The organism is Parviterribacter multiflagellatus (assembly GCF_056863265.1).
Genome location: NZ_JBXPIZ010000001.1, coordinates 395,406 through 453,076 on the forward strand (window position 1 = coordinate 395,406; position 57,671 = coordinate 453,076).

A 57,671-nucleotide genomic window follows, 5' to 3' on the forward strand; every position below is an offset into this window, starting at 1 on the left:
CCCTTGATGCGCCGGTGGCCCTTGGTCATCTCCGCCGCGCTGAGCGTCGTCGGGATCGCCGCCGCGCGCACCCCGCGCGCCGCCGCCACGGCCTTCGCGGCGTCGACCACCCGCCCGCCGCCCAGCGCCACGATCAGCGAGGCGTCGTCGGGGACGGACGGGAGCACGGCGCCGGCCTCCTCCTCGACGAACCCGTGGCCCAGCTCGTGCACGTGCGCGGCCGCGGACACGACGTCCGGAGCCGACTCGCGCGCCCGCGCGGTGGTGAGGAGCACGTACCCCTCGCCCAGCAGCTCCCCGGCGGTCGCGAGCTGCCCGCGCCCGTAGCGGATGGTGCGCTCCCCGTCCTGCCAGGTGAAGGGAGCGGTGGTCCAGATCGCGGTCACCGCGCGCACGCTACCGCGCGGCCGCGGCGCGCCCGACGATCCTCTGATGCAACTCGGGCTAGACTCGCGCTCGTGCTGCACAACACGTACGCGGGTCAGACGTGCTCGGTGGCCAGGGCGCTCGAGGTCGTGGGGGAGCGGTGGACGCTCCTGATCCTGCGCGACGCGTTCATGGGCGTGCGGCGATTCGACGCCTTCCAGCGCAACCTCGGCATCGCCCGCAACGTGCTCAACACGCGGCTGCAGCGGCTCGTCGAGGCCGGCCTGCTGGAGCGCCACCAGTACCAGGAGCGCCCGGTCCGCCACGAGTACCGGCTCACGCAGATGGGCCTGGACCTGTGGCCCGCGATCGTCGCGCTGATGAAGTGGGGCGACACGTACCTCGCCGGCGACGAGGGCCCGCCGCTCGTGCTCGAGCACAAGGGCTGCGGCGGCAGTGTCGATGACCGGCGCACGTGCGAGCGGTGTGGCGCCGTGCTGGACGCGCGCGACGTGCGCGCGCTGACGGGGCCGGGGGCCGGGGCGGCACGCGCGTCGGCCGCCTAGCGCCCGCGGGCCGGGACGCCGGCCACCGTCGCGCCTGCCGGCACGTCCTGCGTCACCACCGCGCCCGCGCCGATCAACGCTCCAGCTCCGATGCGCACGGGGCCGACGATCACCGCCCCGCTGCCGATCGCTGCGCCGTCCTCCACCGTCACCGGGGCCAACGTCCAGTCCTCAGGTCCCTGCGGCGTGCCGTCCGGCCGCAGCACGCGCGGCGTCTTGTCGTTGGTGAACATCACGCCGTGCCCGACGAAGACGCCGTCGCCGATCCGCACGCCGTCGCAGATGAACGTGTGGCTCTGGATCCGGCAGTCCGCGCCGATCACCGCGCCGCGTTGGATCTCCACGAACGTGCCGACCATGGTCCGGTCGCCGATCGAGCAGCCGTAGAGGTTCACGAACGAGAAGATCCGGACGTCGTCGCCGAGCGTGACGTCGTTCAGCAGCCGGTACGGGGCGTCGTTGTCGGGAGCGGGGGGCATGCGGGCGGATGCTCCCACGTCGGGCACGCGGATAGCGTTCCCGCCCATGCCCTCCGCCGACCGCCGCCCCGTGATCCTCGTGACGTCGTTCCTCGGCGACCCGGACGTCGCCGAGCTCGAGCGACGGACAGCCACCGGCGAGCGTCCGCGGCGCGACTACGTCGAGCTGATGCACCGCCTCGACGCGGTCGTGATCGACGCTGACCACATGCAGCATCGGGCGAACCCGGTCGCGCGCGCGATCAGCCGGCGTGTCTCCATGCCCGCCGGTCAGATCCTCGAGGTGTTCCTCCGCCGCCGGCGTTACGGCGCCATCGTCGCGTGGGCCGACCGCCTGGGCCTCGGCCTGGCGGCGCTGCTCAAGCTCGTGCGGTCGCGGCAGCGCATCGTGCTCATCTCGGTGCTCCTGTCGAACCCGAAGAAGGCGCTCCCGCTCAAGCTCCTGCGCCTCCAGACGCAGATCGCGGCGATCATCACGATGGGCACGGTCCAGCTGCGCATCGCGGCCGACCGGCTCGGGGTCCCTGAGGCGAAGCTGCACTTCGGCCCGCATCCGGTCGACCTGCGCTTCTGGCGGCCCGCCGGCCGGCCGAAAGAGCCGCGGACGCTGTGCGCAGTGGGGTGGGAGGCGCGTGACTACCCGACGTTGTTCGACGCGGTCGAGGGGCTCGACGTGGGGCTGGAGGTCGCGTACGGGACGCTCGCCTCGCCCGACGAGGGCGGCGTCGGCGCGCCGCCGGACTTCGGCCGTCCGGTTCCCGCCAACGTCGTGCTCCGTCCCAACCTCAAGCCGGCGGAACTGCGTGAGCTGCACGAGCGGGCTGCGCTGGTCGTGATCCCGCTCCGGGACGTCGACTTCGATGCGGGCGTCACGGCGATCACCGAGTCACTGGCGATGGGGAACGCGGTCGTCGCCAGCCGCACCCGCGGGCAGGTCGACGTGATCCGTGACGGCGAGAACGGCGTCTACGTCACACCCGGCGACGCCGGCGAGCTGCGCGCGACGATCATCCGGCTGCTCGACGACCCGGCCGAGCGCGAGCGCCTGGGGCGCAACGGCCGGGCGCACGTGGAGGCGCACCACAGCCTCGACCGCCTGATCGAGCAGATCGCGGGCCTCGTCTGAAGCTCGAGTCAAGGCAGTTCGAACAGATGGCCAGGCTCACGGCTCCTGCGTCCAAGCGCGTCCAACTCCGGCGGGGTTGCGCTCACGGAAACGCCGCCGCACGACGACCCAGCCCGTGTGATGCCGCGCAAGTCGCTTCTCAGCCTCGTCGTCGCCGTCGTCGTCGCCATGCTGGTGCCCACAGTCGCGCCGACCGGTTCGTTCGCGTCGCCCGCGAAGGCCGCAGCCGCCTCGGTCAAGAAGAGCAAGACGAGCAAGAAGCGGCGTGCCTACCGCAACGACCGCAAGGCGCCCAAGACGACGATCCGCGGGAAGAGCAGCCGCAAGGGCCGCGTGACCGTCCGCTTCAAGGCCGACGAGCCGAGCACCTACAAGTGCCGTGTCAACCGCTCGCGCTGGAAGACCTGCAAGTCGCCCGCGGCGTACGTGCCCTCCACCGGCAGCACCCTCCAGGTCCGCGCGACCGATCGTGCAGGCAACGTCGAGCGGCGCCCGGCCACGACGACGCTCGCGCCGACGAGCACGTACCGTCCAGACGGGGACTCCGAGTCACCGACCTCCACCGAGACCGACAGCGCTCCCGCAGTCACGCCTGTGCACGACACCGACGCCGCGAAGGTCCCGACCTCCGGGACCACCAAGGGCACGACGACCCAGGCCCCGGGGTTCGAGCCGCTTTCCGACCAGGCGGCCGCCGCGCGCGTCGTCCGCTCGCCCTATGAGCCACGTCCTGAGAACACCGCGGCGAACAACCGCGTCCCGACCGCGGCCGAGCTGGCCGACTACCAGCGGCGCCGCGCGGGCGACCACTTCTGCGCGTCCAAGCTCGACCTGAAGGTCACCGGCAACTTCAGCGGCACGACCGACGAGATCCTGCAGTGGGCCGCGGCCAAGTGGGGCTTCGACGCGAACCTCTTCCGCGCGATCGCGACCGCCGAGTCCTTCTGGCGCCAGAGCGCCGGCGACGACGTCGACGGCGGCGGCCTGACCTCCGTCCGCTGGGTCGTCCACAAGGGCACGTACCCGCTGGGTCGCGTCTCCTCCGCCTTCAACGTCGACTACTTCGGCGCGATCCTCCGCCACTACTACGACGGCTGCGCCACCTGGCTCAACGACGTCGAGCGCGGCCAGAACTACGCCGCGGGCGACCTGTGGGGCAGCGTCGGCGTCTGGTACGCGGGCCGCTGGCGCACCAAGGACGCCGAGTGGTACATCGGCAACATCCGTAACCGCCTCGGCGAGCAGATCTGGGCGACCGACCACTTCCTGCGGGGTTGAAGGGCGTCGATCCTCCTCCGGCTGGCGTGGCCGTGGGTCGCCTTTCCTTCCTGCACCGGCCGCGAGCTTCAGACCGGGCCTGACGAGAGGCGGGGACGTGGCGCGCGCTACGCGGGATGCGCCTCGAGCCAATCCCGGTAGCGCGCGGCCAGGTCCTCCACGATCGCAGGCCAGAACAGCGCGGCGGCCGACGCGTGCCCCGCGGCCAGGCGCCGTTCCACAGCGGCGGGATCGGTCGTCATCGCGTCCCCGACCCGCTCCAGCGCCGCTGCGAAGTCCTCGGGCGTCTCCGCGTGGTCGTAGTGCACACCCGCCTCGACGGGCAGACCCTCGGCCCCCAGCGCGGTGGAGACCACCGGCCGGCCGAGCGCCAGCGCCTCGACGATCTTCAGCCGCGTTCCCGAGCCCTCGAAGACGGGCACGATGACCGCGTGGGCCGCCGCGTAGAACGGCTCGACCGACGGAACACGCCCGTGGTACGTCACGCCGGGCGCCTCGACCGGGCGCAGCGGGGGATCGCCGACCACGTCGAGCGCGACCGACGTCTTCATCCGCGGGAGCACCTCGCGGACGAACCACGCCAGACCGCGCTCGTATGGCTGGTAGCTCGCCGTGCCGACGAACAGCAGGCGAAGCGGGTCCTCGGTGCCGAGCGGTGGGAGAGGGAGCCGGGCGCTCGGATCGGTCCCGTTGGGAGCCACCTCCACCCACGGGGCGCCGCCCTCGCGCATCGTCGCGGCGTCGAGCGGCGAGACGCCGAGGCAGAGCGGCATCGCCCTCCAGACGCGGACCTCCTCGTCCCGCACGCGTCGCCAGTCGAGCGCCGCGAACGTCCCACGCACGCCCCCGTTGGTCTCCGCCGTCGCGCGGATGATGCGGTGCTCGATGTTGTGTGGGGCGAAGACGCTGAGCGTGCCGGGCACCGGGCCGGTCTGGCCGGTTCCAAGGTCCTCGTAGTGGACGATGCGGGCGCCGGTGCGCGCGACCGCCCCGCGGACCGCCTCCGCCAGCTCGGGCCGGGCGAAGCGCCCGAACTGCCACGAGCGTCGCGACGGCAGGCTGCGCAGCTGCGCGACGCGCTTGTCGCCCAGGCGCAGCGGCACGCCGACGACGTCGATCCCCGGGAGGAGCGCCTGCAGCTCGGTCGCGTCGTCGGGCCCGTCGAGTCCAGGCCCGACGTACGTGACGAGCGTCAGATCGAAGGTCTCGGCCAGGCCGTGGAGCAGTCGGTTGGTGCGGATGCCAGAGCCGTGCAGCGCGCCGATCGGGGGCTGGTAGACGACGAACACGAGGGCTGGGCGTGACGACATGGAGCGGCAGTCTGACGGCTCAGGCGCGCGCGGCGCTGCCGATGCCGCTGCGGGCGACGGCGACGACGTCGAGCACCAGCGGGCGGCGGATGGCGAGCAGCAGGAGGACGAACGCGCCGACGGCGACGGCGGCGCCCGCGATCGCGCTGGGCAGCGTGGGGCCCAGCGCGTCGGCCAGCAGCCAACCGACGGCGGACGCCGCCACCGCGGCGGCGAAGGGCGCGAGCAGCACGTGCGCGAGCCGCACGCCTGTCGCGGCGTGGACCGCGCGGCCGAAGATCGCGGTCTCGGTCAGCGCGGCGGCACAGAAGCCGATGCCCACCGCGCTCACGCCGAGCGGCGTGAGGAGCCCGAGCCCGACCGCGAACCAGATGAAGACCTGGACGACGGCGGCCCGCAGCACGACGCCGGTCCGGCCCGACGCGAAGAGGTACCCCGCGACTGCGACCGACACCGGACCGCTGATCTGCAGCGCGACGCAGACCCACGGGACGGCCTCGCGCGCCTCGCTGTAGTCGGCGCCGAAGAGCGCTGGGATGAGCGCCGGCGCCGAGCCGGCGATCGCCGTGAGGATGATCCCGGTCGCTACGGCCGCCAGGCGTGCGACCCGCTCGATCACCGGCCGCGGATCGTCGCCGCCGGCGACGAGCTGCGCCATCGCGGGGAACGAGACCTGCCACAGCGCTTGGAACAGGAGAAACGGCACCTGCAGCAGTCGCCATGCGACCGTCCAGAGCCCGAGCGTCGCAGCGCCCGCGACGGCGGCGATGCCGAAGCTGATGCCCTGGTCGCGGACCGCGCTCACCACCTGGACCCCTTGGAACTTGACTCCGAAGCCGAGCAGCTCACGCGTTCGTGCGCGGGTCGTGCGCGGCGCGACGAGCTTGACGGGTGAGCGCCGCAGGAGGACGAGCGTGCCGACGAGCGCCTTGACCACCGACGCCGACGCCAGGCCCCACACGCCCAGGCCTGCAGCGACCGCGCCGATGCCCCACGCGTAGTAGGCGAGCGACTCCGAGACGTCGACGGCGGCGATGGGGCGGAAGTCCAGGTCGCGCTCGAGCGTCACCATGCCCGGGCCGCGCAGCGCCGAGATCGGCAGCCCCGCGAGCATGATCGCCGCGAGCTCTGCCGCGCCGCCGAACGCGATCGCCGGGCCGACGCTGAGCAGCGCGATCGCGACCGTGCTGTAGACCTGGATCGCCATCAGCGTGCGCAGGTCGTCACGCGTCGGTGGCTCGGGCCGGCGCACGAGCCCGGCGCCCAGCCCGCCGTCGGTGAGCAGCGTGGCGAGCGTGAGGACGGCCAACCCGAGCGCGACCAGACCGAACTCGGACGGGACCAGGAGACGGGCGAGGACGACGTTGCCCAGGAAGGCCAGCGCGTTGATCGCCACGCCACGCGCGCCGACGACGGCGGCGCCCGAGAGCGCCCGCCGGCGCAGCTCCGACCGCCCGAGCGAGTGGCGCGGCTCCTCTGGCGGCGCTGCCCCTTCCTCGACCCCCGGCTCGGTCATGCCGCGCCGGGCTCGGGCGCAGGATCGGGCAGCGCGGGAAGCACGGTCGCCAAGGCGATCAGCAGACCGATCACCGAGCTCGAGTTGATCGTGTCGAACACGGGTCCCGTGACGCCCATGATCAGCAGCGCCAGGAGCGCGGCGCGCGCACCGGTCGCGAGGACCGCGTACTCGCCCTTGCCGCGGCGGCCCACCAGCGCGGTGGCCATCAGCAACATCAGCAGCACCAGGCCGGGGATCCCGAGCTTCCACGCCGTGCGCAGGTAGGCGTTGTGCGAGTAGGTCTCGTGCTTGGCCGGCACGCCGGAGGAGGGCCGCCCCCAGTAGATGGTCGAGCCGAGCCCGGAGCCCGACCACGGGGACGCGTCGATACGTGCGATCACCGCGCGGCTCTCGATGAGGCGGTAGTCGACGGACTCGTCGGAGTGGTACTGGCCGATGGAGATGAACCGCTCTCGCACAGCCGTCGCCTCGCCCGGCGCGACGACGCTGAACGCGCCGCTGATCAGCAGGAGCGCGAGGCCGCCCCACACCGCCGCGCGCAGCCGCTGGAGGTGCCCGGCGCGGACGAGCACGAGCAGGACGCCCAACGCGGCCGACACCCAGAACGCCCGCTCGAACGTGAGGATGAGCGAGATCGCGTTCAGGCCGAGGATCACCAGCAGCAGCGTCGTCATGGCTTGCGTGCGCCGCCACCCGGAGATGAGCGCGGCGAACGCGAGGATCACGGCCGGTGGGTACGCGTACCGGCCGCCGAGCAGCTGGCCCGTTCCGCTCGTCGTGTGCGAGACGCCCTGGCGGATGCCGATGTCCTCGGTCGCGTTGGCGGGGATCTGCAGGATCCACTGCGCCAGCCCCCAGAGGCCGAGGATCAGCCCGAAGACCAGCAGGGCCTTCATCAGCTGCGGCCGCAGCACCGGGTCGAACAGCATCGGAAAAGCGATGACGAACACCGCCAGTCCGAGGAGGTGGCGGAACTCGTAGCCGGCTGCGCCCGCGTCCGCGCCGCCGCGGACGCCGTGGACGACCTGGAAGGCCGCGACCGCCAGGAACGCGATCGTCAGCGCGAGCGTCGCGATGATCCGTCCGCTGAGCCGTGTCCGCGCGAGGTTGACGATCGCGATCATCGCCCACAGCAGGCCACAGAGCACCACCACGTCGGTGAACACGATGCCGGCCGACCCGCCGGCGGAGACGCCGAAGCGGTTCTGCACGTCGTACGGCACGATCGCCGCCGTCAGCATCAGGAGGGTGAGCAGCGCCACCGGCGCCGCGAAGGTCAGGGCGAGGACGAGGATGCCGCCGGCAGCGCCGGCGGCCAGCATCGGGCTCCGGCCGGCCACGGCACCCAGGACGAGGCTCGTGGCGGCGATGGCGGCCGTCGCGAGCGCCACGCTGGTGCGGGGAGGGGCGAGGGAGGCCATGCGCGTGCCAGCGAGGCAATGTACCGTGCAGCCGGGACGTGCTCGCGCGTGCGTGGACGGACGACCGTCGCGGGAGGAGCTCGGCGCGCGCATCGCTTAGAGTGCTGCCCGCATGAGCGCCCACGCCCTGTCCTTCGTCGTGGTCGTCTGCACCCGCAACCGGCCGGACCAGGTGCTCGAGACGCTCGACCTGCTCGACCGGCAGGCGGAGCCAGACTTCCCGCTGGTCATGGTCGACCAGAGCGACGAGATCGCCCCGCAGGTTCGTGCGCGGTTCGACGCTGATCCACGCAAGACGCTGATCCCCGACCAGGGCCGGGGCCTGTCCCGTGCGCGCAACGTGGCGTGGCGGGCCACGAGCGAGGACTGGCTGGTGTTCGTCGACGACGACTGCGTGCCGGCGCTGGACTTCACCGCCGAGGTGGAACGCGCGATCCGCGAGCACCCGGACGTCGACCTCATCAGCGGCCACGTCGGACCCCGCTACGTCCGGCCCCGGCAGCCCGATGACCTGCCGTTCAGCACGTTCGAGGTGGAGGAGGAGCGCACGTTCTCCGGCACCGCCGTTCACCCGTCGCTCGTCGCGTTCGGCGTCAGCTTCGCCGTGCGGCGGACGATGGTCGACGCGGTCGGCGGTTGGGACGAGCGTCTCGGCCCCGGCGCTCCGGACTTCCCTGCGTCGGACGACATGGACTTCAACCTGCGGATGCTGCGTGCGGGCGCCACGACGCTCGTGACGCCGCGGATCCGCGCCGAGCACGACCAGTGGCGCACCCGCGAGGAGATCGTGCAGCTGTACGCCGGCTACACCGCGTCCTGGATGGGGTTGTGCGCGAAGCTCTGGCACGCCGGTGACCGCCGCACCGCACTGCGCTTCTGGTGGCAGGCCGGCCCGCGCTTCTCGCTCGTCCTCGTGCTCAGCGGCCTCAGGCGCCGGTCCCGGTTCCGTGTCCGCACGGGCGTGCGGAGTCTGGGCGGGATGGTCGAGGGGCTCCGCGCAGCTCGCCAGCGGTCATGGTGATGCGCGGCGCCCGCGCCGCGCTGACGGCGGGCGCGGGCTACCTGGCGACGGTGGGCGCCTACCATCTCGGGCTCACCGTCGCGGCCGCGCTGCACCCGGCCCGTCGGCGTGCCCCGGATGCCGATCCACCCGCGCGGATGCGGTTCCTGGTCCTGGTCCCGGCCCACGACGAGGAGCCGGTGATCGGCGCGACGCTCGCCGCGATCGGCCGGCTGGAGACCGCGGGCGCGGCGCCCCACGTCGTCGTCGTGGCTGACCACTGCACCGATCGGACCGCGGAGATCGCCAGCGCGGCGGGGGCGACGGTGCTCCGGCGCGAGGGCGGTGCGCGCGGCAAGGGGCACGCGCTGAGCTGGGCGCTGACGCAGCCGGACGCGGGCCTGGCCGACGTCGACGTCGTGGTGTTCGTCGACGCCGACTGCGAACCGACGCCGAACCTGCTGTCCGCGGTGGAGTGGCGGCTGGCCACCGGTGCCGAGGCTGTGCAGGTCGACGACGTCGTCGCCAATCCCGAGGAGGGCCCGGCGGCGGCGATCCGCTACGCGGCCTTTCGCCTCATCAACAGCGTGAAGCCGCTCGGCAAGGACGCGCTCGGCTGGTCCGTCGGGCTGATGGGGACCGGGATGGCCTTCCGCCGAGAGGTGCTCGAGCGCCACGGCTGGAAGGCGTTCGGCCTGATCGAGGACGCCGAGCAGCACCTCTCGCTCGTCGAGACCGGTGTGCGGGTGCGGTTCGCGCCCGAAGCTGCGGTCAGCTCGGCGATGCCGACGACGTTCGGGGAGAGCGCGGAGCAGCAGGCGCGGTGGGAGAGCTCTCACCTCGCCGTCCTGCGCGAGTGGGCGCCGCGGCTTGTGGCGAGCGCCGTCCGCAGCCGCCGGCCCGCCCGAGCCGCGCCGGTGCTCGACCTCCTCGTGCCGCCGCAGTCGCTGCTCTTCGCGGCCAACGGCATGGTCTTCGCGACTGCGGTCCTGGCCGGGACGCCGCGCGCCCGGCGGCTCGCCACCGTCGCGGTCGCGGCGCAGGCGACGTATGTCGTGGGCGGCCTGGCCCTCGTCGGGGCGCCGCCGGCGGCGTGGCGCGGGCTGCTGCACGCGCCCGTGCTCGTCGTGCAGAAGCTCGGGATCGTGGCCCGGCTCGCGCGCGGCCGGGGCCCGCGCGACTGGGTGCGGACCGCCCGGAGCTAGGTCTCGGCGGCGACGGCCTCCGCGGCCACCTTCGCCGCGGGCGCCACGGGTCGCCCGTGGAGGGCCGCGTCGACGATGCCGAGGTAGACCGCCCGCTGGCGCGGCCAGCGGTAGGGCTCCAGCGCGGCCGCAGCCTTGGCCACCATCTCCTCGCGGCGCTGCGGCGACGCGTGCACGCGTCGGATGGCTTCCGCCAGGTCGACGTGGTCGTCGGAGTCGAAGTACTCGAAGCACTCCTCGCCGAAGTACGACTGGACCGAGCGGGTGCGCGAGTTGAGCACCGGGCGGCGCATCGTGACGAGGTCGTACATCTTGTTGCAGTGGGTGAGGTCCCGGAACGGGTCGCGCTTCATGGCCACGACGCCTGCGTCGGCGTGCTGGATCGCGGTGAGCAGGTCCGGCATCGGCACCCAGCGGCCGGCGAACCGCACCCGGTCCTCGACGCCGAGCTCGCGCGCCAGCTCACGCGCCGGCTGCAGGTAGGAGCCGTCGCCGACGATCTCCAGCCGCAGCCCGGGGATCTCGTCGCCCAGCAGCGCGACCGCGCGGATCGCGGTGTCGTGGCCGTAGTGCTGCTCGACCGTGCCGTGCACGATGAGCACGAACTCGCCGTCCGGGCTGCCGACCGGCGGGTACTTCGCGACGTCGAAGACCTCCTCCTCGGCCGCGTTCAGCACCACGCCCATCTTGGCCGGGTCCGCGCCGCGGGCGACGAACGTCTCGCGCATGTCGCTCGTGCACGTGAAGGCGGCGTCGGCGAACCGGATCGCGGCCTGCTCGGCCGCGACCAGCACCCGGTGGACCGTCGGCCGTTCCCCGAACTTGGTCCCGAAGAACTCGGGGAACATCTCGTGCAGGTCGAGCACCACACGCGCGCCGAGCAGCTTGGGGATGGCCGCGGCGAACACGAGCGTGTCGGGGACCGTGTGGACCTGGATCAGCCGGTACCGGTGCCGCAGGTGCAGCAGCGTGACGAGGAGCGACGCGGCGAGGAAGAACGCGGCGTACTGGAAGACGTAGCGCAGCTTCCCCGCCCGCTTGCGGCTGAGCGGCACGCGGATGACACGCACGCCCTCGACGGTCTCCACGAGCTTCTCGCCCGGGTCGCGGATGCCGATGAGGTCGACGGTGAAGCCGGCGTCGACGAGCGCCATCGCCTCGCGGTGGACCCGCGGGTCGTCCGGGTAGTTGCCCTGCCGGAGCAGGCAGACGCGGCCCCGGAGACCGGGACCGCCGTTCGTCACAGCGGCGTCGTGCACGGGACCTATGATGGCGCGTGGCTAAAGGTCGATGCTCGATCAGCCGTTGAGAGCCAGGTGAGCGAGGCACAGGTACAGGCACAGGCGCCCGAGGCAGCCCAGGCGTCCGAGGCTCCGGAGCACTACCTCTTCGAGCGGTACGTGCGTGGTGGGGGTGAGGAGAGCGAGTCCATCGCGCTGCGCGCCTACTACGCGCTGCGGCCGCTGATCCCGCGCCAGGTCCAGCTCGCGATGCGTCGTGCCTACGCGCGCAAGCAGATGCAGCGGGAGTTCCCCCGCTGGCCGATCGAGCCGATCCTCGTCGACCGCCAGCACGCGGAGCTCCGCGCGCGGCTTGCTGCGGTCGGCGAGCCCGGTGTTCCCCTCGTCAACTTCTGGCCAGGCGACCATCGCTTCGCCTTCGTGCTCACGCACGACGTCGAGGGTGTCGCGGGCGTCGAGAACATCCCGCGCATGCTGGAGCTCGAGGCCAAGCACGGCGTCGTCTCCTCCTGGAACTTCTGCGGTGAGGAGTATCCGATCGCTGACGGCACGTTCGACGCCGTCCGCGGCGCCGGCTGCGAGATCGGCCTCCACGGCGTCGACCACAAGTGCAAGACGTTCTCGACCCGCGAGCGGTTCGAGGCCGACCTGCCGAAGATCCACGCGTACCTGCGCGACTGGCAGGTCGTCGGCTTCCGCTCCCCGGCGCTGCACCGCAACGCCGACTGGATGCCCGAGCTCGGCTGCCTGTACGACACCTCGTACCCCGATACGGATCCGTTCGAGCCCCAGCCCGGTGGCTGCTGCTCGATCTTCCCGTTCATGAACGGGGACCTCGTCGAGCTGCCGGTCACGCTCGTGCAGGACCACACGCTGTTCGAGATCCTGCGCCGCGACGACATCGAGCCGTGGAAGGTCAAGTCGGACTGGATCGCTGCCCAGCGCGGCCTGGTCAACGTCATCGTCCACCCGGACTACATGCTCACCGACGACCGGCTCGACAAGTACGAGCAGCTGATCGTGCACCTGAAGTCGCTGGCCGGCGGCTGGCACGCGCTGCCGCGCGACGTCGCCGCCTGGTGGCGAACGCGCGAGGAGCTGGCGCCCGTCGTGGCCCCCGACGGGGCCGCGAGCGTGCCCGGCGGCGAGACGTGGGACGCGCGCGTGGCCTTCGCCCGCGAGCGCGACGGCGAGCTCGCGTTCGAGGTCGCCTGACGCGTCAGCCGGCGTGACGGTACAGCAGCTGCCCGATGACCCGGCCGGTCACGGGCGGCGTGCGGGTGATGACCTGCTCGAGCACCCGCTCCTGCAAGCCGTGCCCGGGGCGGGGGACGCCGCCGCCTGCGTAGGTGTAGGCGAGCGGCAGCTCCTCGGCACCCCAGGAGAGCTTGAACGAGCGCAGGCCCTCCTGACCGAGATCGGTGCGGCCGAGGTCGAACGCGGCGTGGCCCATCTCGCTCGCCCAGCGGATGACGTCGGTGAAGAGGACGTTGTTGGGGCGCAGGGCCAGCGCGGCCGCGTCGGAGGCGCCGAACTTGTAGAGCACGGTCCCGCCGAGGACGAAGTAGACCGCCGCGGCGACGGGCCGGCCCTCGTGGTGAGCGAGGCCGACGAAGCCCAGGCCCTCGGTGAAGATGCGCTCCATCTCGGTGATGAAACGCTTGGGCTGCGTCGGGACGCCGAGGCGCCGGCGGGTCTGCACGTGCAGCGCGTAGAACGCCTCGAGCGCGCCGCGGCCGGTCTCGCGTGTCACCGTCACGCCCTCGCGCCGCGCCTTGCGCGTGTTGCGCCGCACGCGGGAGTGGAAGCCCTTCTCGAGCGCGTCGGGGCCGGGCGTGAGGTCGATGACGTGCCGGTGGAAGAGCTCGACGGTCGGCCCAGCCTCGGGGAACCGCTCGTGGACCTCGAGGCGGACGCCGCGCCGCGTGCGCTCGGCCTCGACCGCAGCGGCCAGCCGCTCCCGCGCGTCGTCCGGCGCGTCCGGCGCCACGAGGGGCCCGCACGCGTCGGAGAACGGCACGGCGACGAGGCGCCGGCCGGTCAGGCGGCTGCCGATCGCCATCACGGGCAGCCCGGCGACGGGCGTGCCGGACCTGTCGACCACGCACACGCCCGCGGCGGGGAAGCGGTAGCGCTCCCGCACCAGCCGAAGCCACGCGGGGTGGTGGAAGATGGTCGCGTCCTCCGCCCGCCCGACCAGCTCCGCCCACGCAGGGTCGGTGAGCGGGTCGAGGAGCGCGGTGCGCATGGGGCGCGACCCTAGCGGGCCGCGCCGCTCCGGCGGTAGCCGGAGCGCTGCAACGCGAGGCAGGCCCGCTTGGCTGCGGCCTTGCGTCGGGCGGCGGACCGCGTCGTGCCGGGCTTGGCCGCCTCGGCGCAGGCGCGTTTGCGCGCCGCGGCGCCGGGACCGCGCAGCTTGTAGGTCAAGCGCTGCGACGGCCCGAGCGCCACCCAGCCCTTGGTCGACGACACCGCGGACCGCGCGACGCTGACCCCGGAGGCCGTCGTGGTGGTCGCGCGGCCGGCGGTGTAGTGGGCGGCGACGCGCGCCGCGCTCAGCGCCTTGGCGTAGACGGCGACGTCGTCCACCGTGCCCTTGAGGTACTCGCCGTACCCGCCCCAGGAGGCGATCGTCAGGGGCCACGTCCCGACGGTCACCGAGCCAGTCTGGCTGCGGGTCGCCACGCGCGAGCCGTTGACGTACAGGCTCTGCGTCGTGCCGTCGTACGTGCCGACCACGTGGTAGGTCTGGCCGGCGGCGATCGCGCCCGACGGCGCCTGGGCGCGGTAGCGGACCCCGTCGCGCATGAGCGTGAACTCCAGGCGCGGGCCGTTGAACTGCAGCGTGAAGGCCTCGGCTTTGGTGACCACCGATGCCCAGCTGCCGGAGGCTGGGACGCTGTCGAGCTTGATCCACGCCTCGAGCGTGATCGCCGACCGCAGGTCGAGCGACGCGCTGTCGGCCACCACGACGTGGTCGTTCGTGCCGTCGAACCGCACGGCCGAGTTCGCGGTGTCGGCGGTCAGCAGGCTTCCGGCGCCGAGGGTGGGGCCGTTGCGGAACAGGCCAGCGTTCGCGCCGCGCACGTCGGCCGCCGTCGTGCCGCTGCGCTCACCGAGCCGCCAGTGGCTGACCGGGCCATCCGCGAGCACCGTCGCCGCGTACTGGGGCGCCGGCGTCGTGCCGAGCGTGGTGGCGGAGACGGTGGCGCTCCAGGCGGAGGCGGGGGCGCCGGTCTTGGTCGCGCGGGCGCGGTAGTAGTAGGCGGTCGAGGCGGTCAGGCCGGTGTCCGTGAGCGACGTCGCGTTGGCGGCGGCGGTCAGGGTCGTCGGCGAGGTGAAGGCCGAGGAGGTCGAGCGCTGGATCTCGAAGCCGCTCTCGTCGCCGGAGGCGTCGGTCCAGGCGAGGTTGATCTGCGTGGAGGACGTGGCGGTGGCTCCTAGGCCGGTCGGCGCGGCAGGAGCCGTCGGGGGCGGCGTCGTGCCGAGCGTGGTGGCGGAGACGGTGGCGCTCCAGGCGGAGGCGGGGGCGCCGGTCTTGGTCGCGCGGGCGCGGTAGTAGTAGGCGGTCGAGGCGGTCAGGCCGGTGTCCGTGAGCGACGTCGCGTTGGCGGCGGCGGTCAGGGTCGTCGGCGAGGTGAAGGCCGAGGAGGTCGAGCGCTGGATCTCGAAGCCGCTCTCGTCGCCGGAGGCGTCGGTCCAGGCGAGGTTGATCTGCGTGGAGGACGTGGCGGTGGCTCCTAGGCCGGTCGGCGCGGCAGGAGCCGCCGGGCTGGAGCTGCGCGTCGTCGCGCTCGCGACGTTCGACCACGCCGACGTGTCGGAAGCGGTCACGGCGCGCGCCCGGTAGAAGTACGTCGTGCCTTGCGCAAGGCCGGTGTCGGCCTTGCTCGTCGCGTTCGCGGCGGCGGTCAGCGTGGTGGGCGAGGCGAAGTCCGAGGTCGTCGAGCGCTGGATCTCGAACCCGCTCTCGTTGTTCGACGCGTCCGTCCACGCCACGTCGATCGCCGTCGTGCTGGACGCCGAGGCCGTCGCGGTCAGGTTCGTCGGCGTGTGCACGCCGACGGCGGTGCTGATCCCGGCGTCGTAGTGCTGCTTGGCCTGGAGGCCGGTCTGCAGGGTGTTGTAGACCGCGACCTCGTCGATCGTGCCGTTGAAGTACTCGCCGGCGCCGTCCCACGAGCCGATGTGCAGGGGGTTGGTGTTCGCGCTCGGAGTGCCGGTCGCGGAACCGGTCGCGACCTGGATCGCATTCACGTAGAGGCGCGTCTGAGCGCCGTCGTACGTGGCCATGACGTGGTAGGCCTGGCCGGCCTGGATCGTGTCGACCGGCGCCTGGGTCCGGAGGCGAACGCCGTTCTGCATGATCGTGAACTCGAGCACCGGGCCGTTGAGCTGGAGCGAGTACGACTCGGGGCGGGTCACGATTGAGGCGAACTGGCCCGGGCCCGGGAGCGACTCGGGCTTGATCCATGCTTCCAGGGCGAAGGCGGTACCGAGGTTGAGCGCGCTGGCGCTCGGGATCTCGACGGAGGACTGGCCGAGCCCCGAGAAGCGCGTCGCCGGGTCGAGGTCCGAGTTGAGCAGCCCGGTGACCGCGCGGACCGGTGAGCCCTTGTAGGTGCCGGCCAGCGTGCCCGCGGTGTCGGCCGCGACCGCGCCGCTCGACTCGTTCAGGCGCCAGTAGGCGAGCGGCGTGTCGCCGAGGACCGACGTCTTGTAGAGCGAGTTGCTGCCGTTGCCGCCGTCGCCGCCGCTCCCGAGCTGGATCTCGTCGGTGAACGTCGCGGACCACTTGCCCGAGCCATCGCGGACCTGCACGTAGACCAGCTTCGTGCCCTGGGCCGTCGTGCCGCCGTAGCGGGAGTCGGAGAGATCCCAGGCGATCGACATGGGGGAGGAGCCCGAACCGCCGTACGCGCGCGCAGGCGTCCACGTCACGCCGTCGTTGGACAGGCGGACCTGGTCGACGCCGCTGGCGTCGTCTCGGCCGAGCACGCGGACCGTCACGTTCGTGTTCGAGGTCTTCTCGGCGACGTCGTTGATCGTCACCGTGCCGGTTGGGCGGTCCGAGTCGGCGACATGGCCGCCGGAGACGACGAACGTCGTCATCGCCTCGTTGGCCTGCTGGCTCTCACGCGTGGCGTCCGCCTTGCCGGTGCTCTCGTAGACCTTGTTGTCCGGGTCGGCGACCGAGCGCAGGACGTACGTCCCGTCGGCGAGCTTCGCGGCGCCGAGGTCGATCCACTGCTCGTACCGGTAGAAGTCGTACGTGTCGCCCCAGCCGACGGACAGCCCGGAGTCGATCTTGCCGTTGCGCGTCGGGTCGCAGCCGGCGTCCCCGTACGGGCCCGGGTACGGCGTCTTGGGCAGGCTGGCGATGAACTCCTCGTCCAGCACGCAGCTCGTCGTCTTCGAGCCGATGATGTCGGGCTCCGTCCCGACAGGGCGGCCGGCGTTGACCCAGGCGTCGAACGCGGCCTTGGTCCACAGCTCGTACCGCCCCCAGCCGTCGTAGTGGAAGTGCTGGTGCTCAGGGTGGATCAGATACGTGCCGACGTTGTAGGTCGCCGTCGTGCCGTCGGCGTGGTTCACCGTCTGCGTCGCGGGCGCGCTCGTCGTGCCCGCGGGCACGTCGCCGCTGATGCGCAGCGGCCCGTCGCCCGCGTTCCACACCGTGTTGGTGAACCGCAGGACGTTGCGGCCGGCGCCGTTGGGCGTGTCGGTGACGTCGAACTGCAGATCGCGCGGCGGCAGCGTCCGCATGTCCGGGTACTGCCCGTCGTTGACCGCGGCGGCGACGGCGGTCGCCGCGGAGCGGTCGAAGATCGTCCGCAGCGGAGTGCCCGTCCCGTCGCGATGGACGTGGCCGGCGTGACCCGAGGCGAGAGCCGGTGCGGCCAGGGCGACGGCGGTGACCGCCGCGAGAGAGGTGCGAAGCGAGAGCATCCAGTTCCGGGTCGCAGGACGGGCGGACGTCCAGTCTCGCAGGCGGGGAACGTTCGTCCAAGTGGCCGGACGAATGTTCGACACTTCCTGCGCGGCTTGGCGCGCTGGGGTGCCTGGAGCCGGTGCGATGGATAGTCTCACCGCGTGCGGATCGTGGAGGTGGACCCGGGCGCCGACCCGCGCTGGGATCGGTACGTGCGCGAGCACCCCGGAGGACTGGTCTACCACCACTCCACGTGGCTGGCCGTCCTCACGGCGGAGAGCGCCCGTCCGGTCGTCGCCCTTGCGGCGGTGGACGCCGAGGACCGCGTCCGCGGCGTCCTTCCGCTCGTGCGCACGCGCGGGGTGCCGGTGGTGGGTCGCCGTATCGCGGCCCTCGGGCCGCGGCTCGCGTCGCTGCCCCGGACCGCCGTCGCCGGCCCGCTGGCCGACGACGACGCGACCACCGCCGCCCTGCTGGCCGACGCCGTGCACCGCACAGGGCATGGCACTCAGCTGCAGGTCAAGCCGGCGACGACCCTCACCGACCCGCTCCCCGCGGGGCTGGTCGGGCGTTCGTGGCGGGTCGCCTACGCGATCGAGCTCCCCGCGCACGTGGAGGACCTGCCGTACCTGAAGGGCCGCGCCAGCCGCGGGTTGCGCTCCCGTCTGGCGAAGGCGCGTCGGAGCGGTGTGATCGCACGCGACGCGGCTTCGCCCGCCGAGCTTGAGACCTGGTACCGGCTGTACCTCGCCACGATGCGGGAGAACCTGGTCCCCGCGCGTCCGCTGCGCACGTTTCGCGCGATGTGGGACCTCATGCGGCCGCAGGGCCTGATGCGCCTCGTGGTGGCTGAGCTCGACGGCGAGATCGTCGCCGGCGCGCTGACCCTCCAGCTGGGCGGCACGGCGTTCTACGCCTTCGGCGCGACGCGCGCGGACCGGCTGCGCCTCTCGCCTGCCGACGTCGTCCAGGCCTCGCTCATCGAGGACGCCGTACGCGCCGGTCTGCGGCGCTACGACCTGGGCGAGGTCCCCGAGGGCAACGAGGGGCTCGCGGCGTTCAAGCGGAAGTGGGGCGCCGAGCCGGCTCGGCTCGTGCGCTACTACCACCCGCCGGCCGTGGCGCCCGCCGGCAGCGGATACGGCGACGAGTCGCACGCGGGCGCGTCGCTGGCCGTCAGGACGTGGGGGAAGGTCCCGCTCGGGGCGACGGCGGCCGCCGGCGACCTCGCGTACCGGTTCCTCTAGCGTGGGCGGGCGCTTCGGAGCCGCCGCCGGACGGCGAGCGCCACGAGAAGCGGGAGGTCGGCGAACGCGGGCCGGGGGTCGTCGCGGGTGAACGTCGCGAACGTGAGCGGCGGCCGGTACGTGCGCGCCACCGCGCCGGCGCGCATCCGGCCCGCGCGCACCTCGGCGACGGCCAGCGGCAGGTCCATCGACACGCGGACCCAGCGCACGCCGGGATGCGCGTGCGCCTCGGGCACCGGCTCGCCCTGCCCGAGCAGCCAGTCCAGCCACGGGAAGTCGACCCCGGCGGCGGCACCCAACGACTGCCAACCCCACGTGCGCGGGTTCATGTCGAGGAGCTTGAGCTGCCCGTCGCGCGCGTCGCGCTTGAACTCGACCTCGATGATGCCCGTGTAGCCGAGCTCGGCCAGCAGCCGTCGCGACAGGTCCTCGACGTCCGCGTCGGCGATCGACTCGACATACGTGCTGGCCTTGCCGAAGTCCATGGGTCGCTGGCGGACGCGGCAGGCCGTGATCGAGGCCAGCACCTCCCCGTCGCGGCACAGCGCCCCGTACGACAGCTGCGTGCGCCCGTCCCCGCCCGGCACGAGCTCCTGGACGACGATGGCCTCGGCGGGGAGCGTGCGGCGCGCCTCGCGATACCGCTGCTGCAGTTCCTGCGCCGACTCCACCCGCCACGCCTTGTCGGTGCTGAGCGGCTCACCGCGCACCTTGTAGGACGGCTTGAGGATCACAGGGAAGCGGGGCGCGAGCGCGGCGACCTCCGCCTCGGTCTGCGGCGTCCACGTCTGCGGAACCGGCACGCCGGCCCGCTGGCCCAATGCGTAGGTGAACCGCTTGTCGTGCGCCGCGACGAGCGTCTCCCACGGTGCGGTCGTCGTGCGGAAGACCCGCGTGAGGACGTCGCGGCCGCGGCTCACGAGGTGCGCGCTGTCGTCATCGGTCGGGACGAGCGACCACCCGTCCAGCCCGTGCGTGCGTGCCAGCGCAAGGATCTGCCCGACCTGCGTCGCCTCGTCGCCGTCCTGCACCTGCCCGGTCGGCTCCGCGTAGCGGCTGAACGTCGCGACGCGGTGCTCGTCGGTTCGGAGCAACCGGACGGGCACGCCGCGCCGGCCGAGGCTGCGGACGACGCCGAGCGCCCGGTACGACGCTCCGAGGACGAGGGCTCCGGGGCTCATTCGGCCCGGGACCCTAGGTGGTCGAGCTGAGAAGCGCCTGGGAGAGCGCGGCCGCGACGCGGTCCTGCTCGGCCTCGGTGACGCCGGGGAAGAGCGGCAGTGTCAGCACGCGCGACGCTAGGCGCTCCGACACCGGGAAGTCGCCCGCGCGGTGACCGAGGTACGACCAATACGGCTGCAGATGGACCGGTGTGGGGTAGTGGACGCCGGCGCCGATGCCCTGGCCGTTCAGCTTGGCCCGCACCGCATCGCGGTCGTCCACCTCGACGGCGAACAGGTGGTAGACCGACTCGCGCGCCGCGTCGTCCTCGGGCGGCAACGTGAGCGGCAACCCGTCGAGGAGCTCGCGGTAGCGCGCGGCGGCGGCCCGGCGCTGGGCGTTCTCGTCGTCCAGCCGCGGCAGCTTGAGCCGCAGGATCGCCGCCTGCAGGTTGTCCAGCCGCTCCGTCCGGCCCAGCCGCTCGTGGCGGTTGGCGTCGCCAGGGGCGGAGCCGTGGTGGCGCAGCGAGCGCACGAGCGCGTCCACCTCGGGGTCGTCCGTCACGACCGCCCCGCCGTCGCCGAACGCGCCGAGGTTCTTGGTCGGGTAGAACGAGAACGCGCCCGCGGTGCCGAGCGAGCCGACCCGCCGGCCGTCGAGCTTCGCGCCGTGCGCCTGCGCGCCGTCCTCGACGATCGGGACGCCGTGCTTGGCGCAGATCGCGCGCACCTCGTCCATCGGCGCCACGCGCCCGTAGAGGTGGACCGGCACGACGGCGGCGGTCCGCTCGTTGATGACGGCCTCGAGCCCGGCCGGGTCGATGTTGCGGGTGACCGGGTCCACGTCGACGAACACCGGCTTCGCGCCGGTGGAGCCGATCGCCTCGACCGTCGCGACGAACGTGTGCGGCACCGTGACGACCTCGCGGCTCGGCCCGGCGCCGAGCGCCAGCAGCGCCAGCTCGATCGCGACCGTCCCGTTGGCGACGCCGATGCAGAACTCGGTGCCGCAGTAGGCCGCGAACTCCTCCTCGAACGCCTTGAGGTCGGCGCCGAGGGAGAAGGCGCCCGTGGACGCGATCCGCGCGAAGGCGGCGGTGGCATCGTCCTCCAGCGCCGGCCAGGCCCGCGCGAGGTCGAAGAGGGGGAGGTTCTTGGTGTCGGTCGTCACTGGGGCTTCGGCGATCCACGCCAGAGGTGCGGCTGGGGCATCCCGCCGACCGAGCGGCGGCGGTCGGGCTGGCGGCGGCGGTCCTCGTCGGTGAGCACCGAGACCGGCGCGCCGTTCCAGGCGAGGGACAGCTCGGCGGCCTCGATCAGCTCGACGACGCGGCGGCCGATCGAGTGGTCCGAGATCGGCGCGCGACCGTCGCGGATGGAGCTGACGAAGTCGTGCAGCTCGACCCTCAGCGGCTCCTCGGCGTCCAGGCGCGGCGTGAGCACGTCGCCGGAGCGGTAGGAGAGCTGGAACTCGCCGAAGCTCTGCGGCTCGATCGCGTCGACGCCGCGGTCGAACACGCGGACCTGCTCGTTGCTCGAGTCCTCGTAGACGACCATCTTGCCGGTGCCGACCAGCACGGTGCGGCGCAGCTTCGTCGGGGCCAGCCAGGACAGCTCGACGTGGATGAGCGCCCCGTTCGGCATGCCCATGTCGATGAACGCGACGTCGAGCTGGCCGGAGCCGATCGAGTCGCGGCCCACCGCGCGGACCCACGCCGGGTCGCCGAGCCAGTACAGGAGGATCGAGAAGTCGTGCGGCGCGAGGTCGCGGACGACGCTCACGTCGCTCTGGTGGATGCCGAGGTTGACGCGGCTGAACGTGCCGAAGAAGAGCTCGCCGAGGTCGCCGGCGACCAGCAGCTCCTTCACCTTCCGCACGGGCGGGGAGTAGAGGAACGTGTGACCCGGCATCAGCACGAGGTCGTTGGCCTCGGCGATGTCGATCAGCTCGTTGCACTCCTCGGAGTGCTCGGCCAGCGGCTTCTCGACGAAGACGTGCTTGCCCGCCTCCAGCGCCCGCTTGGCCAGCGGGTAGTGGGTGCTCACCGGCGTGGCGATCATGACCGCGTCGACCTCGTCGTCCGCGAGGACGTCGTCGATCTCCTGGGTCTGCTTGATGCCGGGGTAGCGGGCCGCGACCTGGGCCAGCGCCTGCGAGTCGCGGTCGCACGCGTAGCGGACGGTCGCGCCGTCGGTCTCCCACGCGTTGCGGAGCAGGTTCGGGCCCCAGTAGCCGAGGCCGACGACCGCGATCCCGACGGAGGCGTCGGGCGTGGAGACGGCGTTCGCCTCTGCGGGTCCGGGAAGGGTCATCGCTCGTGGAAGAGTCGCGGATCAGGCGGCGGTACGGCGTACCAGCGTGATCGGCGTCTTCACGAGGATCTGGAGGTCCGTCGCCGGGCCGCTCTCAGAGGCGTACCGGGCGTCGAGGTCCAGCATCTCGCGGAACCCCAGCGTCGACCGGCCCGAGACCTGCCACAGACCTGTCAGGCCGGGGCGGACCGCGAAGCGCGCGTAGTGCGAGGGCTCGTAGTGCTCCAGCTCGTAGTCCAGCGCGGGCCGCGGGCCGACGAGCGACATCTGCCCGGCCACGACGTTGAACAGCTGGGGGAGCTCATCCAGGCTCGTCTTGCGCAGGAAGGCGCCCACGCGCGTGACCCGCGGGTCCGCGGTGAGCTTCTTCAACCCGCCTTCGTCGTCCGTGTCGCCACCGTTCTCGCTCATCAGCTCGGCGATGTACGCGCGGTGGATCGCGTCGGAGGCGCCGTGGCTCATCGTGCGGAACTTCAGGACCGGGAAGTCCTTCAGCTCCCGCCCGTAGCGGCGCTGCTTGAAGAGGACGGGGCCTCGGGTGTCGAGCTTGATCGCCAGCGCGATGATGAGGAGCACGGGGACCAGCGCCACGAGCATGAGGCAGGCGAGGACGACGTCGAGCGTGCGCTTCGCGATCGGCCAGGCGCCTCCGTGGGCGCGGAGGAGGGCCTTGGACTCAGTGCGGGCGTGCGCGATGGCGTGTGTGGAGGTCTTGTCGACGTAGGCCACGGGGCGAATATCGGTTGATCGGGGACATGTCTTGATCCCTCGTCGTTGATCAGAACCGATTGACCCCCCCAGCCTACTTGCGAATGGACAGGTGTCGTACCTGGTTCTCCGTTCTGTGGTAGATCCCGCCGTTCGCTCGCGTACACTCGCCGCAGATGCACGGCAGCCAGGGCGTTCAGCTCATCGACTACGCCCGCGCCATCCGGCGGCGCTGGCCTGTCATCCTCATCGTCGCCTTTCTCGTGCTGGCGGCGGCGCTCGTCGTCAGCTTCTCCAGCGAGAAGCAGTACGACGCACGGGCCGAGCTGCTCTTCGACAGTCAGGACCGGGTCGAGAGCCTCGTCGGCAACGACTCGTTCTCGACGGGCGACCCGGAGCGCGAGATCACCACCGGCGTCCAGCTCATCAAGCTCGACACCGTCGCCGAGGCCGTCCGCAAGGCGCTCGGGCTTCGGACGCCGATCACCGACCTGCTCGGCCAGGTCGAGACCGAGACGAGCAGCACGTCGGACATCGTCACCGTCACCGTGCGCGACGCCGAACCCCGCCGGGCGGCCGCGATCGCCAACGGGTTCGCCGAGCAGTTCGTCGCGTTCCGCCGCAAGTCCGAGCGCCAGGCGCTCGTCGACGCCGCGAACCTCGCGACGACCCGCCTCGAGGCGCTGTCGGAGGCCGACCGCAACAGCGAGGAAGGCCGCCAGCTCGCCGCCCGTCAGCGCGAGCTCGAGATCGCCGCCGCGCTGCAGACCGGTGGCGTGGAGGTCGTTCGCCGTGCGCGCGTACCTACCGACCCATCCCGTCCCCGCACCAAGCTGGCCGGCGCGGCGGGTCTCTTCCTGGGCCTGATCCTCGGCGCGGCCATCGCCCTGATCCTCGACTTCGCCGATCGCCGCATCAAGGACGAGAAGACGGTCGAGGAGCTGTACGAGCTGCCGGTGCTCGCCTCGATCCCGCCGCCGCCGCGGCGCGGAGGCGACGACCACCTGCAGCGAGAGGCGTACGGCCTGCTCGCCGCGAACGTGCGGTTGACGGCCGGGGCGCACTCGCACGTCCTGATGGTCACGTCGCCGAGCCCGGCCGACGGCAAGACGAGCGTCGCGATGGGCCTCGCACAGGCCCTCACGCGGCTCGGCGTGCGCACGCTCGTGATCGAGGCCGACCTGCGCCGCCCGTCGATCGCGCGCTACACGGGCATCGACCAGCACGGCGGCGGTCTCTCCACCCTCCTGCTCGGCGGCGACCGCCACCTCGCGCGCGAGATCGTCTGGCTCGACGCCACGACGGCGCGGCCGGTCACGATGCAGGACGTCAAGGACGGGCTCTCGTTCGCGGTGCTCACCGCGGGCCCGGTCCCCCCGAACTCCCAGCGGCTCCTGGCGCGCCCCGAGATGGGCGCCCTGGTGGAGACGGCCCGGTCCCTGGCCGAGGTCGTCATCATCGACACGCCGCCGATCGGCACGGTCAACGACGCCGTCACGCTCGCGCCCCTCGTGGACAGCGTGCTGGTCGTCACCCGCCTGAACAAGACGACGAAGGAGCCCGCCCGCAGGGCCCTCCGGACGCTCCGCAACATCTCGGCCAGCCTCATGGGCGTGGTCGTCACGGACGCGCCCGTCGTCGACCAGTACGGGTACTACGGACCGGAGTCCAGCACGGTCGAACGGGCCGAGCTGCCGATCGAGGGCGCGCGCAGCTGAGCTTCCGAGCCGCATCCGAGCGGGCGGCGCGCGTGCTGCCGGCGCTGCTCCCCGGGGCGCTCGTGGTGTGGATGAGCTTCGAGGCGGGCGGCTACTTCGCCCGCGACACGGCGCTGGCGGCGATCGTCGTCGCGCTCGTGGTGGCGGTCTGCTTCCTGCTGCGCGAGCGGCCGCTCGCCGGGCTGACCGTGGACGGCGCGGTCGTGTGCGGGGCGCTGCTCCTCCTGGCGGGGTGGACGCTGTGGTCCGCCGCGTGGTCGGAGTCCGACGGGCGCGCGGCGTTCGAGGTCGTGCGCACGCTGCTCTACCTGCTGGTGACGTTCGCGCTGGCGATGCTGCCGTTCGACCGGCTGCGGCTGCGGTGGCTCGTGCGCGGGCTGGCGCTCGCGTGCTTCGTCGTCGCGGGCTGCGCGCTGATCACGCGCCTGCTGCCCGAGGTGTGGCCGACCGAGCCGAACGTCTCCAACGACCGCCTCAGCTACCCGCTGACGTACTGGAACGCGCTCGGCGCGGTCTGCGGGATGGGCATCCTGCTCGCGTTCGTGCTCACCAGCGACCTGCGGGAGTCGCGCGTGGTGCGCATCCTCGCCGCCGGCGCGTTGCCGGTGCTGGCGACCGCGCTCTTCTTCACGTTCTCGCGCGCGGGCATCGCGCTGACGATCGTCGGACTGGTCGCGGTGATCCCGCTCGCGCGGACGCCGGGCGCGGCGAGCGGCGTGATCGTGCTGCCCGCGTCGGCGGTCGCGGTCGCGGCGGCGTACAACGCGGACCTGCTGACGTCGCTGAACCCGACCACGCCGGCGGCGATCGCGGAGGGCAAGGACCTGCTCCCGACGATCGTGCTGGCCGTCGCCGCGTCCATGGCGATCCGGTGGATGCTGACGCTGCGCTTCGACGGCCGGCTCGCGCGGGCGCGGATCCCCAAGGCGCCGCTGACCCGCCGGCGCGTGGGCATCGGGCTGACCGTGGGGCTGAGCGTGCTGGCCGTCGCGCTGGCGGCCGGCGGAGCGGTGAAGCTGCAGGACCAGTACGACCGGTTCGTCCAGGGCGGCAACGTGGGCGCGGAGACCGACCTGCGCCAGCGGCTCGTCGACCCGGGCAACAACGGGCGCATCACGCAGTGGAACGCGGCGACCGACGGGTTCGCGGCCGACCGGCTCAAGGGCCTCGGAGCGGGGACCTACCGGCTGACCTGGGACCGCGCGCGGACCGAGCAGTACGACGTCGAGGACGCGCACTCGCTCTACCTCGAGATGCTCGCGGAGCTGGGCATCGTCGGGCTCCTGCTCCTGCTCGTCGCGCTCGTGATCATCGTCGTCGCGCTCGTCAAGCGCGTGCGTGGGGAGGACCGCGTGCTGTTCGCGGCGCTGACCGCGGTCGCCGTCTTCTGGGCGGTGCACGCCGGGATCGATTGGGACTGGGAGCTGCCCGCGGTGACGATCCCGTTCTTCGCGGCGGGGGGGATGGCGCTGGCTGCGCGGCTGCGCGCCGACGCTCCGGCCCGGGCCACCGCGCCGGCCGCCGTCGCCGCCACGCCCGTGCTCGCCGGCGGCGCCAACGGCGCGTCGCCCCGCGCGCGGCTCGACCGCCCGATGGGGTGGCCGTGGCGCGCAGGGTTCGTGGCGGCGCTCCTGATGGTGATCGTCCCGCTGGTGGTGCTCGTGCGGGCCGAGCGGGCGGCGCAGGCGGCGAAGGTCGCGTTCGCGGCGCGCGACTGCGAGACGACGACGCGCGAGGCGAACCTCGCGATCGACCGCCTCGACGTGCGCTCCGAGCCCTACGAGCTGCTCGGCTACTGCGACCTGCGCACCGGCCGCGTCGAGGACGGCATCCGCCAGTTCACCCGCGCGATCGAGCACGACCCGTACAACTGGCGCGTCCACTACGGCCTCGCGCTCGCCCTCGCGGTCGCGCAGCAGGACCCGCGCCCGCAGATCAAGATCGCCCGCGCGCTCAACCCCAAGGAGCCGCTGGCGGAGGACGCCTCCCGCTCCTTCTGGGAGACGACGGACCCGCGCGGCTGGCGCGAGCGCGCGACGCAGCTCAAGCTGCCCACGAACTGACACGCGGCGGGCGCCCCGCAACGAGAAGCGGCGGCCCGAGGGCCGCCGCTTGTCAATCCGGGCCGGCCGGGAGGCCGGTGGAAGCTTCGGTCTAGCGGTCGCTGACCGTCTGACGACGGAGCATGACGCCGCCGCCGACGAGGGCGACGCCGAGCGCGGCGATCAGGCCGGTCTCGAGACCGGTGAACGGCAGCTCGTCGTTGCTCTGCTGGACTGCGGCGGGCTGGGCGGCAGCGGCGGGCTCGGCGGCAGCGGGCTCCTCGGCCTGCTGCGACGGCTCCTCCTCGACCTCGCCGATCTCACCGAGGACGTCGGTGTCGTTCGGCGTGCCGTACTGCTCCTGGCCGGCGTTGTCGCTGCCGCTGACGCCCTGGGCGTAGGCGGTGCCGAAGCTGCCGACCAGCATCAGCGCGAGTGCAGCGAGGATGGAAACTGTGAGGCGGGCTCTCATCAACGTCGTCTTTCCCTCCGAATCGGAGTCTTCCGTTCGTGCCTTCAGGTGCGGCCTAGCGGCTGATCCGCTTCGACGTTCGCAAGTGTGAGTCGTCACGGGGACCGAACACAAGCCCCAATTCGCCAAATAGACGAATTTCCGATGCGCGCCGACGCGCCTACGGTACCGAACGGCACGGCGGTTCAGGGAGATTGTTTCGCGAGCGGACCTTTCAGCCCTTGTCCGGGACCTCGGCGCCGGCGCCGCGCTCGGCCTGCCGCACCGCCTCGGACTCCGCCCACGCCTTCGCGGCCTCCGCCGCACGGGCGAGCGCCTCGTCGCGCGCCTTCTCGGCCTCCGCGAGCGCCCGCTCCAGCTCGGCACGCCGCTCGATCTCCGCCTCGCGCGCCTGCGCCGCCGCGTCGCGCTCGGCCTCCAGCTCGGCGGCCCGCTCCTCCGCGGCCCGGCGCTCCGCCGCGGCCTCGGCCGCGCGCAGCTCGGCCCGCGCCCGCGCCGCCTCCAGCGCCTCGAACGTCGCGCGCGCCTGGGCGGAGTCGTCGCCGGCGCCGGCCGGGGCGGCCTCGGCCGCGTCCTCGGCCTCGCCTTCGACCCCCGCGCCGCGGGCCTGTGCCGCCGCGACCGCCTCGGCCTGCTCGGCGAGCCGCTCCTCGGCGGCGCGCAGGTCGCGCTCCAGCTGCTCGGCCCGCCACCGGTACGCCTCGGACTGGTCCTGCAGCTCGCGCGCGTGGTCGTCGAGCGCCTGCATCTCCTCGCCGCGCGCCCGCAGCTCGACGGTCAGCACCTCGATGTGCTCGCTCGCGCGGGCGAGCTGCTCGCCGATCCGCGCCAGGTCGCCCTGCGCCTCCTCGCGCTCGGCCGCCGCGGCGGTCAGCCGCTTCTCGACCTCCTCGCGGTCGCGCCGGACCCGCTCGGAGCGCTCCTCGGCGTCGGCCAGCGACGACTCCAGCGCCGTGATGCGCTCCTCCGCCAGCGCCCGCTGCTCCTCCTGCTCGGCCAGCCGCGACCCGAGCGCGTCCGCCTCGCGGGCGAGCTCCTCGGTCTGCGCCGCGGCCTCGGCCTCGGCGGCGCGCGCGTGCTCGACGCTCTGCTCGACGTCCGTGAGCTGCTGCTGCGCCTCGGCGACCCGCGACTCCAGCGCCGCCTCGCGCTCGGCGGCGTCCTGGTCGGCCGCCTCCAGCCGCTCGCGCAGCGCGCGCAGCTCCTCGACGATGTCCTCGTTCTCGGCGGTTGCGCTCTCGACCTGCTCGCGCGCCTTCGCCAGCTCGTGCTCGAGCGCGCTGCGTCCCGCCAGCGCGCGGTCGCGCTCGGACGCGCGCGCCTCCAGCTCCGCCCGCGCCTGGTCGAGGTGCGCCTCCAGCGCGGCGGCCTCCGCGGTGGCGACCTCGTGCCGCCCGGCCGCCTCGTGGGTGCGCCGGCGCGCCTCGGCGAGCTGCTCGGTGAGCTTCTCCTCGGCCGACGCCGCCTCGCTGCGCACCTGCTCGAGCTCCGCTCGGAGCGCCTCCCGCTCGTTGGCCGCGGCCTCGCCCTCGGCGGCGCGCTCGTGCAGCCGGCGGACCTCGCCGTCGAGCTCCTCGCGCTCGGCACCCAGCCGCGCGAGCCGCTCCTCGGCGTCCGCCAGGCGCGCGGCGACCTCGTCGCGCGCGGCGGCGATGCGGTCGCGCTCCTCGGCGAGCGCGTCGGTGCCCTTGCCGGCGTCCGCCAGCGAGCGCTCCAGCTCGCCGATCCGCTCCTCGAGCCGCTTGACCGACTCACGCGCCTCGGCCAGCTCCAGCGTCTGCAGGGCGAGCCGCTCGTCGCGCTCGGCCAGCGCCGCCTCGGCCCGCGAGGCCCGTTCGTCCAGCTCCCGCACGCGCGCCTCGACCGACGACGTCGCGGCCTCGAAGGCCGCCGTGTGCGCGGCTCGTGCGTCGGCCTCGGCGGCGTCCGCGCGCGCCCGCGCGTCCAGGGCCTCGCGCTCCTGCCTGGCCGCCCGCTGCCGCGCGGCCTCCAGCGCCTCGCTCAGCGCGGCGGCCTCGGCGCGCGCGTCCGCGAGCTGCCGGTCGATCGCGTCCGCGTGGGTCTGCGTCGCGTCACGGTCCTGCTCGGACGCCTCCAGCCGCCGCGTGAGCTCCTCCACCTCGGCGATGCGGCGCGCCAGCTCGGCGGTCGCGGCCTGCGCCTCGGCGGCGGCGCGCTTGGCCTCGCCGTGCTCGCGCTCGGCGTCGGCGGCCCGGGCCTCGGCGGCGCGGCGGGCGTCGGCGGCCGCCGCAGCGCGCTCCTCGGCGATGCGCCGCCACGTCTCGGCGTCGTCGGCGGGGGCGGGAGCGGCGGCCGGGCCGGAGAGCGCGCGGATGGTCGGGCTGGGGAGGTCGAGGAGCGGGCCGTCGGTCCCCGCGGGCGCGAGCGCGAAGGCGATGCGGCCGCGCAGGGTGGAGGCGTCGACGGAGAAGCCGAGCGCGAACGCCCCGGACGTGCGGTCGAGCCGGTCCGGTGTGGCGAGCGGCTCGTGGACGTGGGCGTCGCGGCCGTCGTCGGCGACCAGGACCGGGTCGCCCTCGCCGAGCAGCGACGCGTCGAGACGGCCGGCGATGCGCAGCAGCACGATGTCGGCGGACGCCGTGGTCTGCTGGAAGTACGCGATGGAGAGAGGCCGCATCGCGGCGGAGGGTACGTCAGCGCGTCGGGACCCTGTCACACGAGGGTCATCGGCGGACGGCGCGAGCGACCTGAACGGCGCAGGCGCCGCGGCAGGCCCGCGCCGCGTTTGGGGGCAGCGGCGCGAGCCGTTCGCGGCTTCTGAGGAGGACCCGGCGGGGCCTAGGCGGCCAAGCCGAGCCTGCGGACGAGCCCGGCGGAGCGCGTCGCGGTGCGCTCCGTGGCGGTCTCGGCCACAGCGGTGGCGTGCACGTTGAGGAGCTCGACGAGCTCGGCGGTGCGCGCGAAGGGGTCGGCGACGACGACGTCGCTCTGGAGGGACCGGGCGGCCAGCGGCGTGCCGTCGACCTCGGCGATGAGGACCGGGCCGAAGGGCACCGGCTTGGAGTCCAGGGCGGCGAGGCGGACGAGGGTCGGACCATCGGCGGCCGTCGCGGGGCGGATCGAGATGGTCGGGGTCTGGGACAGGGTCATGGCGCGTCTTCTTCGTTGGCTTCCCCTACATGATCGGCCGCCGAGGCCGTAAGCACAAGTGCCAATTCGTTAGCGCTCCGATAAGCTGTCCTTATGCTCGACGTCAAGCGACTGCGGGTGCTGCGCGAAGTGGCCGCCAAGGGCTCGTTCTCCGCCGCCGCGGAGTCGCTCGCGTACACGCAGTCGGCGGTCTCGCAGCAGATCGCGGCGCTCGAGCGCGAGGCCGGCACGCGCCTCGTCGACCGCTCCGCGCGCGGCGTGCGCCTGACCGAGGCCGGTCGCGCGCTCGTCCGCCACACCGACGTGATCCTCGCCCGCCTGGCCGACGCCGAGGCGGAGCTGGAGGCGATCGCCGGGCTGCGCGGAGGGCGGTTGCGGTTGGTCTCGTTCGCCACCGCGGGCGCGACCGTGATGCCGCGCGCGATCGCGCGGTTCCGCGAGCTGCACCCGGGCGTCGAGCTGTCGCTGGAGCCCGGCGAGCCGCCCGAGGCGCTGCAGCGCCTGCGCGCGGGGGAGGCCGACATCGCGATGGCGATCGACGCGCCGTTCGGCCCGCAGGAGGACGACGGCATCGACCGCCTGCACGTCCTCGACGACCCGATGTACATCGTGCTCCCGCGCGATCACAAGCTCGCGGTCAAGCCGCGCATCCGGCTGGAGGAGCTCGCGGGCGAGAACTGGATCGGCGGCTCGGCCGGCGGCTGCCCGGACACGCTCATCCTCCTGCGCGCCTGCCAGTCGGCGGGCTTCGAGCCGCGGATCGCGTTCCACTCCGACGACTACCTGGCCATCCAGGGCTTCGTCGCGGCGGGCATGGGCGTGTCGCTCATCCCGGACCTCGCGCTGCTCGCCGTCCGCGACGACGTGGTCGTCCGCTCGCTCGGCGCCCGCCCGCCGGTGCGGCTCATCCGCGCGGCGACGATGCAGGACGGCTACCGCTCCCCAGCGGCCGACGCGATGCTCGACATCCTCGCCGAGGTCGGCGCGGACTTCATGGGCGAGCGCCAGCAGCTCGCGCTCGCCTCGTAGCGCGCGCGAGAACTTTCTCCCACGCACGGCGTGGGCGCGTTTAGGCTCGCGCAGGGTGATGCGAGCCGGCCTGCGATCCCTCGTCGCGATCGCCGCCGTCGTCTTCGGCGTGCTGGGGGCGGGAGCGGCCACGGCGCGCGCGGCGACGCCGGTGGGCGCGGGCCACCACCCCGATGCGGTGGTGGACCGCGAGGGGCGCACGCACGTGGTGTGGAACGAGAGCCGCACCGGGACGAACGACCTGCTGCACTACTGCCGGATCGACTTCGGCGGAAGCGGATGCGCGGTCAAGTACGTCTTCCCGCCGTACGGCAACATCGCGAACAACACGGATTTCGTGGGCCCGCACGTGCGGGTGACGCCGCTCGGCGAGGTCCTGATCTTCACGGCACGCTGCTGCGGCGTGGCGATGCCGCCGTCGGAGACCGCGAACATCGTGATGCAGTCGGCCGATGACGGCATCACGTGGAGTCAGCCGTCGATCATCGGCGACGTCGAACCCGGCGCCCCCGCCGCGCCCGCGCCGATCGTCTACGACGACGTCGACGACCGGGTGCTCACCATGGCCGGCCGCACGGGCCAGGCGATCCTCCAGGCCCAACCGCTCGGCCAGACGACGACCGCCGCGGCGCTGCTCGACGACCAGAACGCGTACAGCCCGTCGGTCGCCCAGCGCGGGCGCAACTCGTTCGTCGCCGCGTGGGCCCGCCTGGACGACACCACGCGCGTGCGCACATACGACTGCACGGGCGTGTGCCCCCAGACGCGCCCGAACACCGCCTCGACGTGGACGTCAGCTGTCACCGTCCCCGACGCCGCCGACCCGCAGCTCGTCGCCGGCCCGACCGGCACGTTCCTCTTCTCGCGCGCGAGCGACCGCACCTGGCAGGCGCGCCGCATCGACGGGACCGCCGTGGGCGCGCCGCAGCCGGTGAGCGCGCCGGGCGCGGGGGTGCACGCGACCTTCTCCGCCGATCCGGCGACCGGGCGGCTCCACGCGCTGTACGTGGGGCCCGCGAACAACCTCGAGTACCGTACGTCGACCGACGGGGCGAGCTGGACGCTCCCGCACGAGGTCGCGCCCGGGCCGGACTTCACGATCGGCCACCCGGCGCTCGCGGCGGGGCAGGCGGACGGCGGGCCGGTCGGGCTCGCGCTGTGGACCTCACAGCCGGGCGGCGTCCAGAACCCGCAGATCCTCAGCCAGCCGCTCCCTGACCCGGCGACGCTCCCCTACGTCGTCCCGCCGCCGCCCGCGCCCCCGGCGCCGCCCACGCCGCCCGGCGGTGGACCACCCGGCCCGCGGCCGGTCCATCCCTGCCAGATCCTGAGCTTCGGGCCGCTCGACGTCATCGCCGACAGCTGCATGACCGTCCGCGGCACCGAGTTCACCGCGACCGGCGGCGTGCGGATCAACGGCCTGAGCGTGCGGCTGGAGGGCAACGGCCGCATCACGTTCGACCGCCGCGCGCGGACGGTCGAGTCGACCGGCACGGTGACGGTGCGCGCAGGCGCCGTCGTGCTGTGGAAGGGGCGGATCGACTGGCGCATCCCGGCGGGCACGTCGTGGACGGTCGGCACGCTCGACGTCGGGAAGTTCGGTGGCGACCTCCTCGGCTTCCCGCTGGCCGGCAAGGCCGAGCTGCGGCTGCGCCGGGGCGCGGCGGAGATCCCGCTCCACGTCGGGCTGCCCGCGCTGTTCGGCGGCGTGACCGGCGACGTGACGCTGCGGATCGACAACGCCGGCGGGCTGCGCGTCCGCGACCTCGACGTCAAGGTCGCCAACGCGTTCCTCGGCATCGTGCAGGTCAAGGACCTCGAGTTCCGCTACGAGGCCGACGAGGACGTCTGGCAGGGCGGGGCGACGCTCATCCTCCCGCCGCAGCCGCCGGGCCCGTCGCTCGACGCGCGGGTCGGGTTCCGCAAGGGCGCGTTCGACTACGCGCGCGGGGAGCTGACGTTCCCGGGCTCGGGCATCCCGCTCGACCCGTTCAGCGTCGTCTACCTGCAGCGCATCCGGTTCGCCGTCGAGACGACGCCCGAGTTGCGGCTCAAGGGCGGCGTCGGGCTGTCGGCGGGGCCGAAGATCGGGAGCGTGCGGGCGATCGGGGTCGACGGCGACCTCACGCTGACGCTGCCCGACGCCCCCAAGCCGACGGTTCTGCGCGCGGACGGGCGGGTGTCGATCGTCGACGTCGGGCTGGCGAGCGCGTACTTCGAGCTGCGCACGAACGGGTTCGTCGGCTTCGGCGGGCGGATGGACCTCGACCTGCCCGGCATCTACGCGGGCGCGAACTTCGACGGCGCGCTGCTCGGCCTGCGCTTCAACGTCGAGGCCGCCGCGCGGATCTGCCTGGGCGGCCGCGGCGGGCAGTGCTTCAACGGGCAGGCGGTGGTGTCGAGCACGGGCTTCGGCGCGTGCGCGGACGTGATCGGGCTCGCGGCGGGCGTGGGCTACAGGTGGGGCGAGTCGCCCGATCTGTTCACGGGCTGCGACGTCGGGCCGTACCGCGCGTCGGTCGCGCAGGCGCCGGGCGGGGCGCGGACGGTCTCGATCCCCTCCGGCTCGCGCGGCGCGTTCGTCGCGGTGCGGGGGATCGGCGCGCCGCCCGCCGTCGCGCTCGTCGGGCCGGGCGGCCAGCGGGTCGAGGCCAACGGGCCGTCCGCCGTCGTCGTGCGCGAGGCCGACACCACGTGGTTCGTCCTCGCGCGACCGGCCGCCGGCGCGTGGCGGGTGGAGGAGCTGCCGGGCTCGGCGCCCGTCCGCGCGGTCGATCACGCGCAGGCGCTCCCGAAGCCCTCCGTCCGTGCGACGGTCCGCCGGGGCTTCCGTGGCTCGCGCGCGCGGGAGCTCTCGTACCGCATCGCCGCCGTCCCCGGCCAGCGCGTCTGGTTCGCGGAGGAGGGCGCGGCGGCGGCGAAGACGATCGGCGTCGCGCGCGGCACGACCGGCACGCTGCGCTGGACGCCCGCGGACGGCCCGGGCGGGCGTCGCCGCATCGTCGCGATCGTCGAGTCCTACGGCCGCCCACGCGACCGCCTGAACGTCGCTTCCTACGTCGCTCCCGCGCCCGTCGTGCCCGCCGCTCCGCGCGGCGCGCGTGTCCGCCGCACCGGCTCGGGCGGCGCCGTCGTGACGTGGCGGCCCGTCACGGGCGCGAAGCGCTACCTCGTCCGCGCGCGGCTGAGCGACGGCCGCTCGCTCGTCCTGCCCGCGACGGCGTCCGGCCGCCGCGCGGTCCTGCCCGACGTCGCCCGCACCACCACCGGGACGATCCGCGTGGCGGCGGTGCGCAGCGACGGGCGCGAGGGCCGTGCGGCGCGGCTGTCCCTGCGCCGCGCCGCACGTGCCCGCTAGGCCGCCGTCACTCCTCCGGCAGCGTCCAGACGTCCGCGATCGACGGGTCGTAGAACGCGGGGTCGTCCTGGTTCTCGAACCGGATGCGCACCTCGCCGTCGGTCGCCCGGCTCGCGGGCACGACCAGCTCGTACGTCTCCGTCCCGCCGCTGTCGCGGCCGCCGACGCGCAGCGCGACCTCCGCGCCGTCGACGTAGACCTTGTACCGCTTGGTCTGCGCGCGGTCGTAGGTCTCGATCACGCGGAGGACGAACGGCCTGCCCGCGACGACCTTCGCGTCGAGCTCGAAGTACGAGAACGGCGTGAGGTGGCCGGCGTAGCGGCGTGTCAGGCCCGCCTCGCTGCTCGTCCCCGACGACGCCGACGCGGTCAGGCGGTGCGCCTGCTCGGACGCCGCGTTGCCGAGGTCGACGTGGTCGTAGCCGGCCGGCAGCGGGCTGGGCAGCGGCGCGATCTGCACCTTCAGCGTGCCCGTCCAGCGTGCCAGCTCCGCGCCGTCCCGCGCGAACGTCGCCGTCAGCTCGACGTCCTCGGCCGCGCGCTGCGCCGCCCGCGGGACGGCGACCGTCGTGCGGACCGTGATCTCCCCGCCCGCCGGCACCGTGACGTCCGCGCTCGGCGCGGGGGCGTCCCAGCCGGCCGGCACGGCGAGCCGCACCTGCCCGATCGCCGGCGCGCGGCCCGCGTTGCGCAGCGTCGTCGCGACCTCGGCCGTCCCGCCCGGCCGGACGGTCTCCGGCGTGGCCGTCACCGCGGCGACCGTGATGGGGGAGACGACGTCGATCGCGACCGGCGCGTCCACGTCGACCTCGACGCCGGCGAACTCGTACCGCACGTGCGCGCGCGCCGTGACGGTGCCGGGCCGCTGGCCCTCCGGCACGGTGAGCGTGAACTGCCCGTCGGCCGCCGCGCGGGGCGCCAGCCGCAACGCGAGCCGTGCCTCCGCGGGCCGCACCCGCCAGCCGGCGTCGAGCCCGGCCACCGACGCGCGGACGTCTCGCAGCGTCGTCGCCGCGCCGTTCGCCACGCGCACCGCCACTGCCGCGTCGTCGCCCGGCCGGACCTGCGCGGGAGCGAGCGCGGCCTCGAGCCGCATGCCGAGCAGGTCGCTGGTCGCGGTGCCGAGCGCCTCACGCACCGCCGCCGACTTGGCCGTCAGCGCCGCCCGGTCCGCCGCGCCGAGCCGCACCCCGCGCAGCTCCTCGTCGAACGCGTCGAGCGCCCGCACCGACCACGCGAGCGCCTCGGCGGCGTCGACTGCGTCGCCGCGCCGCAGCTCGGCCAGCGCGCGCTCGCCGCCGTCCGCGACCGCTTCGAGCGCTCGCAGCAGCGCCCGCTCGTCACCGCGGCGCAGATCGAGCGCGCGGACCGCGTCGGCCAGCGCCTCGGTCCGGACGAGCGCCCGGCCCGCGAGCCCCATCCGCTCGTCGGCGGCGAAGACGTAGCGGCCGGAGCCGACCGTCACCCGCACGACGCCGTCGCCCTGCTCGACGCGCTCGATCCCGTCCACGCGGTCGAGCGGCAGCCCGCCCTCGGTGATCGCGTGCGCGTTCTCGGCCGGGACGTGGACGGTCGCGGTGGAGCCCACCGGCACGTCCACGCGCAGCTCCAGCGCGCGGTCGCGGTTGCGCCACGCGCTCGTCACCGGGCCGAACGGCGTCCGCGTCGTCGCGCGCGCCCAGGCCATCGAGCCCGTCACGGCCGGCGCGATCGTGATGTCGCGGTAGCCCGTCGTCTGCGACGCGCGGATGCCCGCGACGTGGTGGAAGTACCAGTCCTCGACCGTGCCGAGGAAGTAGTGGCCGCGCGAGCGCGCCTCCTTGGCCCAGTGCTCCCACATCGTGGTCGCGCCGTTCTCGATCATGAAGCCCCAGCTCGGGTACGCGGTCTGCGTCGCGAGCGTGTGGGCGAGGTCGGCGTGGCCGTGCTCGGTCAGCACGGGGAGGAGGTACTTCGTGCCGAGCACGCCGGTGTTGAGCGTGTTGCCGCGCCGCCGCACGTCGGCCGCGATCGAGTCGACCACGCGCTGCGTCGTCGCCGCGTCCGGCGTGAGCCCGAACGCCACCGCCAGCACGTTGTGGGTCTGGCGGTAGCCGCGGTCGCCGCTGCCGCGGTAGAGGCCGGCGTCGCGGTCGAGGAAGCGCGCGTTGAACGCCTCCTTCACCGCGGCGGCGCGCGTGGCGAAGTGCTGCGCGTCGGCAGTCTTGCCGAGCAGCTTCGCGCTGCGCTCCATGCTCGTGAGCATCGTGTAGAGGTACGCCGTGCCCGACACCCGCAGGTCCTCGGGCGCGTTGCCGCCTGCCGGGCTCGCCTCCGGGCTCACCCAGTCACCGAGCCGCACGTCGTCGACGATGCCGTCGGCCGCCTGGTCGTACTCGAGGTCGACGTACTTGCGCATGCCGTCGTAGAGCTGCGCGAGCGGCTGGACGTCGCCGCCGTACTGGTTGAGCCACTCGGGGATGAGCACGTAGGCCGAGTGCCACGGCGGCGCGATGCCCCACTCGCCCCAGGTGCCCGAGCTCGGCGCGATCACCATCGGCCGGCCGTCGGTGGAGCGCGTCTCGTGCAGGTCGCGCATCCACTTGGCCATCAGCTCGTGGACGTCGAGGTTGAGCAGGAACATCTCCGCGCCGACCGCCGCGTCGCCGGTCCAGCCGTTCTTCTCGAACATCGGCGTGTCGGTCGGGATGCCGTGGAGGTTGTTGAGGATCGTGTCCACGACCGCACGGTGCGTGCGGTTCATGATCGGCTCGGAGCTGTCGAACGAGCCGGTCGTCTCCACGTCGGTGTGGACGGCCTTGGCGGTGAACGCCGACAGCGGCGGCGGCTCCTCACCGGGCCAGCCGGTCACCTGGACGTACTGGAAGCCCTTGTAGGAGAACCGCGCCTCCCAGCGCTCCGCCTGACCGGTGCCGGCGAGGATGAACCGGTCGGTCTGGAAGCCCGACTGGAAGCCGCCGTTGTTCGAGAAGTCCGGCAGGCCGTCGTCCTTGAGCTTCTCGCCGTACTGAGCGCGGATCGTCGTGCCCGCGGGCCCTTGCGCCGCGATCTCGACCCAGCCCGCCAGCACGCGCGGGAACTTGACGACGTAGGTGCCGGGCTGCGGCTCGGTGATCTCGGTCGCGGGGAGCGACTCGGTCACGCGGATCGGCTGCTGGCGCTGGTTGACCAGCTCGCCCTTCGGGCCCGCCACCTCGCTCGCCGGCGCCCAGGCCGCGTCGTCGAAGCCGGGCGTGTCGTAGCCGGGGATCGTGCGGCGCGCGTCGTACGTCTCGCCCGCGTAGAGGTCGTCGAAGACCGTCGGTCCGTCGGCGATCCGCCAGCGGTCGTCGGTGACGACGTCCTGGACGCGGCCGTCCTCGTACTCGATCCGCAGGCGCGCGCGGACGACCGGCTCGTCGTGCCACGGCGGCGCCTCCCAGCGCCAGACGTTCCCGCCCGTCATGCCGTAGAAGCCGCGGCCGAGCTCCATCCCGAGGGCGTTGGCCCCGGGCTTGAGCTGCGCCGTGAGGTCGGCGGTCGCGTACTGGACGGTGTCGTCGTAGTCGGTGAAGCCGGGGGAGAGGACCTCGTCGGTCGTCTTGCGGCCGTTGAGCGAGACGTCCGCGTAGCCGCCGGCGGCGTAGAAGAGCGTCGCGTTGCGGACGCGGCCGGTGACGTCGAACTGGCGGCGCAGGAGCGGCGCGGGGCGCGGCTCGTCGCGCGGCGGGCGGACGTTGCGGTTCCACGGCGCGCCGCCGTACGGCGCCTGGACGACCGCGGCGCCCCAGCTCGTGTCGTCGAAGTCGGGCCGGTGGAAGTCGGCGGGGAACGTCTTGGCGGCCTTCCAGCCGGTGCCGGTGGTGAGCGTCTCGGCCGAGCCGTCGGTGTAGCGGACGCGGATCGCGGCGATGAGGCCGGCGGGGCTGCCCGCGCCGTTCGTGGTGCGGACGGCGACGACGTTGCGCTGCGGGTCGAGCGCGGTCTCGAAGCGGCGCGACTGCTGCCACTCGTTGTTCGCGCCGGCGGTGCTGCCGAGCTCGCGGCCGTTGAGCCAGAGGCGGTACGAGTCGTCGGCCGTGATGACGATCTCCGCGCTGGCAGCTTGCTTCCCGGCCGGCGTGGGGTGGGTGAGGCGGAACGCGCGGGGCTCGGCCGGTGCGACCGGCGTGGTGGCCTCGGGCGTCCAGATCCAGGACGCGCTCTCGACCGTCAGCGTCTCGGCGCCGCGGGGGCGGCGGGCGTTGCCGATCCACGCGCTGCCGGCCCAGTCCGCTTCGTCGTAGAGGCCGGTGCGGAAGGCGGAGCGCGCGGAGGTGGCGCCGCGGTTGGTGACGACGTCGACGCGCCACTCGTACCGGGTCGCGCTGTCCAGGCGCGGGCCGCCGTACGCGACGTCGGTGGAGGCGCGGGAGCGGACGAGGCCGCTGTCCCAGACGGTGCGGGCGCGGCCGCGCTGACCGGGCTGCGTGACCTGGACGCGGTACGCGCGCTGCTCGGTCCCGCGGACGCTGGAGTCGATCACCCACGAGAAGCGCGGCTTGTCGACGTCGATGCCGACCGGCTCGGCCTTGCGCTCGACCTCCAGGTCCGCGAGCGCGACGCGCGCCCCTCCGGCGCCGCTGCCGCGCGCTTGTGCGTGCGCTGCCGTGGCCCAGCTCAAGGCCACGACGCAGACCAGGACGACCGCGGACACCCCTCGCCCAAGGCGTTCGGACATGTTCTCTTCTCCCGTGAGACCCAGCGGTTCGAACACGAACGCTCACAACCGCACAATGACCGCGGCGGACCGTAAATGAGGCAGCGGGATCCCGCAAGAGCGTGAACGCGCCGATCGTCACGTGGCCGCCGGATCGCCCTCTGGGCGCCGTGTCGGTCCTGCCGGCGGGCTGCCGTGAAGGTCCGGCCCACCCCGCGCTACAGTGTTGGCCGCCCACGCGCCGGTGGCGGAATTGGTAGACGCGCAAGGTTGAGGGCCTTGTGGGGGATAACCCCGTGGTGGTTCGAGTCCACTTCGGCGCACTTGGAAAGACCCAGCAGACGCTGGGTCTTTCTCGTTCCGGGGCGATCGTGGATGCGGGGCTTGCATCCGTCCGGCGGCTTCTCTAGGTTGACGAACACATGTTCGTAGCCCGCCAACCCGATGCCGACCTGAGGAGCGCCCCGTGGACCTGACGAAGCGCCAGCAGGAGATCTTCGACTTCATCAAGCGCTATTCAGCCACCCACGGCTACCCGCCGACCGTCCGCGACATCGGCAAGGCCGTCGGGCTCGCCTCGTCCTCGACGGTGCACGCGCACCTGGCGAACCTCGAGAAGGCGGGGCTGCTGCGGCGCGATCCCTCCAAGCCGCGCGCGATCGAGCTGCTCGACCGGGTGGTCGACGGCGTGCGCGAGGCGGGCGAGTCCGCGGTGCGGGTGCTGTCGGGCGGCAACGGGCTCCCGCTCGTCGGTCAGGTCGCGGCGGGTTCGCCGATCCTCGCCGAGGAGAACGTCGAGCAGCACATCGCCGTGCCGGCCGAGGCCGGCGGCAGCGCGGGCGAGTTCCTCCTCCGCGTCAAGGGCGAGTCGATGATCGACGCGGGCATCCTCGACGGGGACCTCGTGGTCGTCCAGAAGCAGGACACCGCGCGGGACGGCGAGATCGTGGTGGCGCGCGTCGGCGACGACGAGGCGACGGTCAAGACCTTCTACCGCGAGGCCGACCACATCCGCCTGCAGCCGGAGAACCCGACGCTGGAGCCCATCCGCACACGGGACGTGCAGATCGAGGGCAAGGTCGTCGGCCTGCTCCGGTCGCTGTAGACGCGTCTAGACTTCACAGCGCACACCAGGCAGCCGCGGAGGCACACCACCTTCGAGGAAAGTCCGGACATCACAGGGCAGGACGGTCGGGCGACCGACCCGGGGAAACCCGCGGGAAAGTGCCACAGAAACACACCGCCGATGGTCGGCGGCCGCCCGCGCGACGGTCGCAGACACAGGCAAGGGTGAAAGGGTGCGGTAAGAGCGCACCGGCGTCGTGGTGACACGGCGGCCAGGCAAACCCCGTCCGATGCAAGGCCAAGCAGGACCGCTTGCAGGTAGCCCGCCAAGGTCCAGGTCGGCCGCAGAGATGGATGGCTGCTCAACGACAGAATCCGGCTTACCGGCGTGCTACGGGAACGGCCCCGCTTCGGCGGGGTCGTTCCTATTTCGTGACCACGACGTCGAACCCGGGCGCCGGTGACGTACGGTCGGGTCGATGCGCTTCGGGGTCTTCTACGAGCACCAGCTCCCGCGGCCGTGGGCGGAGGGCGACGAGCACCGGCTGCTGCAGGACGCGCTGACGCAGGTCCAGCTGGCCGACGAGGTCGGGTTCGACCACGTCTGGGCGGTCGAGCACCACTTCCTCGAGGAGTACTCGCACTCCTCGGCGTCCGACGTCTTCCTCGCCGCGGCCAGCCAGCGGACGCAGCGGATCCGGCTCGGGTTCGGGATCCTCCCGCTCCCGCCCGGCTACCAGCACCCCGCGCGGGTGGCGGAGACGGTCGCGACGCTCGACCTCGTCTCCGGTGGTCGTGTCGACCTCGGCACGGGCGAGACGTCGTCGGGCGCGGAGCTGGCCGGCTTCGGCGTCGACCGGGAGACCAAGCGCGCGCAGTGGGACGAGGCGCTCGACGCGGTGACGCGGATGATGGTCGAGGAGCCGTTCGCCGGCATCGACGGCCGGTACGTCTCCATGCCGCCGCGCAACGTCGTCCCGAAACCGCTGCAGAAGCCGCACCCGCCGCTGTGGGTCGCTTGCTCGCGGCGCGAGACGATCCGGCTCGCGGCGGAGAAGGGCCTCGGCGCGCTGTCGTTCGCGTTCGTCGAGCCCGAGGAGACGCGCGAGTGGGTCGACGAGTACGAGGCGATCATCGCGTCGGACCGCTGCGTCCCGGCGGGCTTCGCGGTCAACCCGCGGCTGGCGGTCGTGCTCCCGATGATGCTCCACGACGACGAGGCGACGGCGGTCGAGCGCGGCATCGACGGCGCGCACTTCTTCGGCTACGCGCTCGCCCACTACTACGCCTTCGGCGAGCACCGGCCGGGGTGGACGTCGATCTGGGAGGAGTTCGAGGCGCGCCGCGCGGACGTCGGGTTCGCGCGCGACGGCGGCCCGCGCGGGGCGATCGGGACGCCTGCGCAGGTGCGCGACCTCGCGCGGCGCTACGAGGAGGCGGGCGTCGACCAGCTCATCTTCTGCCTGCAGGCCGGGCGCAACCGCCACGAGCACATCCTGGAGTCGATCCGGCTGTTCGGCGAGCGGGTGGTCCCCGAGTTCGCGTCGCAGGCGGAGGCGCGCGAGGCGGCGAAGGCGGAGCGGCTCGCGCCCGCGATCGCGGCGGCGCTGGAGCGGCGGCCGGTGCCGCGCGACGTCGATCCGGAGTACGCCTTCGCGCCGCTCGACAGCGGGCCGCCCGTCGCACCCGCTGCGGCCCCTCCCGCCTCCGCGTCCTCCCGCGCGCGCGTGGGGGCGGCGCTCTCGGCCCGTGGCGAGGCCGCGTTCGCGGCGTTCGTCGCCCGCTCGGACGACCGCCGGATCGAGCGCACGATCGGCTCCGACTCGGGCCTGCGCGTGCTGTTCGGCGCGATGGCGCAGCGGTACGTGCCGGGCAGCGCGAGCGGCTTCGCGGGCGAGGTGCTCTACGAGCTGCGCCGCACGGACGGGGCGCTGCGGCCGTGGACGGTCGAGATCGACGGGCGCCGCGCGCGCGTGCGGGCAGCCGACGGGGGATCGCCTAGGCTCACGCTCCGGATGAGCGTCGCGGACTTCGTGCGGGTGGCGAGCGGGGAGCTCGACCCGGCCAAGGGCCTGTTCACGGGGCGGATGGGGATCGAGGGCGATCTCGACCTCGCGCCGCGGCTCGGCGAGATGTTCGGCCGGCCCTCGGCGCTGTGAGCGTCACCGTCCGCCCGGCGCGCGAGGACGACGCCCCGGTGCTCGGCGCGATCGACCACGCGACGTGGACGCCCCTCTCGTCGCCCTCGGCGCGACCCGCGGAGCCGCCGCCGTTCTTCGGCGAGCGCACCGCGGTGGAGGACGTGCTGGTCGCCGAGCTGTCGCCGGGCGGGCGCGTCGCCGGCTATGTCAAGCTCGGCCACCCGACCCCGCTCGAGGCCAACCGCCACGTGTCGATGATCTGGGGCCTCGCGGTCGACCCGGCGCTCCAGGGTCGCGGGATCGGCCGGGCGCTGCTGGCGGGCGCGGTGGCGGAGGCGCGGGCGCGGGGCGCCCGCAAGCTCGCCCTGCGGGTGCTCTCGCACAACGCCGGCGCGCTCGCGCTCTACCGCGCGCTCGCGCTCTACCGCGCGTTCGGGTTCGTGGAGGAGGGCGTGCTGCGCGAGGAGTTCCTCCTCGACGGCGCGTACGTCGATGACGTGATCATGGCGCTGTCCTTGCGCTGATCTGTCGCAAAGAGCGGCTGATTCTTGGCCGCTGACCGTTGATCGCATCCGACCCCGATGCGAACATGTGTTCGTATCGATGATCGTCTGCGTGCTGCTTCCCCGCTTCGCTCTCACGGTCGCCGCCGGCGACCGTGAGCTCCTCCTGCGCGAGCCTTCCGCGCTGGCGCCCGAGCCCGGGCGCGAGCAGGTCGTGGGCGAGGTCTCGCCCGCGGCGGAAGGGTACGGCGTGCACCCCGGGATGCGGGTGGGCGAGGCGCTCGCGCGGTGTCCGCGGCTGGCGCTGATCCCGCCCGATCCTGTCGGCGTCGCCGACGAGTGGGAAGGGCTGCTGACGCGGCTGGAGGCGATCGGCGCGCGGGTGGAGGCGGAGCCCGGGCAGGCGTGCTTCGACGCGCGCGGGCTGCGGCGGCTGCACGGCGGGCACCTCGACGGCGTGATGGCTGCGACGCGCGCGGCGCTGCGGCGGCCGGCGCGACTGGGCGCCGGGCCGACGCGGTTCGTGGCGCTCGCCGCGGCGACGAGCGCCCGCGCGCGGCGGCCGCGGGTGGTGGGGGAGCGCGACGCGCGCGCGTTCCTCGCCGAGCAGTCGGTGCGGCTGCTGCGCCACCGCGCGGCGACCGCGCACCTGCCCGAGCCGCTCGCCCGGCTCGGCATCCAGACGCTCGGCGCGCTGGCGGAGCTGCCGCGGGCGTCGGTGGCCGACCGGTTCGGCGCCGCGGGCGTCCACGCGCACGAGCTTGCGTGCGGGGTGGACACGCCGCCGCGCCCGCGCGTGGTGGGGGAGCGGCTCGAGGAGACGCTCGACCTGCCTGAGGCGGCCAACGGCCAGCAGCTCGACCGGGCGCTGGCGCTGCTCGTCGACCGGCTGCTCGCCCGGCGGGAGCGGCGTGGGCGGACGATCCGCTCGGCGGTCCTGTCCGCGACGCTCGTCGAGGGCGGCACGTGGCGCGAGCGGGTCGTCTTCCGCGAGTCGACGGGCGACGCGGCGCGGCTGAAGCTCGCGCTCGGCGGGCGGCTGGCGGAGCTGCCGGCGCCGGCCGAGACGCTGCGGCTCGCGGCCGACCGGCTCGGGCCCGCGCACGTCGGCGGCACCGCGCTCTTCGAGGACAACGCGGAGGAGCGTCGCGCGCGACTGCGCGAGGCGGTCCGCCAGGCGCGCGCCGCCGCGGGCCCGGACGCCGCGCTGCGCGTCCTCGAGATCGACCCGGACTCCCGCGTCCCCGAGCGCCGCGCGTTCCTGACCCCCTTCGACGGCCCCGCGGACGATCGCGGCGACGGTCGTGCCTGAAGGCTTCCGGCCGGGAGGCCCGCGGGGTCCGCGCGGGTCGTCGCGGGCCCCGCGTGGCAGCGCCGGGCCGAAGCGGCTGGGGGAGCCGCGGCCGGTCCGTGTCCGGTGGGGCGAGGGTGGGCGGCCGACGGCGGTCGACGGCCGCGAGGTCGACGCGGTGCGCGAGTCGTGGCTGGTCGAGGACCGGTGGTGGACCGACCGCCCCGTGCGCCGCCGCTACTGGGAGGTCGTGACGATGGACGGGCGCAACTCGGTCGTCTTCCGCGAGCTGCAGCGCGGGACGTGGTACAGACAGAGGTGATGCCCCGCCGCACGACGACCGGACTGGCGCACGTCGCGACGGCGTCCTTCCTCGCCTCCCGCGCGACCCCGACCGGCGGGTTCGCGGTGGCGCTGGCGGGCGGGGTCGCGCTCGCGCGGGCGGCGGAGCGCTTCGGTGCGCGCCACGGGTTCGGCGCGTCGCTCGCGGCGATGCTCCAGACGGTCGCGATCATGGGCCCGGCGCGGATCACCGTGCCGCTCACCCAGGCGGTCAGCGCGCCGGTGCTCGGGCACATGGCCGGGCGCGGGCGCGGGACGGCCGCGCTGCTCGCCGCGACGATCGCGATGCGGGCGGCGCAGAACGCGGTCTCCACGCTCTTCTACGTGACGATCATCGTCGGGCTCGAGGCGTTCACCGGCACCTACGAGCGGCTGTTCGGATGGGTCCCGATCCTCCCGGCCAACCAGACCGGCGCGATCATCGGCGCGACGATCGTCTTCGTCGGCTGGGCGATCGCCGCGAGCGTCGTGCAGGTGCTCGTCTACCAGCGCGGCCTGAGCAACTGGCCCGCCGACCCGCCCGCGCCCGACGTGGTCGAGCGCGACGCTCCGCTCGCCGCCGCGCCCGCCGCCGCCCCCGACCCCGCCGCCACCTCGCCCGGCGCCGCCGCGCCCGACCCCTCCGCCCCCGCGCCCGCCGCCCCGCCGCCCGCGCGCGGCATCCGGTTCGACCCCCGCGCGGTCCTCCTCGCCGCCGTCGTCGCGTTCGCGATCCTCCTCACCGGCACGTGGTGGCCGATGCTCGGCGCGGTCGCGCTCTGGCTCGTCGTCGCGTCGCTCGTCGCGCGCGGGGACCGCTCCGCCATCAAGCCCGGCCTCGCGCTGATGGCCGTCCTCGCGTTCGGGGCGCTGACCGCCGGCCTCATCGGGGGCATGGGCCTCGACGAGACGCTCCGCCGCACCCTCCGCGCCGCGCTCCTCGTCCTCGTCGCGACCTGGTTGCGCTACGCCGCGGGGGAGGACGGGCTCCGCGAGGTCTTCCGCCGCATCCTGCACCGCTTCGACCGCATCCCGTCGATGCGCGAGACGAGCGAGGTCCTCGACGGCCTCGGCTCGACCGACGGGCTCGCGGCGTCCGGCAAGCGCCTGCTCGCGCGGCTCAAGGGCGTCGAGCCCGACCCGATCCCCGTCACCGACGCGGTCCTCGACTGGGTCGCGGGCGAGGCCGGCCGGCACGACCCCGCTGAGCCCGTCACGCACCCCGCGCTCCGTGTCCGCAGCCGCGACGCGGCGCTCGTCGCCCTCGCCGCCGCCTGCGCGCTCGCCCTTCCCCTCGCCGCCTGACGCGCGCGCCCGCTACAGGTCGCGGCGCGCGAACAGCGCGGCCGCCGCGGCCATGACCCCGCCCACGTAGACGGCGGCGTACGGCCAGATCCCCGTCCCGCGCTCCTCCGCCCCGCCGAACGGGCCGAGCGTCACGATCGCCTGCGTCGTCCCCTCGACGTCCGCGGTCAGCAGCGCGAGGCCGTGCTGGTAGAGCGCCTCGAAGGGCAGCAGCCACGCGCCGAGGTCGCCGATCGTGTCGAGCGTGTCCGAGTCGAGCGTCTCACCGATCTCCCCGAGCAGCCCGGCCGTCAGGCCCGCGCCGAACGCCATGAACACCGCGATCCCGTTCGCCGTGCTCGACAGGACCACCGAGCCGAGCAGCGCAAGCGCCGAGATCACCCCCGCGCCCGCCGCCAGGGCGAGCGCCGGCGCGACGATCCGGTCCGGCCACCACCCCAGCAGGCCGGTCACGACCACGCACGCGCCGAACAGCGCCACGACGTACGCGGCGCTCACCGCGCCCGCCGCCAAGAGCCGTCCGCCGAGGTACGCGGTCCGCCCCAGCGGCCGCACGATCACCGGCTGCAGCAGGCCGCGCTCGGCGTCGCCGCGCACCGCGCCGAGCGCCAGGAACGTCGCGAGCACCGCGCCGAGGAAGAGCGTCATGAACATCGACAGCCCGAGCACGGTCGCGCCGGCGAGCGTCTCGGCCTCGACGCCGAACTCGTTCCCGCCGAACTCGGACACGTCGTCGAACAGCCGCGACGCGCCCCACGCGTACAGCCCCAGGAACGCGACGCTCAGCACGAGGACGACGAGGAAGACCCGCCGGCGCAGCGACTCGCGGACCGCGTGGGCGGCGATCAGCAGCATCGCTCAGCTCACCGCCTCGACGTAGACGTCCTCGAGCGTCGACCGCAGCAGCCGCACCTCGTAGACCTCCTCGCCGGCCGCGACGAGCTCCGCCACGATCCGCGGCGCCTCCTCGCGCCCCGCGCCCTCGAAGAGCCGCACGCCGCCGCGCGTCTCGACCTCGACGCCGCGCGGGCGCGCGAGCTCGCCGGGCCGCCCCGTCGTCACGACGCGCCCGCGATTGACGATCGTCACCCGGTCGCACACGCGCTCGACGTCCGACAGCAGGTGCGAGTTGAGCAGCACCGACTGGCCGCGGCGGCGCAGCTCCACGAGCAGCTCGCGCACGAGGCGGCGGCCGACCGGGTCCAGCGCGCTCGTCGGCTCGTCGAGCAGGAGCAGCGCCGGCCGCCCGACCAGCGCCTGCGCGATCCCGAGCCGCTGCTGCATGCCCTTCGACATCTGCTCGACGCGGCGCCCGCGCGCGTCCGCGAGGCCGACCAGCTCCAGCAGCTCGCCGCGCTCCGCCGCGCCGCCGTCGGACCGCGCCAGCCGCTGGTGCAGGAGCAGCACCTCGTCCGCGGTCGCCCACCCGGGGAACCGGAACAGCTCCGCGAGGTACCCGAGCGCCGCGCGCGCCGGCGGGCTCCCCGCGGGATGGCCGGCGACCGTCACCGTGCCGCCCGACGCCCGCGCCAGGCCGCAGCAGATCTTCACGAGCGTCGACTTGCCCGCGCCGTTCGGGCCGAGCAGCCCGACGAGCTCGCCCTCGCCGACCTCCAGGTCGACGCCGTCGAGCGCCTGCACCCCACCGCGGTAGCGCTTCGCGAGGCCGCGGACCTCCAGAGCCGACACGCCGGACACGCCGCGGAACCTACCCGCGGCGTGCCACCGGCGTGTGCAGGACTCGTGCGAGACCTGTGAAGGCGGCTACTGCACCGTCACCGTCGTCGACCGCCCGTCCACGACGAGCCGGTACGTCCCCGGCCCGTCGAACCGCGCCGCCGGGAACGACAGGTCCACGCGAGCCCGCGCGCGACCGCCCAGCGACACCCGGCGGAACGCGACCAGCTCACGCCGCCCGCCGGCCTTCTCGGCGAACGCCAGCACGACCCGGTCCGCTGCGCCGCGGCCGGTGTTCCGGAGCTCCACCGACACGGGCACCTGCCCGCCGCCGGCCGCCACGGTGTCCGGCGCGATCAGCTGCCGCACGTCGAACCGCGCGTAGCCGAGCCCGTGGCCGAACGCGTACCGCGGGTCGTACGGCTCCTCGTCGTAGGAGATCGGGGCCTGCGCGATCGACCGCGGCCACGACACCGGGAGCCGCCCGGACGGCGCCTCGCGCCCGAAGAGCAGGTCGGCCACGGCCGCTCCGCCCTCGGTGCCCGGCAGGAACGCCGCCAGCGCCGCCTCCGCCCGGTCGAGCTGCCGGTTCATCACCAGCGGCCGCCCGGAGATCACGACGAGCACGACCGGCGTGCCCGTGTCCTGCAGCGCGTCGATCAGCTCCGCCTGCCCGGCCGGCAGCGCGGCGGTCGTCGTGTCGCCCTGGCCCTCCGCGTACGGGCCCTCGCCGACGGCGACGATCGCGACGTCCGAGCGCCGCGCGTCACGCACCGCCGCCTCCCGCGCGGCGGCCACCGCCGCCGGGTCGCCCGCCGCGTCGCCGGACGGCACGCCCGGCTGGTAGCGGACGGTCGTGCCCGGCGCCACCGCGTCGCGCACGCCCTCGACCACCGTCGTCACGTCCGGGATCTCACCGGCGGGCGCGGCGTTCAGGCCCTGCCACGCGATCGACCAGCCGCCGAGCTGGTTCGCGGCGCTGTCGGCGCTCGGGCCGGTCACCAGCACGCGGCCGGTGCGGCGGTCGAGCGGCAGCGTCCCGTCGTTCTCCAGCAGCACCATCGACTCGCGCGCCGCCTCACGGGCGAGCCGCCGGTCGGCCGGCGCCGCGACGACCCGTGCGGCGGCCTCGGGGTCGACGTACGGCCGCTCGAACAGGCCGAGCTTGAACTTCAGCGTCAGGATGCGCCGCACCGCCTCGTCCACGCGCGCGGCCGGGATCGTGCCGTCGTTGACGTTGTCGACGACGCCGGACGTGAACCCGACGTGGTCGAGCGGCACCATCGCCATGTCCATCCCGGCGTTGACGGCCAGCGCGACGGCCTCCTTGTACGTCGCCGCGACCTTGTACTTGGTCACGAGGAACGCGACGTCCTCCCAGTCCGACACGGCCACGCCCTCGAAGCCCAGCTCGCCGCGGAGCACGTCGGTGAGCAGCCGCCGCGACGCGTGGACCGGCTCGCCGTTGACGCTGCCGCTGTTGATCATCACGGTCTCCGCGCCCGCGTCGATCGCCTGCGCGAACGGCGGGAGGTGGACCCGGCGCAGCTCCTCGTCGGAGATCGTCGCGTCGGTGCGGTCCTTGCCGCTGTCGGGGGCCGAGTAGCCGGTGAAGTGCTTGGCGGTCGCCGCGACGCCGTCACGCGACGCGAGGCCCGCCCCCTGCTGGCCGCGGATGTTCGCGGCGCCGAGCGTGCCGGTGAGGAGCGGGTCCTCCCCGAACGGCTCGTAGTAGCGGCCCCATCGCAGGTCGCGCGCGGTGTCGACCACCGGCGCGAAGTTCCAGTGGATGCCGGTCGCGCGCACGGCCCGCGCGGTTCGCGCGCCGAGCTGCTGGGCGAGGTCGGGGTCGAACGACGCGCCGAGCCCGATCTGGTGCGGGAACATGGTCGCGCCGAGCACGTTGTTGTGGCCGTGCACCGCGTCGACGCCGTAGATGATCGGGATGCGCAGCCGCTGGTGCTCGAGCGCGTAGCGCTGGATCGCGTTCGTCATCTCCGCCCACGCCCGCGGCGTGTTCTCGGCCGGCGACGCGCCGCCGCCGGAGAGGATCGAGCCGACCTTCGCGTCGGCCAGCACGGAGTCGAGCATCTGCTCGTTCAGCGGGCCGCGATCCCAGTCGTTGGCCGGATCGCCCTGGAGCTTGGTGACGTTGATCTGCGTCATCTGCCCGGCCTTCTCCGCGAGCGTCATGCGCCCGAGGAGGTCCTCCACCCGCTGGGCGACCGGCGCCCGCGGATCGAGGTAGACGGGCCGGTCGCCGGCGCGTGCGGCGTCCTGCTGCTGCGCAGGCGCGGCGGCCGACCACCCGACCAGGGCGGTGGCGGTGACGGCGGCCGTCGCGGCAGCCGCAAGCGGCCCGCGCAGACGCCGGGGACAGCGATGGCTCATGGGTTCTCCTCCCCTGCCTAGGTGGACGTCGAGCCTGGTGCGGATTCATACGACGAACGTCTTCGATGTGCAAGTGCGCGGTGGATGTTCGACCTCCGAACGTCCGGTAGCCTCGCCATCGCGATGACCGCCGACGGACCTGGCTCGCCCCGCGAGCTGCGCGCGACCAACCGCGAGCGCCTCGTCGGCCTGCTGCGGCGCGACGGCCCGATGTCGCAGGCCGAGCTGGCGCGCGCGAGCGGCCTGGCGCCCGCGACCGTCTCGGTGATCGTGCGCGAGCTGCGCGGCGAGGGGTGGATCGCCGAGCCCGGCGCCGGCGCTGGTTCTCGCGGCGCGCGGGTGGCGCTCGACGCGCGCGCGGGCGTTGCGGTGGGGATCGACTTCGGCCACTCGCACGTGCGGGTCGCGCTCGCCGACCTGGCGCACACGGTGCTCGGCGAGGTCGTCGAGCCGCTCGACGTCGACCACGCCGCGGGCGCCGGGATCGCGCGCGCCGCGGAGCTGGTGCGCGGGCTGCTGGCCGAGGCGGGCGTGGAGCCGGGGCGCGTCGCGGGCGTCGGGATGGGGCTCCCCGGCCCACTGCTGTCGGCGACGGGCGAGGTCGGCGACTCCGCGATCCTGCCCGGCTGGATCGGTGCACATCCCGAGGCGCTGATGGCCGACGCGCTCGCCGGGATGCCGGTGCGGGTGGAGAACGACGCGAACCTGGGCGCGCTCGCGGAGACGGTGTGGGGCGCGGGCCGGGGCTGCCGCGACCTGCTGTACGTGAAGGTCGCGTCCGGTGTCGGCGGCGGGCTGGTGCTCGGCGGGCGGCTGTTCCACGGCGCGGGCGGGACGGCGGGGGAGCTCGGCCACCTGGTCGTCGACGCGCGCGGGCCGGTCTGCCGGTGCGGCAACCGCGGCTGCGTCGAGGCGTTCGCGGGCGCCGAGGCGGTGCTCGAGCCGCTGCGCCGTCGCCACGGCGACGGGTTGACGCTCGCGCGCGTGCTCGCGCTGGCGGCGGACGGCGACCACGGGGCGCGGCGCGTGATCGCTGACGCGGGCCGGGCGCTCGGTGGCGCGGTCGCGGCGGCCTGCAACCTCCTCGCGCCCGAGCGCGTGGTCGTCGGTGGCGAGCTGGCCGGCGCGGGGGAGGTCCTGCTCGCGCCGCTCCGCGAGGCGCTCGCCGGGAGCGCGATCGCGGCCGTCCGCGCGACCCCGGTCCACGCGGGCGTCCTGGGCGAGCGCGCGGAGGTCCTCGGTGCGGTCGCGCTCGTCCTGCGCGAGTCCGAGCGCTTCGTGGCGGAGCCTCCGCCCGCGCTCGCGTGACCTGAGGCACCGCCTCCGCACTTCCGCGACGAACCCGTGGTGATCCGTCACCCGCCGCGCTCCAGGCTCGGCGGGCATGTCCACCACCGAGTACGTCGCCGTCGTCCTCCTCGTCTCGCTCGTCCTGGCGGTCGGCGGCGCCCAGATCGCGGGCGTCGACGTCGCCGACGCTGTCGGCCGCAAGATCAAGGTCGCCCTCTGCGTCGTCGCGAACGAGGACTGCGACGAGAACGGGGAGGAGGAGGCGTGCGTCGTGTCCTCCGAGGAGGAAGGGCGGGAGGGCTCGCTGAGCATCGCGGTGATCCGCGCGAAGGACGGCCGCACCGTCCTGGTCGAGCAGCTCTCCAACGGCAAGTACCGCGTGTCGGTCACGCAGTCGACCGGCGTCGGCGGCGGGACCGGCCTGAGCTTCGGCGTGAAGCTGTGGAAGTGGGGCCTGGACGGCGGGGTGGACGTCGAGGGGTACGCGACGGCCGGCTACGAGCGGGTCTTCGAGGTCGACAGCGAGGCCGCGGCGACACGCCTCGTCGACAAGCTCGACGACGAGGACTGGAAGCTGGCCGGCGCGGCGAAGGGCGCGGTCGAGATGATCAAGGGCGACCATGCGGGGGCGACCGAGCAGTCGTTCGAGGTCGGCATCGGTGGGGAGGCGGAGGCTGCGCTCAACGCGCTGAAGTTCGACTCCGCCACCGCGAACGCCGCCGCGAGCCTGACGGCCGGCATCCGCCTCGATCACACGACCGGCGACCGCAGCATCACGCTCGCCCACGACATCAGCGTCTCGGCCGACGTGAGCATGCAGCTGGCGAGCATCGGGATCGGCGCGAGCGCGCCGCGGTCGCTCGAGCTGAAGTTCGATCGGCACAACCGCCCGAAGGCGCTCGTGCTCCGCGCGGGGATCGAGGCGTCCGGATCCGGCGAGCTCGACGTCGAGCGCGCGACGGGGGCGCCTCCGGGGCTGGTCGCGAACCTCGAGCTGCAGGGCGGCGCGCGTGGCGAGGTTGAGGCGGAGCTCGCACTCGACGGCCCGGAGCTCGCTCCCCACGTGCAGCGCCTGCTCGGCGGCGACGTGTCCGCGATCGCGCCGATGGTCGCGGCGATGCCGACCGCCGCACGCATCAAGGCGCAGGCGTACGCGACCACCGAGAAGAAGGACGGCTGGGGGCTCGGCGCCAAGGTCCCCGTGCTGGGCGAGGTCGCCATCGGCAACGAGTCCGTCGAGCGCACGACGAAGCTCCTCGGCGCGATCGAGCACAAGCCCGGCACGCCGCTGAACGCGTGGGAGCAGGACTGCGTGATGGCCGCGTGAGCGCCGTCCGCAACGTGCGGGGGTCGGCGGTGCAGGACGGCGCCCAGACGCTGCTGTCCGTCGCGCGCGAGTGCGAACATGTGTTCGCATGTCGTTCGTCGAGCTCCACGCGCACTCGGCCTTCAGCTTCCTCGACGGGGCGTCGCTGCCGGCCGAGCTGGCGGGGGCGGCCGTGAAGGCCGGGTACGAGGCGTTCGCGCTGACCGATCACAACGGCGTGTACGGCTCGATGGAGTTCGCGCAGGCGGCGAAGGCGCTGAAGCTGAAGGCGATCCACGGGGCGGAGGTCGACGTGATCGACGAACCGTGGACGCGGCCCGAGCATCGCTCGAAGACGGCGGATCTGCGCGGCGACCCGGAGGCGCCGCGCACCCGCCACGTCACGCTGCTCGTCCGCGACGCGCAGGGCTGGCGCAACCTGTGCCGGCTCCTCACGCACGCCCACGCGCACACGCGCACCCCCGAGGGCGGGCCGATCGTCGACGCGCCGCGCGTCACGCTCGACGACCTCGCCGAGCACGCGGCCGGGCTCGTCTGCCTGAGCGGCTGCGCGAGCCACGGCATCCACGACGAGCCCACCGCCCGCCGCCTGCTCGCGGCGTTCGGCCCCGACGGCTTCCGGATCGAGCTCCAGCGCCCGTACCAGCGTCACGACCGCGCCCGCAACCGCGAGCTGGCCGAGCTGGCGGCCAGGCTCGGCGTCCCCACCGTCGCCACCGGCGATGTCCACGCGCACACGCGCGAGCGCGCGCTCCTCCAGGACGCGTTCGTGGCGATCCGCGAGCACACGACGCTCGACGCCTCCGAGCCGCTCCGCCGCGGCAACCACACCCACGTCCTCGCGAGCCCGCAGGCGATGGCCGCTCGGTTCGTCGACCACCCCGACGCGGTCGCGGAGACCAGGCGGCTGGCCGACACGCTCACGTTCGACCTCACGCAGGACCTCGGCTACCGCTACCCCGGCGCGGAGGACGCGCAGGCCGACCGCAAACTCGCCGAGATCTGCCACGCCCGGTTCGACGCGCGGTACCCGCACACCAACCCCCACCGCGCGGAGGCGACGGCGAGGCTCGAGCAGGAGCTCCACCTCATCGCCGGCCTCGGCCTGTCGGGCTTCTTCAACCTCCACCACGAGCTGCTCGAGCTCGCGCGCGAGGTCGCCCGCGAGGTCCGGGGCGCCAGCGCGGCCCGCCAGGTCCTCCCGCCCGGCCGCGGCCGCGGCTCGTCCGTGTCGTCGGTCGTCTGCTACCTGACCGGCCTCAGCCACGTCGACCCGATCGCCAACGACCTCCTCCTCGGCCGCTTCCTCAACGAGGAGATCAAGAGCCTCCCCGACATCGACCTCGACTTCCCGCGCGACGTGCGCGAGGTCCTGCTCCCGCGCATCCACGAGCGCTACGGCCGCGAGAAGTCCGCGCTCGTCGCCGCGTTCCCCACCTTCAAGTCCAAGGGCGCGATCCGCGAGCTGGGCAAGGCGCTCGGCCTGCCGCCGGGGGAGATCGAGCGCGTCGCGCGCGGGGCGGAGGGGTGGTCCGGCCAGGTGGCGGAGGACATCGACCTGGCCCTCGGCAAGGAGCGCCGGGCGGGCGGTGGCCGCTGGGCGTGGCTGGCCGCGCTGGCCGCCGAGGCGCAGGGCCTCCCGCGCCACCTCAGCCAGCACTCGGGCGGGATGATCGTCGCGACGCAGCCGCTGGTCGACTGCTGCCCGGTCGTGCCCGCCGCGATGACCGGCCGCCAGATGGTCCACTGGGACAAGGACTCGTGCGGCGACGCGGGGTTCCTCAAGATCGACCTGCTGGGCCTCGGGATGCTGTCGGCGGTCGAGCGGTGCGTCGACCTCATCGCCGCGCGCACGGGGGAGACGATCGACCTCTCGCGCATCCCGTACGACGACCCCGCGACGTTCGCGTCGATCCAGGAGGGCGACACGACCGGCGTCTTCCAGATCGAGAGCCGCGCGCAGATCGCGTCGCTCAAGCGGACCCGCCCCGAGACGCTGGAGGAGATCACGATCCAGGTCGCGATCGTGCGGCCCGGGCCGATCCAGGGCGGCGCGGTGAACCCGTACATCGCGCGGCGCCAGAAGCTCCGCGAGGACCCGGCGTACGAGGTGCCCTACGACCACCCGTCGCTGGAGCCGGTGCTGAAGGAGACGCTCGGCGCGATCATCTTCCAGGACCAGGTGATCGAGGTCGCGCAGGCGTTCGCGGGCTTCTCGCCGGGAGACGCCGAGGGGCTGCGCCGCGCGATGAGCCGCAAGCGCTCGGAGGCGGCGATCATGGAGCACCACGAGCGGTTCGTCACCGGCGCGCAGCGCGTGCACCCCGACGTGACCCCCGAGCTGGCCCAGCGCGTGTGGGAGATGGTCGTCGGCTTCTCGGGCTTCGGCTTCCCCAAGGCGCACGGCGCGGCGTTCGGCCTGCTCGCCTACCAGTCGGCGTGGCTGCGCGTGCACAAGCCGCTCGAGTTCCTGTGCGCGCTGCTCGACGAGCAGCCGATGGGCTTCTACCCCTCCGACGCGCTCATCCACGAGGCGCAGCGGCGGGGGATCGAGATCCGCCCGCCCGACATCCGGTACAGCGCGGTGAACTGCACGCTGGAGGATCCCGACGGCGCTGGTGCTGTCCGGATCGGGCTCGGCTACGTGCTGGGGGTGCGCAAGGACGAGGTCGAGGCGATCGTGAAGGCACGCGAGGAGGGCGGCCCGTTCCGCTCCCTGGAGGACCTCGCCTCGCGCGCGGGCACGGGCCGCGCGGCGCTGGAGACGCTCGCGTGGTCGGGCGCGTGCGACCCGCTGGCGGGGGACCGGCGGGCGGCGCTGTGGTCGCTCGGCACCGCGACGCCGGGGCGCAAGGCGCAGAACGGGACGGTGCAGCTGGCGCTGCCGCTCGCGCTGCCGAAGGCGCCGCGGCTGCGGCGGCTCGACCACTGGGACGAGATGGTCGCCGACTACGCCACCACCGGCGTGAGCGTCCACCGCCACCCGATGGGGCTGCTGCGGCCGGCGCTGGGCGCGCGGGGCACCGTGTCGAGCGCCGACCTGGAGCGGCTCCCGCACGACCAGCCGGTGCGCATCGGCGGGCTCGTCGTCGCGCGCCAGCGGCCGGGCACCGCGAAGGGCGTCGTGTTCATGCTGCTGGAGGACGAGCACGGGACGGTCAACCTCGTCGTGCCGCCCGCGGTGTACGAGCGCGACCGGCTCGCGGTGCGGACCGAGCCGCTGGTGATCGCGGAGGGCAAGCTGGAGCGGTTCGCGTCCGCGGGCGGGAGCATCAACGTGCTCGTCCGCAAGGTCGAAGGGCTCGAGGCGCCGGGGAAGCTCGCGGCGGAGGTGCGAGAGCTCGATCTCGCCATCGGCGAGGGGGAGCCGGACGAGGAGCTGCGCATCGCCGCGGGCGGCGGCGACTTCCGCGCGGTCGCCCCGCCGGTCATGTCGTTCGCGCAGGGGAGGTCGCGCTGACGGCAGGTCTCGTGCGCATCGCCACGATGCTGTAGCGTCCCGCGCCGTGTGGACCTTGGTGTTCGTTCTCTTCTTCCTCGTCGTCGGCCTCGGCGTCGTGTTCGTCGCGATGCGCAGCGGGTCGAAGGGGCCGGTGCTCGACTCCAGCAAGCGGGGGAGCCGGCGCGCGCTCGGCGTCATCGTCGGCCTCGTCGTCGTGCTGTGCGGCGCGGCGATCCCGGTCGTCGTCGGCATCGCGGACGCCGACAGCTCGGACGAGGCCGGCCCGGTGAAGCTCACCGCGCGCGAGGAGCACGGCCGCCAGGTCTTCAACCGCAGCTGCGTGCAGTGCCACACGCTCGGCGCGTCGAACGCCGTCCAGCGCGTCGGCCCGAGCCTCGACGCCCTGCGTCCGCCCAAGGAGCTCGTGATCGACGCGATCGAGAAGGGCCGCGCGCGGGGCCAGGGCCAGATGCCGGCCGGGCTGGTCAGCGGCGCGGACGCCGACGCCGTGGCCGCGTACGTCGCGCGCGTCGCCGGGCGCGAGACCGACTGACGCCGCCGCGTCGGACGGGCGCGTTCCATGTGGTGGACCCGCGGGAGCTTCCGCGTGCGGTTCGTCACGCACAGGTGTGAGAACGGCGTGAAAGATCCGTTGCAGACGCAGGATCTCCCCGCATCCTCCGATGGTTCTGGGGCAGAAGGCGTTTTGCAGGTGTTTCAGCCACTGCTACGCTGCCGCCAGTTCGACCGCCGAGTCCGTCCGACCCGTACGCCACCTTGCGTCCGAGCCGGAGGGAGCGGGGGACCCATCTGTTGGGGCGAATCGTCTCCCTCGGGAGGTGTAGCGCTGCTCTTTCGGCGCGAGCCCGTCAGCTAACCCCGTAGGCACGAGGAAAGAGACGAAGACCCCGACATGAGCGACCCGGCTGCCCCCTGGTGGGCTGACGTGCAGCATCTCCGCCCGCGCGACGAGCGCGCGGACGGCGCTCCGCCGCCCAAGCGGCGCTTCGAGCGCGGCGCGCGCGCCGACGACGCGGCGATCGCGACGCTCGAGCACGAGGTCTTCGAGATGCCGGCGGACCCCTGGGCGCAGCCCAAGTCCCCGGAGGAGCGGGCAGCCCGCTGGGCCGAGGCCCAGCAGCAGACCTGGCTCAAGAGCGCGCAGGCGCGTCACGAGGCCGAGGACGCCGCGTTCCTCGCGAAGCTGTCCGGCGAGGCGCCCCCGATCGCTCCCGCCCCTGCGCCGGAGGAGACCCTCCGCACCCGCCGCGGCGACGCGCAGGCCCGCGCGGCCGCGCGTGAGGCCGAGGCGCAGCGTGAGCGCCAGGTCGACGACCTGTGGGACGGCTCGATGGAGCAGACGTTCTCGCACGTCCCGCAGTGGGCCGAGGGCCAGTACGACGCACGGCTCCTGCCCAAGGGCGCCGACCGCATCGAGAACGGCCGCCGCACGATCGAGATCCGCGGCCAGGTCGACCGCGTCCACGGCTTCACCGCGCCGGCCGAGACGGCCGTCGCGACCCGCTCCGGCCGCCGCCGCCCTGCGCGCGGCGCCGCCGAGCGCTTCGAGCGCCGTCCCGACCGGGTCGCCATGTGGGCGTTCCTCATGGGGCTCCTGCTCATCCTCATCGCCGCGATC

Annotated in this window: 41 protein-coding genes, 1 tRNA gene, 1 other RNA gene and 1 riboswitch (2 of these 44 cut by a window edge); of the genes, 24 read left to right on the top strand and 19 right to left on the bottom strand. The window is 74.0% G+C overall.

Going from position 1 to position 57,671, the window contains the following annotated elements; genetic code table 11:
• On the bottom strand, nt 1-386 hold the start of the coding sequence (locus AC1UE5_RS01805; RefSeq protein ID WP_482920349.1) for an iron-containing alcohol dehydrogenase. The gene continues 607 nt to the left of window position 1, outside the view; 386 of the gene's 993 nt are visible here — the first part of the coding sequence; it begins with the start codon at nt 384-386; its stop codon lies beyond the left edge, outside the window.
• Nucleotides 387-458: 72 nt separating this feature from the next.
• Between AC1UE5_RS01805 and AC1UE5_RS01810 the strand changes: the two genes are divergently transcribed.
• Nucleotides 459-932: a winged helix-turn-helix transcriptional regulator gene (locus tag AC1UE5_RS01810; protein WP_482920350.1), complete on the top strand. Its 474-nt coding sequence runs from the start codon at nt 459-461 to the stop codon at nt 930-932.
• Here AC1UE5_RS01810 and AC1UE5_RS01815 read toward each other — a convergent pair.
• Nucleotides 929-1,411: an acyltransferase gene (locus AC1UE5_RS01815; RefSeq protein ID WP_482920351.1), complete on the bottom strand. Its 483-nt coding sequence runs from the start codon at nt 1,409-1,411 to the stop codon at nt 929-931. The genes AC1UE5_RS01810 and AC1UE5_RS01815 overlap by 4 nt on opposite strands.
• A gap of 46 nt (nt 1,412-1,457) precedes the next feature.
• Between AC1UE5_RS01815 and AC1UE5_RS01820 the strand changes: the two genes are divergently transcribed.
• Entirely contained in the window at nt 1,458-2,537 is a 1,080-nt protein-coding gene (locus tag AC1UE5_RS01820; protein ID WP_482920352.1) for a glycosyltransferase family 4 protein, read from the top strand.
• A gap of 120 nt (nt 2,538-2,657) precedes the next feature.
• Nucleotides 2,658-3,815: a hypothetical protein gene (locus AC1UE5_RS01825; RefSeq protein ID WP_482920353.1), complete on the top strand. Its 1,158-nt coding sequence runs from the start codon at nt 2,658-2,660 to the stop codon at nt 3,813-3,815.
• A 107-nt stretch (nt 3,816-3,922) separates the two neighbouring features.
• Here AC1UE5_RS01825 and AC1UE5_RS01830 read toward each other — a convergent pair whose 3' ends face one another.
• Genes AC1UE5_RS01830 through AC1UE5_RS01840 form a run of 3 tightly spaced genes read right to left on the bottom strand, consistent with a single transcriptional unit; the run spans nt 3,923 to nt 8,065 of the window.
• Nucleotides 3,923-5,125, bottom strand: coding sequence for a glycosyltransferase (locus AC1UE5_RS01830; protein WP_482920354.1), 1,203 nt, complete (start codon nt 5,123-5,125; stop codon nt 3,923-3,925).
• Between the two features lie 19 nt (nt 5,126-5,144).
• The gene (locus AC1UE5_RS01835) at nt 5,145-6,641 is read right to left on the bottom strand and encodes an oligosaccharide flippase family protein (protein WP_482920355.1); all 1,497 of its coding nucleotides are present in this window, start codon (nt 6,639-6,641) and stop codon (nt 5,145-5,147) included.
• A complete protein-coding gene (locus AC1UE5_RS01840) occupies nt 6,638-8,065 on the bottom strand; it encodes an O-antigen ligase family protein (protein ID WP_482920356.1) in 1,428 nt (475 codons plus the stop codon). Before AC1UE5_RS01840 ends, AC1UE5_RS01835 begins: the two co-directional genes overlap by 4 nt.
• A 112-nt stretch (nt 8,066-8,177) precedes the next feature.
• On the opposite strand from AC1UE5_RS01840, the gene AC1UE5_RS01845 reads away from it, so the two are divergent.
• Together AC1UE5_RS01845 and AC1UE5_RS01850 are read left to right on the top strand one after the other, a co-directional pair.
• The gene (locus AC1UE5_RS01845; protein ID WP_482920357.1) at nt 8,178-9,086 is read left to right on the top strand and encodes a glycosyltransferase family 2 protein; all 909 of its coding nucleotides are present in this window, start codon (nt 8,178-8,180) and stop codon (nt 9,084-9,086) included.
• Nucleotides 9,086-10,270 carry a glycosyltransferase family 2 protein gene (locus AC1UE5_RS01850; protein ID WP_482920358.1) on the top strand — a complete coding sequence of 395 codons (1,185 nt, stop codon included), beginning with the start codon at nt 9,086-9,088 and terminating at the stop codon, nt 10,268-10,270. The genes AC1UE5_RS01845 and AC1UE5_RS01850 overlap by 1 nt, the downstream gene beginning before the upstream one ends.
• Here AC1UE5_RS01850 and AC1UE5_RS01855 read toward each other — a convergent pair.
• Nucleotides 10,267-11,529: a glycosyltransferase gene (locus AC1UE5_RS01855; RefSeq protein ID WP_482920359.1), complete on the bottom strand. Its 1,263-nt coding sequence runs from the start codon at nt 11,527-11,529 to the stop codon at nt 10,267-10,269. The two genes, AC1UE5_RS01850 and AC1UE5_RS01855, sit on opposite strands and share 4 nt — an antisense overlap.
• 57 nt (nt 11,530-11,586) lie before the next feature.
• Here AC1UE5_RS01855 and AC1UE5_RS01860 point away from each other — a divergent pair, with 57 nt between their 5' ends.
• A complete protein-coding gene (locus tag AC1UE5_RS01860; protein WP_482920360.1) occupies nt 11,587-12,726 on the top strand; it encodes a polysaccharide deacetylase family protein in 1,140 nt (379 codons plus the stop codon).
• 4 nt (nt 12,727-12,730) lie between these two features.
• Here AC1UE5_RS01860 and AC1UE5_RS01865 read toward each other — a convergent pair whose 3' ends face one another.
• Both AC1UE5_RS01865 and AC1UE5_RS01870 read right to left on the bottom strand, forming a co-directional pair.
• The gene (locus AC1UE5_RS01865) at nt 12,731-13,759 is read right to left on the bottom strand and encodes a lipid II:glycine glycyltransferase FemX (RefSeq protein ID WP_482920361.1); all 1,029 of its coding nucleotides are present in this window, start codon (nt 13,757-13,759) and stop codon (nt 12,731-12,733) included.
• 11 nt (nt 13,760-13,770) lie between these two features.
• On the bottom strand, nt 13,771-17,460 hold the full coding sequence (locus AC1UE5_RS01870) for a LamG-like jellyroll fold domain-containing protein (RefSeq protein WP_482920362.1): 3,690 nt from the start codon (nt 17,458-17,460) through the stop codon (nt 13,771-13,773).
• Nucleotides 17,461-17,604: 144 nt separating this feature from the next.
• Here AC1UE5_RS01870 and AC1UE5_RS01875 point away from each other — a divergent pair, with 144 nt between their 5' ends.
• Complete coding sequence (locus AC1UE5_RS01875; RefSeq protein WP_482920363.1) at nt 17,605-18,690, top strand: lipid II:glycine glycyltransferase FemX; 1,086 nt, start codon at nt 17,605-17,607, stop codon at nt 18,688-18,690.
• Here AC1UE5_RS01875 and AC1UE5_RS01880 read toward each other — a convergent pair.
• Genes AC1UE5_RS01880 through AC1UE5_RS01895 form a run of 4 tightly spaced genes read right to left on the bottom strand, consistent with a single transcriptional unit; the run spans nt 18,687 to nt 22,892 of the window.
• Entirely contained in the window at nt 18,687-19,871 is a 1,185-nt protein-coding gene (locus AC1UE5_RS01880) for a carboxylate--amine ligase (protein ID WP_482920364.1), read from the bottom strand. The two genes, AC1UE5_RS01875 and AC1UE5_RS01880, sit on opposite strands and share 4 nt — an antisense overlap.
• A gap of 13 nt (nt 19,872-19,884) precedes the next feature.
• A complete protein-coding gene (locus AC1UE5_RS01885; protein WP_482920365.1) occupies nt 19,885-21,021 on the bottom strand; it encodes a DegT/DnrJ/EryC1/StrS family aminotransferase in 1,137 nt (378 codons plus the stop codon).
• The gene (locus tag AC1UE5_RS01890; protein ID WP_482920366.1) at nt 21,018-22,163 is read right to left on the bottom strand and encodes a Gfo/Idh/MocA family protein; all 1,146 of its coding nucleotides are present in this window, start codon (nt 22,161-22,163) and stop codon (nt 21,018-21,020) included. The genes AC1UE5_RS01885 and AC1UE5_RS01890 overlap by 4 nt, the downstream gene beginning before the upstream one ends.
• A gap of 21 nt (nt 22,164-22,184) precedes the next feature.
• A complete protein-coding gene (locus AC1UE5_RS01895) occupies nt 22,185-22,892 on the bottom strand; it encodes a sugar transferase (protein ID WP_482920367.1) in 708 nt (235 codons plus the stop codon).
• Nucleotides 22,893-23,047: 155 nt separating this feature from the next.
• Here AC1UE5_RS01895 and AC1UE5_RS01900 point away from each other — a divergent pair, with 155 nt between their 5' ends.
• The gene (locus tag AC1UE5_RS01900; protein WP_482920368.1) at nt 23,048-24,589 is read left to right on the top strand and encodes a tyrosine-protein kinase domain-containing protein; all 1,542 of its coding nucleotides are present in this window, start codon (nt 23,048-23,050) and stop codon (nt 24,587-24,589) included.
• 32 nt (nt 24,590-24,621) lie between these two features.
• Entirely contained in the window at nt 24,622-26,652 is a 2,031-nt protein-coding gene (locus tag AC1UE5_RS01905) for an O-antigen ligase family protein (protein WP_482920369.1), read from the top strand.
• Between the two features lie 91 nt (nt 26,653-26,743).
• Here the strand turns inward: AC1UE5_RS01905 and AC1UE5_RS01910 are convergent, their stop codons facing one another.
• From AC1UE5_RS01910 to AC1UE5_RS01920, 3 genes are all read right to left on the bottom strand, one after another.
• Entirely contained in the window at nt 26,744-27,058 is a 315-nt protein-coding gene (locus AC1UE5_RS01910; protein WP_482920370.1) for a hypothetical protein, read from the bottom strand.
• Between the two features lie 259 nt (nt 27,059-27,317).
• The gene (locus AC1UE5_RS01915; protein ID WP_482920371.1) at nt 27,318-29,741 is read right to left on the bottom strand and encodes a coiled-coil domain-containing protein; all 2,424 of its coding nucleotides are present in this window, start codon (nt 29,739-29,741) and stop codon (nt 27,318-27,320) included.
• A gap of 161 nt (nt 29,742-29,902) precedes the next feature.
• Nucleotides 29,903-30,214 carry a hypothetical protein gene (locus AC1UE5_RS01920; protein WP_482920372.1) on the bottom strand — a complete coding sequence of 104 codons (312 nt, stop codon included), beginning with the start codon at nt 30,212-30,214 and terminating at the stop codon, nt 29,903-29,905.
• A gap of 93 nt (nt 30,215-30,307) precedes the next feature.
• On the opposite strand from AC1UE5_RS01920, the gene AC1UE5_RS01925 reads away from it, so the two are divergent.
• Together AC1UE5_RS01925 and AC1UE5_RS01930 are read left to right on the top strand one after the other, a co-directional pair.
• On the top strand, nt 30,308-31,243 hold the full coding sequence (locus AC1UE5_RS01925) for a LysR family transcriptional regulator (RefSeq protein WP_482920373.1): 936 nt from the start codon (nt 30,308-30,310) through the stop codon (nt 31,241-31,243).
• A 58-nt stretch (nt 31,244-31,301) separates the two neighbouring features.
• Nucleotides 31,302-34,601 carry a ferredoxin reductase domain-containing protein gene (locus tag AC1UE5_RS01930; protein WP_482920374.1) on the top strand — a complete coding sequence of 1,100 codons (3,300 nt, stop codon included), beginning with the start codon at nt 31,302-31,304 and terminating at the stop codon, nt 34,599-34,601.
• 7 nt (nt 34,602-34,608) lie between these two features.
• Here the strand turns inward: AC1UE5_RS01930 and AC1UE5_RS01935 are convergent, their stop codons facing one another.
• Nucleotides 34,609-39,276, bottom strand: a complete 4,668-nt coding sequence (locus AC1UE5_RS01935) for a family 78 glycoside hydrolase catalytic domain (RefSeq protein WP_482920375.1) — start codon at nt 39,274-39,276, stop codon at nt 34,609-34,611.
• A 241-nt stretch (nt 39,277-39,517) separates the two neighbouring features.
• On the opposite strand from AC1UE5_RS01935, the gene AC1UE5_RS01940 reads away from it, so the two are divergent.
• The 8 genes from AC1UE5_RS01940 (at nt 39,518) to AC1UE5_RS01975 (ending at nt 45,905) form a co-directional block, all read left to right on the top strand.
• Nucleotides 39,518-39,602, top strand: a tRNA-Leu gene (locus AC1UE5_RS01940).
• 143 nt (nt 39,603-39,745) lie between these two features.
• Nucleotides 39,746-40,384 (top strand): transcriptional repressor LexA, encoded by a 639-nt coding sequence (gene lexA, locus AC1UE5_RS01945; RefSeq protein ID WP_482920376.1) that lies wholly within the window; start codon nt 39,746-39,748, stop codon nt 40,382-40,384.
• Nucleotides 40,385-40,401: 17 nt separating this feature from the next.
• Nucleotides 40,402-40,741: RNase P RNA component class A (gene rnpB / locus AC1UE5_RS01950), an RNA gene on the top strand.
• 82 nt (nt 40,742-40,823) lie between these two features.
• A complete protein-coding gene (locus AC1UE5_RS01955) occupies nt 40,824-42,503 on the top strand; it encodes an LLM class flavin-dependent oxidoreductase (RefSeq protein WP_482920377.1) in 1,680 nt (559 codons plus the stop codon).
• A complete protein-coding gene (locus AC1UE5_RS01960; RefSeq protein ID WP_482920378.1) occupies nt 42,500-43,009 on the top strand; it encodes a GNAT family N-acetyltransferase in 510 nt (169 codons plus the stop codon). Before AC1UE5_RS01955 ends, AC1UE5_RS01960 begins: the two co-directional genes overlap by 4 nt.
• A 91-nt stretch (nt 43,010-43,100) precedes the next feature.
• Nucleotides 43,101-44,300 (top strand): Y-family DNA polymerase, encoded by a 1,200-nt coding sequence (locus AC1UE5_RS01965; protein ID WP_482920379.1) that lies wholly within the window; start codon nt 43,101-43,103, stop codon nt 44,298-44,300.
• A complete protein-coding gene (locus AC1UE5_RS01970; RefSeq protein ID WP_482920380.1) occupies nt 44,293-44,601 on the top strand; it encodes a hypothetical protein in 309 nt (102 codons plus the stop codon). The genes AC1UE5_RS01965 and AC1UE5_RS01970 overlap by 8 nt, the downstream gene beginning before the upstream one ends.
• A complete protein-coding gene (locus tag AC1UE5_RS01975; RefSeq protein ID WP_482920381.1) occupies nt 44,601-45,905 on the top strand; it encodes a hypothetical protein in 1,305 nt (434 codons plus the stop codon). Before AC1UE5_RS01970 ends, AC1UE5_RS01975 begins: the two co-directional genes overlap by 1 nt.
• A 12-nt stretch (nt 45,906-45,917) precedes the next feature.
• On the opposite strand, the gene AC1UE5_RS01980 is transcribed toward AC1UE5_RS01975, so the two are convergent.
• The 3 genes from AC1UE5_RS01980 to AC1UE5_RS01990 form a co-directional block, all read right to left on the bottom strand.
• Nucleotides 45,918-46,760, bottom strand: coding sequence for an ABC transporter permease subunit (locus tag AC1UE5_RS01980; protein WP_482920382.1), 843 nt, complete (start codon nt 46,758-46,760; stop codon nt 45,918-45,920).
• Between the two features lie 3 nt (nt 46,761-46,763).
• Nucleotides 46,764-47,603 (bottom strand): ABC transporter ATP-binding protein, encoded by an 840-nt coding sequence (locus AC1UE5_RS01985; RefSeq protein WP_482920383.1) that lies wholly within the window; start codon nt 47,601-47,603, stop codon nt 46,764-46,766.
• A 66-nt stretch (nt 47,604-47,669) separates the two neighbouring features.
• On the bottom strand, nt 47,670-49,973 hold the full coding sequence (locus AC1UE5_RS01990) for a glycoside hydrolase family 3 protein (RefSeq protein WP_482920384.1): 2,304 nt from the start codon (nt 49,971-49,973) through the stop codon (nt 47,670-47,672).
• Nucleotides 49,974-50,096: 123 nt separating this feature from the next.
• Between AC1UE5_RS01990 and AC1UE5_RS01995 the strand changes: the two genes are divergently transcribed.
• The 5 genes from AC1UE5_RS01995 to AC1UE5_RS02015 form a co-directional block, all read left to right on the top strand.
• The gene (locus AC1UE5_RS01995) at nt 50,097-51,281 is read left to right on the top strand and encodes an ROK family transcriptional regulator (RefSeq protein WP_482920385.1); all 1,185 of its coding nucleotides are present in this window, start codon (nt 50,097-50,099) and stop codon (nt 51,279-51,281) included.
• A gap of 76 nt (nt 51,282-51,357) precedes the next feature.
• On the top strand, nt 51,358-52,590 hold the full coding sequence (locus AC1UE5_RS02000; protein WP_482920386.1) for a hypothetical protein: 1,233 nt from the start codon (nt 51,358-51,360) through the stop codon (nt 52,588-52,590).
• Between the two features lie 88 nt (nt 52,591-52,678).
• Entirely contained in the window at nt 52,679-56,050 is a 3,372-nt protein-coding gene (locus AC1UE5_RS02005) for a DNA polymerase III subunit alpha (protein WP_482920387.1), read from the top strand.
• 46 nt (nt 56,051-56,096) lie between these two features.
• Nucleotides 56,097-56,585, top strand: coding sequence for a c-type cytochrome (locus AC1UE5_RS02010; protein WP_482920388.1), 489 nt, complete (start codon nt 56,097-56,099; stop codon nt 56,583-56,585).
• Between the two features lie 215 nt (nt 56,586-56,800).
• Nucleotides 56,801-56,936: riboswitch (cyclic di-AMP (ydaO/yuaA leader) on the top strand.
• Nucleotides 56,937-56,978: 42 nt separating this feature from the next.
• A protein-coding gene (locus AC1UE5_RS02015) for a hypothetical protein (RefSeq protein WP_482920389.1) crosses the window boundary here: on the top strand, nt 56,979-57,671 show its 5' portion. 36 nt of this gene lie beyond the right edge of the window; 693 of the gene's 729 nt are visible here — the first part of the coding sequence; it begins with the start codon at nt 56,979-56,981; the stop codon falls past the right edge of the window.

Bases quoted from the DNA above. Each gene is read 5' to 3' on its own strand.
- AC1UE5_RS01830 (WP_482920354.1), bottom strand. From the start codon at position 5,125: ATGTCGTCACGCCCAGCCCTCGTGTTCGTCGTCTACCAGCCCCCGATC.
- AC1UE5_RS01865 (WP_482920361.1), bottom strand. From the start codon at position 13,759: ATGCGCACCGCGCTCCTCGACCCGCTCACCGACCCTGCGTGGGCGGAG.
- AC1UE5_RS01995 (WP_482920385.1), top strand. From the start codon at position 50,097: ATGACCGCCGACGGACCTGGCTCGCCCCGCGAGCTGCGCGCGACCAAC.
- AC1UE5_RS01975 (WP_482920381.1), top strand. From the start codon at position 44,601: ATGCCCCGCCGCACGACGACCGGACTGGCGCACGTCGCGACGGCGTCC.
- AC1UE5_RS01850 (WP_482920358.1), top strand. From the start codon at position 9,086: ATGCGCGGCGCCCGCGCCGCGCTGACGGCGGGCGCGGGCTACCTGGCG.
- AC1UE5_RS01900 (WP_482920368.1), top strand. From the start codon at position 23,048: ATGCACGGCAGCCAGGGCGTTCAGCTCATCGACTACGCCCGCGCCATC.
- AC1UE5_RS02005 (WP_482920387.1), top strand. From the start codon at position 52,679: ATGTCGTTCGTCGAGCTCCACGCGCACTCGGCCTTCAGCTTCCTCGAC.
- AC1UE5_RS01840 (WP_482920356.1), bottom strand. From the start codon at position 8,065: ATGGCCTCCCTCGCCCCTCCCCGCACCAGCGTGGCGCTCGCGACGGCC.
- AC1UE5_RS01845 (WP_482920357.1), top strand. From the start codon at position 8,178: ATGAGCGCCCACGCCCTGTCCTTCGTCGTGGTCGTCTGCACCCGCAAC.
- AC1UE5_RS01920 (WP_482920372.1), bottom strand. From the start codon at position 30,214: ATGACCCTGTCCCAGACCCCGACCATCTCGATCCGCCCCGCGACGGCC.
- AC1UE5_RS01910 (WP_482920370.1), bottom strand. From the start codon at position 27,058: ATGCTGGTCGGCAGCTTCGGCACCGCCTACGCCCAGGGCGTCAGCGGC.
- AC1UE5_RS01880 (WP_482920364.1), bottom strand. From the start codon at position 19,871: ATGAGCCCCGGAGCCCTCGTCCTCGGAGCGTCGTACCGGGCGCTCGGC.
- AC1UE5_RS01925 (WP_482920373.1), top strand. From the start codon at position 30,308: ATGCTCGACGTCAAGCGACTGCGGGTGCTGCGCGAAGTGGCCGCCAAG.
- AC1UE5_RS01930 (WP_482920374.1), top strand. From the start codon at position 31,302: ATGCGAGCCGGCCTGCGATCCCTCGTCGCGATCGCCGCCGTCGTCTTC.
- AC1UE5_RS01835 (WP_482920355.1), bottom strand. From the start codon at position 6,641: ATGACCGAGCCGGGGGTCGAGGAAGGGGCAGCGCCGCCAGAGGAGCCG.
- AC1UE5_RS01820 (WP_482920352.1), top strand. From the start codon at position 1,458: ATGCCCTCCGCCGACCGCCGCCCCGTGATCCTCGTGACGTCGTTCCTC.
- AC1UE5_RS01915 (WP_482920371.1), bottom strand. From the start codon at position 29,741: ATGCGGCCTCTCTCCATCGCGTACTTCCAGCAGACCACGGCGTCCGCC.
- AC1UE5_RS01955 (WP_482920377.1), top strand. From the start codon at position 40,824: ATGCGCTTCGGGGTCTTCTACGAGCACCAGCTCCCGCGGCCGTGGGCG.
- AC1UE5_RS01825 (WP_482920353.1), top strand. From the start codon at position 2,658: ATGCCGCGCAAGTCGCTTCTCAGCCTCGTCGTCGCCGTCGTCGTCGCC.
- AC1UE5_RS01870 (WP_482920362.1), bottom strand. From the start codon at position 17,460: ATGCTCTCGCTTCGCACCTCTCTCGCGGCGGTCACCGCCGTCGCCCTG.
- AC1UE5_RS02000 (WP_482920386.1), top strand. From the start codon at position 51,358: ATGTCCACCACCGAGTACGTCGCCGTCGTCCTCCTCGTCTCGCTCGTC.
- AC1UE5_RS01890 (WP_482920366.1), bottom strand. From the start codon at position 22,163: ATGACCCTTCCCGGACCCGCAGAGGCGAACGCCGTCTCCACGCCCGAC.
- AC1UE5_RS01990 (WP_482920384.1), bottom strand. From the start codon at position 49,973: ATGAGCCATCGCTGTCCCCGGCGTCTGCGCGGGCCGCTTGCGGCTGCC.
- AC1UE5_RS01815 (WP_482920351.1), bottom strand. From the start codon at position 1,411: ATGCCCCCCGCTCCCGACAACGACGCCCCGTACCGGCTGCTGAACGAC.
- AC1UE5_RS01980 (WP_482920382.1), bottom strand. From the start codon at position 46,760: ATGCTGCTGATCGCCGCCCACGCGGTCCGCGAGTCGCTGCGCCGGCGG.